The sequence below is a fragment of the Cupriavidus oxalaticus genome (genome assembly GCF_016894385.1).
Taxonomy (GTDB): Bacteria; Pseudomonadota; Gammaproteobacteria; order Burkholderiales; family Burkholderiaceae; genus Cupriavidus; species Cupriavidus oxalaticus.
Genome location: NZ_CP069812.1, coordinates 1,238,784 through 1,291,807 on the forward strand (window position 1 = coordinate 1,238,784; position 53,024 = coordinate 1,291,807).

The 53,024-nt window shown below is 63.6% G+C and carries 68 protein-coding genes, 2 tRNA genes and 1 pseudogene (2 of these 71 cut by a window edge); 50 read left to right on the forward strand and 21 right to left on the reverse strand.

What is annotated here, in order from left to right; all coding sequences use genetic code 11:
- From JTE92_RS18065 to JTE92_RS18120, 12 genes are all read left to right on the forward strand, one after another.
- Positions 1-609, forward strand: the 3' portion of a protein-coding gene (locus JTE92_RS18065; protein ID WP_063238518.1) for a RelA/SpoT family protein. Its footprint begins 1,617 nt before the window's first position; only the last 609 of its 2,226 coding nucleotides appear in the window; its start codon lies off the left edge, out of view; the stop codon is at positions 607-609.
- Between the two features lie 21 nt (positions 610-630).
- A tRNA-Val gene (locus tag JTE92_RS18070) sits at positions 631-707 on the forward strand.
- Between the two features lie 368 nt (positions 708-1,075).
- Positions 1,076-2,983, forward strand: coding sequence for a threonine--tRNA ligase (gene thrS / locus JTE92_RS18075; protein ID WP_063238519.1), 1,908 nt, complete (start codon positions 1,076-1,078; stop codon positions 2,981-2,983).
- Positions 2,984-3,031: 48 nt separating this feature from the next.
- Positions 3,032-3,553 (forward strand): translation initiation factor IF-3, encoded by a 522-nt coding sequence (gene infC / locus JTE92_RS18080; protein WP_081479471.1) that lies wholly within the window; start codon positions 3,032-3,034, stop codon positions 3,551-3,553.
- A gap of 167 nt (positions 3,554-3,720) precedes the next feature.
- Positions 3,721-3,918, forward strand: a complete 198-nt coding sequence (gene rpmI, locus JTE92_RS18085) for a 50S ribosomal protein L35 (protein WP_006575466.1) — start codon at positions 3,721-3,723, stop codon at positions 3,916-3,918.
- 28 nt (positions 3,919-3,946) lie between these two features.
- Positions 3,947-4,303: a 50S ribosomal protein L20 gene (gene rplT / locus JTE92_RS18090; RefSeq protein WP_008650487.1), complete on the forward strand. Its 357-nt coding sequence runs from the start codon at positions 3,947-3,949 to the stop codon at positions 4,301-4,303.
- A 239-nt stretch (positions 4,304-4,542) separates the two neighbouring features.
- A complete protein-coding gene (gene pheS / locus JTE92_RS18095; protein ID WP_063238520.1) occupies positions 4,543-5,574 on the forward strand; it encodes a phenylalanine--tRNA ligase subunit alpha in 1,032 nt (343 codons plus the stop codon).
- A gap of 59 nt (positions 5,575-5,633) precedes the next feature.
- Positions 5,634-8,081, forward strand: coding sequence for a phenylalanine--tRNA ligase subunit beta (gene pheT / locus JTE92_RS18100; RefSeq protein WP_063238521.1), 2,448 nt, complete (start codon positions 5,634-5,636; stop codon positions 8,079-8,081).
- Between the two features lie 89 nt (positions 8,082-8,170).
- Complete coding sequence (locus tag JTE92_RS18105; RefSeq protein ID WP_063238522.1) at positions 8,171-8,581, forward strand: integration host factor subunit alpha; 411 nt, start codon at positions 8,171-8,173, stop codon at positions 8,579-8,581.
- Positions 8,582-8,715: 134 nt separating this feature from the next.
- Positions 8,716-9,138, forward strand: a complete 423-nt coding sequence (locus tag JTE92_RS18110) for a MerR family transcriptional regulator (RefSeq protein WP_063238523.1) — start codon at positions 8,716-8,718, stop codon at positions 9,136-9,138.
- Positions 9,139-9,195: 57 nt separating this feature from the next.
- Positions 9,196-9,272: transfer RNA gene (locus JTE92_RS18115), tRNA-Pro, on the forward strand.
- A gap of 98 nt (positions 9,273-9,370) precedes the next feature.
- Positions 9,371-9,979 (forward strand): hypothetical protein, encoded by a 609-nt coding sequence (locus JTE92_RS18120; RefSeq protein WP_063238524.1) that lies wholly within the window; start codon positions 9,371-9,373, stop codon positions 9,977-9,979.
- On the opposite strand, the gene JTE92_RS18125 is transcribed toward JTE92_RS18120, so the two are convergent.
- Genes JTE92_RS18125 through JTE92_RS18135 form a run of 3 tightly spaced genes read right to left on the reverse strand, consistent with a single transcriptional unit; the run spans position 9,980 to position 11,866 of the window.
- Positions 9,980-11,077, reverse strand: coding sequence for a tyrosine-type recombinase/integrase (locus JTE92_RS18125; RefSeq protein ID WP_084254520.1), 1,098 nt, complete (start codon positions 11,075-11,077; stop codon positions 9,980-9,982).
- Positions 11,074-11,295, reverse strand: a complete 222-nt coding sequence (locus tag JTE92_RS18130) for a DUF4224 domain-containing protein (protein WP_084254521.1) — start codon at positions 11,293-11,295, stop codon at positions 11,074-11,076. The genes JTE92_RS18125 and JTE92_RS18130 overlap by 4 nt, the downstream gene beginning before the upstream one ends.
- A gap of 49 nt (positions 11,296-11,344) precedes the next feature.
- Positions 11,345-11,866, reverse strand: coding sequence for a DUF1643 domain-containing protein (locus JTE92_RS18135; protein WP_063238525.1), 522 nt, complete (start codon positions 11,864-11,866; stop codon positions 11,345-11,347).
- Positions 11,867-11,898: 32 nt separating this feature from the next.
- On the opposite strand from JTE92_RS18135, the gene JTE92_RS18140 reads away from it, so the two are divergent.
- Positions 11,899-12,102: a hypothetical protein gene (locus JTE92_RS18140; RefSeq protein WP_063238526.1), complete on the forward strand. Its 204-nt coding sequence runs from the start codon at positions 11,899-11,901 to the stop codon at positions 12,100-12,102.
- On the opposite strand, the gene JTE92_RS18145 is transcribed toward JTE92_RS18140, so the two are convergent.
- Positions 12,093-12,761 (reverse strand): ASCH domain-containing protein, encoded by a 669-nt coding sequence (locus JTE92_RS18145; RefSeq protein ID WP_063238707.1) that lies wholly within the window; start codon positions 12,759-12,761, stop codon positions 12,093-12,095. The genes JTE92_RS18140 and JTE92_RS18145 overlap by 10 nt on opposite strands.
- 10 nt (positions 12,762-12,771) lie before the next feature.
- On the opposite strand from JTE92_RS18145, the gene JTE92_RS18150 reads away from it, so the two are divergent.
- Positions 12,772-13,002: a hypothetical protein gene (locus JTE92_RS18150; RefSeq protein ID WP_063238527.1), complete on the forward strand. Its 231-nt coding sequence runs from the start codon at positions 12,772-12,774 to the stop codon at positions 13,000-13,002.
- A gap of 140 nt (positions 13,003-13,142) precedes the next feature.
- Positions 13,143-13,595 (forward strand): hypothetical protein, encoded by a 453-nt coding sequence (locus JTE92_RS18155; protein WP_063238528.1) that lies wholly within the window; start codon positions 13,143-13,145, stop codon positions 13,593-13,595.
- 50 nt (positions 13,596-13,645) lie between these two features.
- Here the strand turns inward: JTE92_RS18155 and JTE92_RS30460 are convergent, their stop codons facing one another.
- The 13 genes and pseudogenes from JTE92_RS30460 to JTE92_RS18215 form a co-directional block, all read right to left on the reverse strand.
- On the reverse strand, positions 13,646-14,392 hold the full coding sequence (locus tag JTE92_RS30460; protein ID WP_232353241.1) for a hypothetical protein: 747 nt from the start codon (positions 14,390-14,392) through the stop codon (positions 13,646-13,648).
- A gap of 112 nt (positions 14,393-14,504) precedes the next feature.
- Positions 14,505-15,203 (reverse strand): hypothetical protein, encoded by a 699-nt coding sequence (locus tag JTE92_RS18165; protein ID WP_063238529.1) that lies wholly within the window; start codon positions 15,201-15,203, stop codon positions 14,505-14,507.
- The gene (locus JTE92_RS30465; RefSeq protein ID WP_232353348.1) at positions 15,200-15,436 is read right to left on the reverse strand and encodes a DNA translocase FtsK; all 237 of its coding nucleotides are present in this window, start codon (positions 15,434-15,436) and stop codon (positions 15,200-15,202) included. The genes JTE92_RS18165 and JTE92_RS30465 overlap by 4 nt, the downstream gene beginning before the upstream one ends.
- Before the next feature lie 27 nt (positions 15,437-15,463).
- Positions 15,464-16,348, reverse strand: a pseudogene (locus tag JTE92_RS18170) (recombination-associated protein RdgC); the annotation flags it as partial.
- Between the two features lie 18 nt (positions 16,349-16,366).
- Positions 16,367-16,930, reverse strand: a complete 564-nt coding sequence (locus JTE92_RS18175) for a lambda exonuclease family protein (RefSeq protein ID WP_232353243.1) — start codon at positions 16,928-16,930, stop codon at positions 16,367-16,369.
- 59 nt (positions 16,931-16,989) lie between these two features.
- The gene (locus JTE92_RS18180; RefSeq protein WP_063238532.1) at positions 16,990-17,241 is read right to left on the reverse strand and encodes a hypothetical protein; all 252 of its coding nucleotides are present in this window, start codon (positions 17,239-17,241) and stop codon (positions 16,990-16,992) included.
- On the reverse strand, positions 17,238-17,903 hold the full coding sequence (locus JTE92_RS18185) for an ERF family protein (RefSeq protein ID WP_063238533.1): 666 nt from the start codon (positions 17,901-17,903) through the stop codon (positions 17,238-17,240). The genes JTE92_RS18180 and JTE92_RS18185 overlap by 4 nt, the downstream gene beginning before the upstream one ends.
- Positions 17,900-19,150 carry a hypothetical protein gene (locus JTE92_RS18190; RefSeq protein WP_063238534.1) on the reverse strand — a complete coding sequence of 417 codons (1,251 nt, stop codon included), beginning with the start codon at positions 19,148-19,150 and terminating at the stop codon, positions 17,900-17,902. Before JTE92_RS18190 ends, JTE92_RS18185 begins: the two co-directional genes overlap by 4 nt.
- 25 nt (positions 19,151-19,175) lie before the next feature.
- Positions 19,176-19,403, reverse strand: coding sequence for a hypothetical protein (locus JTE92_RS18195; protein WP_063238535.1), 228 nt, complete (start codon positions 19,401-19,403; stop codon positions 19,176-19,178).
- Between the two features lie 114 nt (positions 19,404-19,517).
- A complete protein-coding gene (locus tag JTE92_RS18200; RefSeq protein WP_063238536.1) occupies positions 19,518-19,757 on the reverse strand; it encodes a hypothetical protein in 240 nt (79 codons plus the stop codon).
- Entirely contained in the window at positions 19,754-20,110 is a 357-nt protein-coding gene (locus tag JTE92_RS18205) for an XkdD/Y8K6 family phage-associated protein (RefSeq protein ID WP_063238537.1), read from the reverse strand. Before JTE92_RS18205 ends, JTE92_RS18200 begins: the two co-directional genes overlap by 4 nt.
- Positions 20,107-20,388, reverse strand: coding sequence for a hypothetical protein (locus JTE92_RS18210; RefSeq protein ID WP_063238538.1), 282 nt, complete (start codon positions 20,386-20,388; stop codon positions 20,107-20,109). Before JTE92_RS18210 ends, JTE92_RS18205 begins: the two co-directional genes overlap by 4 nt.
- Before the next feature lie 10 nt (positions 20,389-20,398).
- Positions 20,399-20,665, reverse strand: a complete 267-nt coding sequence (locus JTE92_RS18215) for a hypothetical protein (RefSeq protein WP_147318551.1) — start codon at positions 20,663-20,665, stop codon at positions 20,399-20,401.
- Between the two features lie 783 nt (positions 20,666-21,448).
- Here JTE92_RS18215 and JTE92_RS18220 point away from each other — a divergent pair.
- Positions 21,449-21,658, forward strand: a complete 210-nt coding sequence (locus tag JTE92_RS18220) for a hypothetical protein (protein WP_063238541.1) — start codon at positions 21,449-21,451, stop codon at positions 21,656-21,658.
- A 50-nt stretch (positions 21,659-21,708) separates the two neighbouring features.
- Here the strand turns inward: JTE92_RS18220 and JTE92_RS18225 are convergent, their stop codons facing one another.
- The 3 genes from JTE92_RS18225 to JTE92_RS18235 all read right to left on the reverse strand — a co-directional run bounded on the left by JTE92_RS18225 (position 21,709) and on the right by JTE92_RS18235 (position 23,819).
- Positions 21,709-22,467, reverse strand: coding sequence for a DUF1828 domain-containing protein (locus JTE92_RS18225; RefSeq protein ID WP_063238542.1), 759 nt, complete (start codon positions 22,465-22,467; stop codon positions 21,709-21,711).
- A complete protein-coding gene (locus tag JTE92_RS18230) occupies positions 22,464-22,919 on the reverse strand; it encodes a hypothetical protein (protein ID WP_063238543.1) in 456 nt (151 codons plus the stop codon). Before JTE92_RS18230 ends, JTE92_RS18225 begins: the two co-directional genes overlap by 4 nt.
- Positions 22,920-23,033: 114 nt before the next feature.
- Positions 23,034-23,819: a LexA family transcriptional regulator gene (locus JTE92_RS18235; protein ID WP_063238544.1), complete on the reverse strand. Its 786-nt coding sequence runs from the start codon at positions 23,817-23,819 to the stop codon at positions 23,034-23,036.
- 93 nt (positions 23,820-23,912) lie between these two features.
- Here JTE92_RS18235 and JTE92_RS18240 point away from each other — a divergent pair, with 93 nt between their 5' ends.
- The 17 genes from JTE92_RS18240 (at position 23,913) to JTE92_RS18315 (ending at position 33,639) form a co-directional block, all read left to right on the forward strand.
- On the forward strand, positions 23,913-24,221 hold the full coding sequence (locus tag JTE92_RS18240; RefSeq protein ID WP_063238708.1) for a transcriptional regulator: 309 nt from the start codon (positions 23,913-23,915) through the stop codon (positions 24,219-24,221).
- A gap of 108 nt (positions 24,222-24,329) precedes the next feature.
- Entirely contained in the window at positions 24,330-24,695 is a 366-nt protein-coding gene (locus tag JTE92_RS18245) for a hypothetical protein (RefSeq protein ID WP_147318552.1), read from the forward strand.
- Positions 24,696-24,758: 63 nt separating this feature from the next.
- A complete protein-coding gene (locus JTE92_RS18250; protein WP_063238546.1) occupies positions 24,759-25,097 on the forward strand; it encodes a MarR family transcriptional regulator in 339 nt (112 codons plus the stop codon).
- A 14-nt stretch (positions 25,098-25,111) separates the two neighbouring features.
- Entirely contained in the window at positions 25,112-26,728 is a 1,617-nt protein-coding gene (locus tag JTE92_RS18255; protein WP_063238547.1) for a DNA cytosine methyltransferase, read from the forward strand.
- A gap of 289 nt (positions 26,729-27,017) precedes the next feature.
- Complete coding sequence (locus JTE92_RS18260) at positions 27,018-28,109, forward strand: DNA-methyltransferase (RefSeq protein WP_063238548.1); 1,092 nt, start codon at positions 27,018-27,020, stop codon at positions 28,107-28,109.
- A gap of 14 nt (positions 28,110-28,123) precedes the next feature.
- The gene (locus JTE92_RS18265; RefSeq protein WP_084254523.1) at positions 28,124-28,546 is read left to right on the forward strand and encodes a nuclease domain-containing protein; all 423 of its coding nucleotides are present in this window, start codon (positions 28,124-28,126) and stop codon (positions 28,544-28,546) included.
- A complete protein-coding gene (locus tag JTE92_RS18270) occupies positions 28,543-29,610 on the forward strand; it encodes a YdaU family protein (RefSeq protein ID WP_147318553.1) in 1,068 nt (355 codons plus the stop codon). The genes JTE92_RS18265 and JTE92_RS18270 overlap by 4 nt, the downstream gene beginning before the upstream one ends.
- Positions 29,607-29,849, forward strand: coding sequence for a hypothetical protein (locus tag JTE92_RS18275; protein ID WP_063238550.1), 243 nt, complete (start codon positions 29,607-29,609; stop codon positions 29,847-29,849). Before JTE92_RS18270 ends, JTE92_RS18275 begins: the two co-directional genes overlap by 4 nt.
- Positions 29,846-30,655 (forward strand): DNA-methyltransferase, encoded by an 810-nt coding sequence (locus JTE92_RS18280; RefSeq protein WP_084254525.1) that lies wholly within the window; start codon positions 29,846-29,848, stop codon positions 30,653-30,655. The genes JTE92_RS18275 and JTE92_RS18280 overlap by 4 nt, the downstream gene beginning before the upstream one ends.
- Positions 30,652-31,089, forward strand: coding sequence for a hypothetical protein (locus JTE92_RS18285; RefSeq protein ID WP_198065737.1), 438 nt, complete (start codon positions 30,652-30,654; stop codon positions 31,087-31,089). The genes JTE92_RS18280 and JTE92_RS18285 overlap by 4 nt, the downstream gene beginning before the upstream one ends.
- Position 31,090: 1 nt before the next feature.
- A complete protein-coding gene (locus JTE92_RS18290; protein ID WP_063238551.1) occupies positions 31,091-31,597 on the forward strand; it encodes a hypothetical protein in 507 nt (168 codons plus the stop codon).
- The gene (locus JTE92_RS18295; RefSeq protein WP_063238552.1) at positions 31,594-31,836 is read left to right on the forward strand and encodes a hypothetical protein; all 243 of its coding nucleotides are present in this window, start codon (positions 31,594-31,596) and stop codon (positions 31,834-31,836) included. The genes JTE92_RS18290 and JTE92_RS18295 overlap by 4 nt, the downstream gene beginning before the upstream one ends.
- A 13-nt stretch (positions 31,837-31,849) precedes the next feature.
- Positions 31,850-31,975, forward strand: a complete 126-nt coding sequence (locus JTE92_RS30645; protein WP_255286403.1) for a hypothetical protein — start codon at positions 31,850-31,852, stop codon at positions 31,973-31,975.
- The gene (locus JTE92_RS18300) at positions 31,972-32,331 is read left to right on the forward strand and encodes a hypothetical protein (protein ID WP_063238553.1); all 360 of its coding nucleotides are present in this window, start codon (positions 31,972-31,974) and stop codon (positions 32,329-32,331) included. Before JTE92_RS30645 ends, JTE92_RS18300 begins: the two co-directional genes overlap by 4 nt.
- Complete coding sequence (locus JTE92_RS18305) at positions 32,328-32,768, forward strand: XF1762 family protein (protein WP_198065738.1); 441 nt, start codon at positions 32,328-32,330, stop codon at positions 32,766-32,768. Before JTE92_RS18300 ends, JTE92_RS18305 begins: the two co-directional genes overlap by 4 nt.
- Positions 32,765-33,181, forward strand: coding sequence for a hypothetical protein (locus JTE92_RS18310; protein WP_063238554.1), 417 nt, complete (start codon positions 32,765-32,767; stop codon positions 33,179-33,181). The genes JTE92_RS18305 and JTE92_RS18310 overlap by 4 nt, the downstream gene beginning before the upstream one ends.
- Positions 33,182-33,189: 8 nt before the next feature.
- Positions 33,190-33,639, forward strand: a complete 450-nt coding sequence (locus JTE92_RS18315) for a helix-turn-helix domain-containing protein (RefSeq protein ID WP_147318554.1) — start codon at positions 33,190-33,192, stop codon at positions 33,637-33,639.
- 159 nt (positions 33,640-33,798) lie between these two features.
- On the opposite strand, the gene JTE92_RS18320 is transcribed toward JTE92_RS18315, so the two are convergent.
- Positions 33,799-34,062, reverse strand: coding sequence for a hypothetical protein (locus JTE92_RS18320; RefSeq protein ID WP_084254526.1), 264 nt, complete (start codon positions 34,060-34,062; stop codon positions 33,799-33,801).
- 466 nt (positions 34,063-34,528) lie between these two features.
- On the opposite strand from JTE92_RS18320, the gene JTE92_RS18325 reads away from it, so the two are divergent.
- From JTE92_RS18325 to JTE92_RS18405, 17 genes are all read left to right on the forward strand, one after another.
- Complete coding sequence (locus tag JTE92_RS18325) at positions 34,529-34,762, forward strand: hypothetical protein (protein ID WP_063238557.1); 234 nt, start codon at positions 34,529-34,531, stop codon at positions 34,760-34,762.
- 5 nt (positions 34,763-34,767) lie between these two features.
- Positions 34,768-35,157: a DUF1441 family protein gene (locus tag JTE92_RS18330; RefSeq protein ID WP_169834806.1), complete on the forward strand. Its 390-nt coding sequence runs from the start codon at positions 34,768-34,770 to the stop codon at positions 35,155-35,157.
- Positions 35,150-37,312, forward strand: a complete 2,163-nt coding sequence (locus JTE92_RS18335) for a phage terminase large subunit family protein (protein WP_063238559.1) — start codon at positions 35,150-35,152, stop codon at positions 37,310-37,312. The genes JTE92_RS18330 and JTE92_RS18335 overlap by 8 nt, the downstream gene beginning before the upstream one ends.
- A gap of 87 nt (positions 37,313-37,399) precedes the next feature.
- A complete protein-coding gene (locus tag JTE92_RS18340; protein WP_063238560.1) occupies positions 37,400-37,609 on the forward strand; it encodes a phage head-tail joining protein in 210 nt (69 codons plus the stop codon).
- Positions 37,609-39,153: a phage portal protein gene (locus JTE92_RS18345; RefSeq protein WP_084254528.1), complete on the forward strand. Its 1,545-nt coding sequence runs from the start codon at positions 37,609-37,611 to the stop codon at positions 39,151-39,153. Before JTE92_RS18340 ends, JTE92_RS18345 begins: the two co-directional genes overlap by 1 nt.
- A complete protein-coding gene (locus tag JTE92_RS18350; protein WP_063238562.1) occupies positions 39,150-39,341 on the forward strand; it encodes a hypothetical protein in 192 nt (63 codons plus the stop codon). Before JTE92_RS18345 ends, JTE92_RS18350 begins: the two co-directional genes overlap by 4 nt.
- A gap of 68 nt (positions 39,342-39,409) precedes the next feature.
- Complete coding sequence (locus tag JTE92_RS18355) at positions 39,410-40,432, forward strand: head maturation protease, ClpP-related (protein ID WP_063238563.1); 1,023 nt, start codon at positions 39,410-39,412, stop codon at positions 40,430-40,432.
- Between the two features lie 12 nt (positions 40,433-40,444).
- Positions 40,445-40,789 carry a head decoration protein gene (locus JTE92_RS18360; RefSeq protein ID WP_063238564.1) on the forward strand — a complete coding sequence of 115 codons (345 nt, stop codon included), beginning with the start codon at positions 40,445-40,447 and terminating at the stop codon, positions 40,787-40,789.
- Positions 40,790-40,831: 42 nt separating this feature from the next.
- Positions 40,832-41,830, forward strand: a complete 999-nt coding sequence (locus JTE92_RS18365; RefSeq protein ID WP_063238565.1) for a major capsid protein — start codon at positions 40,832-40,834, stop codon at positions 41,828-41,830.
- Positions 41,831-41,853: 23 nt separating this feature from the next.
- Positions 41,854-42,138 (forward strand): hypothetical protein, encoded by a 285-nt coding sequence (locus JTE92_RS18370; RefSeq protein WP_147318556.1) that lies wholly within the window; start codon positions 41,854-41,856, stop codon positions 42,136-42,138.
- Positions 42,138-42,866, forward strand: coding sequence for a phage tail protein (locus JTE92_RS18375; RefSeq protein WP_063238567.1), 729 nt, complete (start codon positions 42,138-42,140; stop codon positions 42,864-42,866). Before JTE92_RS18370 ends, JTE92_RS18375 begins: the two co-directional genes overlap by 1 nt.
- Positions 42,859-43,314, forward strand: coding sequence for a hypothetical protein (locus tag JTE92_RS18380; protein WP_063238568.1), 456 nt, complete (start codon positions 42,859-42,861; stop codon positions 43,312-43,314). The genes JTE92_RS18375 and JTE92_RS18380 overlap by 8 nt, the downstream gene beginning before the upstream one ends.
- Positions 43,315-43,398: 84 nt before the next feature.
- A complete protein-coding gene (locus JTE92_RS18385) occupies positions 43,399-44,166 on the forward strand; it encodes a phage tail tube protein (RefSeq protein WP_063238569.1) in 768 nt (255 codons plus the stop codon).
- 93 nt (positions 44,167-44,259) lie between these two features.
- Positions 44,260-48,054 (forward strand): tape measure protein, encoded by a 3,795-nt coding sequence (locus tag JTE92_RS18390; protein WP_063238570.1) that lies wholly within the window; start codon positions 44,260-44,262, stop codon positions 48,052-48,054.
- Positions 48,051-48,446: a hypothetical protein gene (locus JTE92_RS18395; RefSeq protein ID WP_063238571.1), complete on the forward strand. Its 396-nt coding sequence runs from the start codon at positions 48,051-48,053 to the stop codon at positions 48,444-48,446. Before JTE92_RS18390 ends, JTE92_RS18395 begins: the two co-directional genes overlap by 4 nt.
- 4 nt (positions 48,447-48,450) lie before the next feature.
- Positions 48,451-52,113, forward strand: coding sequence for a hypothetical protein (locus JTE92_RS18400; RefSeq protein WP_063238572.1), 3,663 nt, complete (start codon positions 48,451-48,453; stop codon positions 52,111-52,113).
- 9 nt (positions 52,114-52,122) lie between these two features.
- Positions 52,123-53,024, forward strand: the 5' portion of a protein-coding gene (locus tag JTE92_RS18405; protein ID WP_063238573.1) for a hypothetical protein. 310 nt of this gene lie beyond the right edge of the window; 902 of the gene's 1,212 nt are visible here — the first part of the coding sequence; it begins with the start codon at positions 52,123-52,125; its stop codon lies beyond the right edge, outside the window.

Here is a 53,024-nt window from a genome sequence, read left to right on the forward strand (position 1 = left end):
TTCAAGACGCCGGACGACCTGTTCGCCGCGGTGGCCAAGGACGAGTTCAGCCTGCGCCATGTCGAGCACGCGCTGCGCCACCCGGAAGGCGAGGCCCAGGCGCCGCTCAGCGAGGAAGACGCCGTCACCAAGAAGAGCCGCGCCACCAGCGTGGCGCGCGGCGCCAAGAGCGGCGTGCTGGTGGTGGGCGTGGATTCGCTGATGACGCAGATGTCGCGCTGCTGCAAGCCGGCGCCGCCGGACGATATCGTCGGCTTTGTCACGCGCGGACGCGGGGTGTCGATCCACCGGCGCAACTGCCATACCTTCCAGCAGCTGTCGGCGCGCGCGCCGGAGCGGGTCATCCAGACCGAGTGGGGCAAGAAGAGCCATGCCGCGGTCTATCCGGTCGACATCCATGTCGAAGCCATCGACCGGCAAGGGCTGCTGCGCGATATCTCGGAAGTGCTGTCGCGCGAGAAGATCAACGTCACCGGTGTGAAGACGCTGTCGAGCAAGGGCGTGGCACGGATGCAGTTCACCGCCGAGGTGTCCGAGGCCACGCAGTTGCAGCGCGCGCTGTCGCTGATCGAAGAGGTGCAGGGGGTATTGCAGGCAAAAAGAAAGTGATGCTATACTTGCGTCTTCGCTAGGCTCGTAGCTCAGCTGGTTAGAGCACCACCTTGACATGGTGGGGGTCGTTGGTTCGAGTCCAATCGAGCCTACCAACGAATTGCAGTAACAACGTGCAGTAAAACCGAAGTGCGGCAAGTCCGATTCAACCTGAAATGGAACGGAAGGGCATCATGTTTATGACACCGCGAACTACTACCGCTGGCAAGCGACAGTAGTCGAGGTGCGCCTTCCGACCCGGTTGAATCGGGTTTGACAAAGAGAAACGCGGCCTTGGCCGCGTTTTTTTTCGTCTGTCGCCTGCCAGCTGCCTGCTAAGCTGCCGCTCGCGCGCGCTTTGGCGGTGTGGTGTGCAGCAAGAGAACAATCGCCGGGCCGCGCAGCGGACCGGTCCCCGCAAGATGCAGTTTGATCCGCCTGGCCGCGGCGCAACGCGCCGCCGGCGGATTCCTGGAGAGTCCAAATGATCGCAATCACGCTGCCGGATGGGTCCCGCCGCGAGTTTCCGGGCCCGGTGACGGTTGCCGAAGTGGCGCAGAGCATCGGCTCCGGCCTGGCCAAGGCCGCACTGGCCGGCAAGGTCGACGGCAAGCTGGTCGACACGAGCTACAGGATCGAAGACGATGCCCGGCTGGCCATCGTCACGGACAAGGACGCCGACGGCGTTGACGTCATCCGCCACTCCACCGCGCACTTGCTGGCCTATGCCGTCAAGGAACTGTATCCGGAGGCGCAGGTAACGATCGGGCCGGTGATCGAGAACGGCTTCTACTACGACTTCGCCTACAAGCGTCCCTTCACGCCGGAAGATCTTGCCGCCATCGAGAAGAAGATGACGGAACTCGCGCGCAAGGACGAGAAGGTCACGCGCGAAGTGTGGAACCGCGATGAGGCCGTGGCGCTGTTCGAGTCGATGGGCGAGAAGTACAAGGCCGAGATCATTGCCTCGATTCCCGCCGACCAGGAAATCGGCCTGTACCGCGAAGGCAATTTCGTCGACCTGTGCCGCGGCCCGCACGTGCCGTCGACGGGCAAGCTCAAGGTCTTCAAGCTGATGAAGGTGGCCGGCGCTTACTGGCGCGGCGACTCCAACAACGAGATGCTGCAGCGCGTCTACGGCACGGCCTGGGCCAAAAAGGAAGACCAGGAAGCCTACCTGCACATGCTGGAAGAGGCCGAGAAGCGCGACCACCGCAAGCTGGGCAAGACGCTCGACCTGTTCCACCTGCAGGAAGAGGCGCCCGGCATGGTGTTCTGGCACCCGAAGGGGTGGCAGGTGTGGCAGGCCGTCGAGCAATACATGCGCGGCCGCCTGGGCGACGCCGGTTATGACGAAGTGCGCACGCCGCAGGTGATGGACCGTTCGCTCTGGGAAAAGTCAGGCCACTGGCAGAACTACAAAGAGAACATGTTCGTCACGGAGTCGGAGAAGCGCGACTACGCGATCAAGCCGATGAACTGCCCGGGCCACGTGCAGATCTTCAATCACGGCCTGCGCTCGTACCGCGACCTGCCGCTGCGCCTGGCCGAGTTCGGCGCCTGCCACCGCAACGAGCCCTCGGGCGCGCTGCACGGCCTGATGCGCGTGCGCGGCTTTGTGCAGGACGATGCCCACATCTTCTGCACCGAAGAGCAGATCGTCGCCGAGGCCAAGGCCTTCAATGAACTGGCGTTCTCGGTCTACGACGACTTCGGCTTCAAGAATGTTTCGGTGAAGCTGTCGCTGCGTCCCGAACAGCGTGCCGGCTCGGACGAGGTCTGGGACCACGCCGAGGAAGGCCTGCGGCTGGCGCTGCGCGCCTGTGGCGTGGACTGGGAAGAGCTGCCGGGCGAAGGCGCTTTCTATGGTCCGAAGGTGGAATACCACATCAAGGACGCGATCGGCCGCTCGTGGCAGTGCGGCACGCTGCAGCTCGACCTGGTGCTGCCGGAGCGGCTCGATGCCGAATACGTCTCGGAGGACAACTCGCGCAAACGCCCGGTCATGCTCCATCGCGCGATCCTGGGCTCTTTCGAGCGCTTCCTGGGCATCCTGCTGGAAAACCACGCCGGCGCGCTGCCCGCCTGGCTGGCCCCGGATCAGGTCGTGGTCATGAATATTGCGGATTCGCAGGCGGAATACGCCGAAAACGTCGTGCAATTGCTGCAAAAACAAGGGTTTAGGGCCAAGGCCGATTTGCGCAACGAGAAAATTACGTATAAAATCCGCGAGCATTCCCTTCAGAAGGTTCCTTACCTGCTAGTGGTAGGCGACAAGGAAAGGGATGCCAATCAAGTGGCCGTGCGTGCCCGTGGCAACGTGGATCTGGGTGTGATGCCCGTCTCCGCGTTTGTTGAGCGTCTGCAACACGACGTCGCCAGCAAAGCCTGATGGGTGGTGAGCACGGCTTGTTTTTTTGTCTTCTTGAGGTAACGCAACATCGCTACGGACAAAGGTCATCGCATCAACCGGGAAATCAGTGCGCCTGAGCTGCGCCTGGTAGGGGTTGATAACGAGCAGCTCGGCATCGTCAAGTTCATGGACGCTCTGCGGCTGGCTGAGGACAAGGACTTGGACCTGGTGGAGATCGCCCCGAACGCGACTCCGCCCGTCGCCCGGATCATGGATTACGGGAAGTTCAAGTACGAGGAAGCCAAGCGCGCCCACGAGGCCAAGCTGAAGCAGAAGATCATCCAGGTCAAGGAAGTCAAGTTCCGGCCGGGTACGGATGATGGCGACTACAACGTCAAGCTGCGCAACCTGAAGCGCTTCCTGGAAGATGGCGACAAGACCAAGATCACGCTGCGGTTCCGTGGTCGCGAGATGGCCCACCAGGAAATCGGCGCGCGCATGCTCGAACGCCTGAAGGCGGACCTGGAAGAGATCGGCCAGGTCGAGCAGATGCCGAAGATGGAAGGGCGCCAGATGGTGATGGTGCTCGCCCCCAAGAAGAAGAAGTAATTCTTGCACGGTGCAGCGGCCGGGATGCCAGCGCATCCCGGCGTTGCTTCGTGCGGAAGTCGCGCGCACCCTGCAAGGGGTGTCGTGCAACAACAAGTGGATGCGGGTCTTGCAAGCGTCGGCGTGAGCCGTCCACCTGCATGCATGTCATAGAGCTGGAGTTTTTCATGCCGAAGATGAAGACGAAGAAAAGCGCTTCCAAGCGCTTTACTGCACGTCCGAACGGTTCGTTCAAGCGTGGCCAGGCCTTCAAGCGTCACATCCTGACCAAGAAGACCACCAAGAACAAGCGTCAACTGCGCGGTACTCAGGACGTCCATGAGACGAACCTGAAGTCGGTGCGCGCGATGATGCCTTACGCATAACCCCTGACGATAACGAAAGGAGAATTACATGCCTCGAGTAAAGCGTGGGGTCACTGCACGGGCCCGTCACAAGAAAGTCATCGACGCTGCCAAGGGTTACCGCGGCCGTCGCAATAATGTCTATCGCATCGCCAAGCAGGCGGTCATGCGTGCCGGCCAGTACGCGTACCGCGATCGCCGCAACAAGAAGCGCGTGTTCCGTGCGCTGTGGATTGCGCGTATCAATGCCGCGACGCGTGAGCATGGCATGACCTACAGCGTGTTCATGAACGGTCTGAAGAAGGCCTCGATTGAACTGGACCGCAAGGTGCTGTCGGACATGGCTATTCACGACAAGCCTGCCTTTGCCGCCATCGTCAACCAGGTGAAAGCCACCGTTGCCTGATGCCGGCTCCGGTAGCGCGCAAGCGCTGCCGGGCAGCACCGACCGCAAGGTCGACCGCTGACCGCAAGGTCTGCTGAAACGGGGCTCCTCACCGAGCCCCGTTTTTATTTGCGGTTCCGGATGCCGTGTTGCGTAAGTTGTTGCGAGACGGCATCCGAAAACGCATACCGCACGTAGTGCCAACCCCTCGTCGGGCCAGCGACTTCGACCCGACGCCAGAACATTCCACGACCGCCGCCATGTCTCAGGATCTGGACCAAATTGTTGCCGACGCCCAGGCCGCCTTCGCCGCCGCCAACGACAACGCCACGCTGGAAAACGAAAAAGCCCGCTTCCTGGGCAAGACCGGCGCGCTGACCGAACTGCTCAAGGGCCTCGGCAAGCTCGATCCGGAAGCCCGCAAGAGCGAGGGCGCGCGCATCAACCAGGTCAAGCAGCAGGTGGAAGCCGCGCTGCAGGCGCGCCGCCAGGCGCTGGCCGATGCGCTGATGAACGCGCGCCTGGCCGCCGAAGCCATCGACGTCACGCTGCCGGGGCGCGCGGTGGCGCGGGGCAGCCTGCATCCGGTGATGCGCACGTGGGAGCGTGTCGAGCAGATCTTCGGCTCGATCGGCTTCGACGTGGCCGACGGCCCCGAGATCGAAACCGACTGGATGAACTTCACCGCGCTGAACAACCCGGACAACCATCCGGCGCGTTCGATGCAGGACACGTTCTATGTCGATGGCCGCGACAGCGACGACAAGCTCCTGCTGCTGCGCACGCACACCAGCCCGATGCAGGTGCGCTACGCCAAGATGCACGTGGAGAAGTACGCGGGCAAGGCCATGCCGCCGATCAAGGTGATCTGCCCGGGCCGTACCTACCGCGTCGACAGCGACGCCACCCACTCGCCGATGTTCAACCAGGTGGAGGGCCTGTGGATCAGCGAGGACGTCAGCTTTGCCGACCTGAAGGGCGTGTACACGGATTTCCTGCGCAAGTTCTTCGAGCGCGACGACATCCAGGTGCGCTTCCGTCCGTCGTACTTCCCGTTCACCGAGCCGTCGGCGGAAATCGACATGGCCTTCGGCAATGGGAAATGGTTGGAAATTTCCGGTTCGGGCCAGGTGCACCCGAACGTGCTGCGCAACATGGGGCTCGATCCCGAGCGCTATATCGGTTTCGCGTTCGGCTCCGGCCTCGAGCGCCTGACCATGCTGCGCTACGGCATCAACGACCTGCGCCTGTTCTTCGAGGGCGACGTGCGCTTCCTGCGCCAGTTCGCCTGATCGGCGCACCGTCAAACTCGTCACCGACTACACAGAATACTTACCGGATCAGAAGCGCCATGCAATTCTCGGAATCCTGGCTTCGCACCTTCGCCAACCCTGAAAAGATCTCCACCGACGCGCTGTCGCACAGCCTGACCATGGCCGGGCTCGAAGTGGAAGAGGTGGGCCCGGTTGCGCCGCCGTTCGACAAGGTGGTGGTCGCGCACGTGCTGTCGACCGAGCGCCATCCCAACGCCGACCGCCTCAACGTTTGCCAGGTCGATGCCGGCACCGGCGAGACCCTGCAGATCGTCTGCGGCGCGCCCAACGTCAAGCCCGGCATCAAGGTGCCGTGCGCGCTGGTCGGCGCGGTGCTGCCGCCGGCAGAGGACGGCGGCAAGCCGTTCGAGATCAAGGTCGGCAAGCTGCGTGGCGTGGACAGCTACGGCATGCTGTGCTCGGCGCGCGAACTGAAGCTGTCCGAAGACCACGGCGGCCTGATGGTGCTGCCGGAAGACGCGCCGGTCGGCCAGAACATCCGCGAACACCTGAACCTGGACGATCAGGTCTTCGTCATCAAGCTGACGCCGAACAAGGCCGACTGCCTGTCGATCCACGGCGTGGCGCGCGAAGTCTCGGCGCTGACCGGTGCCGCGCTGAACCTGCCTGACATGTCGCCGGTGCCGGTGACGATCCAGGACAAGCTGCCCGTAAAGGTGTCGGCGCCCGACCTGTGCGGTCGCTTCTCCGGTCGTATCATCCGTGGCGTCAACGCACGCGCCGCCACGCCGCAGTGGATGGTGCAGCGCCTGGAGCGCTCGGGCCAGCGCAGCGTGTCCGCGCTGGTCGATATCTCGAACTACGTGATGCTGGAACTGGGCCGTCCGTCGCACGTGTTCGACCTGCACAAGATCCACGGTGGCCTGGACGTGCGCTGGGGCCGCAAGGGCGAGCAGATCAAGCTGCTGAACGGCAATACCGTCGAGGTCGACGAGCAGGTCGGCGTGATTGCTGACGACAAGGAAATCGAGAGCCTGGCCGGCATCATGGGCGGCGACAGCACCGCCGTCACGCTGGACACCACCGACATCTACCTCGAAGCCGCATTCTGGTGGCCTGCCGCGATCCAGGGCCGCAGCCGCCGCTACAACTTCTCGACCGACGCCGGACATCGCTTCGAGCGCGGCGTGGACTACGCCACCACCGTGGAGCATATCGAGCGCATCACCGCGCTGATCCTCGAGATCTGCGGTGGCCAGGCCGGCCCGGTGGACGACCACGTGGTCAACCTGCCGGTGCGCAAGCCGGTCAGCCTGCGCGTGGCGCGCGCCGAGCGCGTGCTTGGCATCGAGCTGTCGCCGGCTGCCATCGCAGATGTGTTCCAGCGCCTGCAGCTGCCGTTCACGCGTGCGCAAGGCGCTGAAGGCGAAGTGTTCGAGGTCACGCCGCCGAGCTACCGCTTCGACATCGAGATCGAGGAGGACCTGATCGAGGAAGTGGCGCGCATCTACGGCTTCGAGCGCATCCCGGCGCGGCCGCCGGTCGCCGAAAGCGAAATGCGCCCGACCAATGAAGCCCGCCGCTCGACGCACGTGGTGCGCCACGCGCTGGCTGCGCGCGATTACCAGGAAGTCATCAACTTCGCCTTCGTCGAGGAGAAGTGGGAACGGGACTTCGCCGCCAACGACAAGCCGATCCGCCTGCTGAACCCGATCGCCAGCCAGCTGGCCGTGATGCGTTCGTCGCTGGTCGGCGGCCTGGTCGACAAGGTGCGCTACAACCTGAACCGCAAGGCCGCGCGCGTGCGCATGTTCGAGGTGGGCCGCGTGTTCCATCGCGACGAGAACGTGCAGGACGGCGGCCTGACGGTGGCCGGCTACCACCAGCCGATGATGGCCGCGGGCATCGCCTACGGTCCGGCGTTCGAAGAGCAGTGGGGCATCGCCACGCGCAATGTCGATTTCTTCGACGTCAAGGGCGATGTCGAGGCGCTGTTCCATCCGCGCGTGCCGCGCTTCGAGCCGGTGTCGCACCCGGCGCTGCACCCTGGCCGCGCCGCGCGCGTGCTGGTCGACGGCAAGCCGGTTGGCGTGGTCGGCGAGCTGCATCCGCGCTGGCTGCAGGAATACGAACTGCAGCATGCACCGGTGCTGTTCGAACTGCAGCTCGACGCGCTACGCGAGACCGGCCTGCCTGCGTACACCGAGATCTCCAAGTTCCCGGCCGCCGTGCGCGACCTGGCGGTAGTGGTGAAGCAATCGGTACGCGTGCAGGACATGCTCGACGCCATGCACGCGGCGCTGGAAAAGCAGGGCTATGGCCGCTTCTGCCAGGGCCTGGCGCTGTTCGACGAGTTCCGTCCCAAGGCCGCTTCCACCGCCATCGGCGCGGACGAGAAAAGCCTTGCGTTCCGGGTGACCTTGCAAGATACTGGGTCGACCCTCCAGGACGAAACCGTCGACAGCGCAGTGCGCTCCATGGTCGACGCGCTGACAGAGGCCTTCCAGGCCCGGCTGCGCGGCTGAACCGACGCCACTAGCGACGGCTTACGATAAACAAGGGCGCCCGGGCCTGGCCCCGGGCGGATCGCCAGACAGACACTAGAGCGATCGACATGAATGATCGAGACGCGAATTCCATGACCGCTGCAGCACTGGGTGACATGAGCGACCGGCAGGCTTCCACCCTTGACGACGCGACGCCGGATACCCGCGCGCCCGAAGTTCCCACGCTGACCAAGGCCGAACTTGCCGAGATGCTGTTCGACCAGGTGGGCCTGAACAAGCGCGAATCCAAGGACATGGTCGAAGCCTTCTTCGACGTCATCCGCGAAGCGCTGGAGCAGGGCGACAGCGTCAAGCTGTCCGGCTTCGGCAACTTCCAGTTGCGCGACAAGCCGCAGCGCCCCGGGCGCAATCCCAAGACCGGTGAAGTGATTCCGATCACCGCGCGCCGGGTCGTGACGTTCCATGCCAGCCAGAAGCTCAAGGGCCTGGTGGAAGAACGCGCGGACATTGCCGGTTGAGGCTTCACCGCGTCACAGCTTCCACCCGAAAGGCGGATTGCTTCCGCAGGCCTGCATCGGTATCCTTCTGGGCGCGCAAAACCCTGCGCGCCAACCTCATGGCCGGCATGGCCTGACGCTCGTCTACACACCGCATGTCGGACAAATCCAGCGAACGCATCGCGTTGCCGCCGATCCCGGCCAAGCGCTACTTCACCATCGGTGAGGTGAGCGAACTTTGCGCCGTCAAGCCGCATGTCCTGCGCTACTGGGAGCAGGAGTTCACGCAGCTCAAGCCGGTCAAGCGCCGCGGCAACCGCCGCTACTACCAGCACCATGAAGTGCTGCTGATCCGGCGCATCCGCGAGCTGCTGTACGAGCAGGGCTTCACCATCAACGGCGCGCGCAACCGGCTCGACGAAGGCCGCCATCACACCGCCGCTGCGGCGGAAGCCGCTGACGAACGCCGCGAGGAAAGCCCGGCAGCCTTGTCGATCGATGTAGCCGGTCTGCGCAACGAACTGGTCGAGGTGCAGCACCTGCTCGCCCAGCTGCGCGAGATCGCGAAGCACGGATAATTTTGTGCGTCAGAAGCTAGTCATGCGAGAAATGCTTCTGATATAATCTTCTTCTTTCGGGGCGTAGCGCAGCCTGGTAGCGTACCTGCATGGGGTGCAGGTGGTCGGAGGTTCAAATCCTCTCGCCCCGACCAAGTAAATAAAGGCCCGGACGGCATTGTCGTCCGGGCCTTTTGTCTAACTTGGGTGCGACTGTCTAACTTGCATTCGCATCGCCCCCTCCTTGGCGTGTATGGCAAACGTAGATTGGGTTACCGTTGGCGCAGGTTTCGTCGGCGCCCTTTTGGGGGGTGGGGCGACACTGCTTGGAGTCCGCTGGCAACTGTCTACGGCTCAGAAGGATCAGAAGGATCGTGAAGATCGTCATCACGCAGCGATCCTAAAAGCGGTTCATGACGAGCTGGAAACCCTGTGGGATCAGTACTTGCTTGGAGTCGGGAATGACATTGCCGCGCTGCCGAGCGGACAGCCATTTAAAGCGTACTGGCCGGTCTCAAACGACTATTTCACCGTATTCCACAGCAATGCGGTATTCCTTGGCCATTTGCGCGATGACGATCTGAGAAAGTCGCTCATCGTTGCCTACGCAGGGGCAAAAGGGCTGATCGACTCGTTCAGACTCAATAACGCGATGGTCGAGCGCTTTGAGAATGCTGACGCATTTGCGCTCCAGAGTCCCACGCCAGCAGCCCAGCATGTCGCTAGGTCTCATCTGCAAGTACTAACCAGTTACGCGGCCGTGTTGAAACAAGGCCACGTGGAAATGGAGGTGGCGGTGAAGGACGCGCTGCGGCGGTTGAGGAAAGCTGGCGTTCTCGCTCAAAACTCCGGAAAATCCTAGCTAGGGATGCTTTCGTACTGGGCGAACACGCTCGATCTCGCGCGCCTTGGTGTAGTGCGCGGTCATTTCCGCCGTTGTGTGCCCGGCTAGCGCTTGGGCCGCCGCGGCGCCGGCTTGTCTGCGCAGATCCGTCAGGGCCTTAGCACGCAAGTCGTGAAAGTGCATCCCTACCAAGTGTCGCGGGTCAGGAGTTTCCCCACTCTCCGCGCAGCTCTTTTCATACCGCTGCCTAGCGCGCTGGCAAGCTCGCTTCCACGCTGTCTGTGCGCCGCTGTACGTGAATCGTCCGCCGCTCTGCGTGCAGATCACCGGCCCGATGGCCTTAACCTTGCCTGCCTTCGCGCTATCCAGCGTCGCCTGTAGATCTGGCGTCATCTCGATCAGCATCCGAACGCCGGAACTGTTCACCGTCTTTGCTGGGTGGAACATGATTCCTTCGTCCGAAACGTTCGACCAGTTCAGCGCCAGCAGATCGCCGATCCGCTGCGCTGTTTGGTAGGCCAAGTCGATCAGCGCGACGATGGGTGCGCCGGACGGCGTGGGCTTGTTGTTGTTTCCGAGCAACGCCGCGGCGCGCACGGCTTGAAGTTCCGCATCGGTGATGTAGCGGTCACGTTTGCCCTCGGTAGCCCCTGCAACTTCCGTCACGGGATTGGCGTTCCGAAGCCCCTTCCGGACGGCAAAGGTGAACATCACTGATAGCAGCGCCCGGTACTTATTACTGGCATTCGGCTTCGCCTCGAAATGCTTGTCCAGGAAACGGGCGATGTCCTTGGGCTCCACGTCCTCGACGAGCCACTGATCATCGAACTCCGACCGGATGAACGTGGCCATGCGCCTATATTCCTCCTGCGTCTTGGGCGCATAGGAGCCAAGCTTGGCGAGAAGCCAGGCGTCGACCAAGGCCGGCATGGTGTTCATTCGCCGCTCGTCCCGGTCTCGGTTGATGCTGGCCAGAGCCGTGTAGAGCGCGGTCAGGCCGTCGCTCACCCGGCAGAGCTTATGCCACTTTCGACGGATGTCTACGAAGTACCAGGCGCCGTTCTTCTCATAGACGCGCGATGGCAGAGGGGAGGCATTCTTGCGCCGACCGATCATGCTGCCTTCCTGTCAGAAGCGAGTTCGGGCCGGCGGCGCGGTGCTTTGGGTTTGCTACCGCCGATACCGACCAGGTGATGTCGCCATACCCGAACGCTCCCGTCGGGGCGTCGATCAGCAGGAATGCCGGCCTTCAGCAGGGCGGCAAGCTGTTCCGCCGGGCGGCGATAGCCGGTGGCTTCGGTGATTTCTTCCTTGGTCAAGGTCAGGGATTCCATCGATTTGCCCCAATCTCTCCGAGTTGTCTCATGGCATGTGCTGCTTCGGTCATGCTGTAAAAGGCTGCGGCCGGACTTTGGCCGCGATATATAGCGGATGCTTCGGACTGCCGCCCTGATTCAGCCCGAGGTGATGGAGCAGGGCGCTGCGGCCGCGCAGGCGGATGATCCGTAGCACCTCTTCCGCGCGCGCTGGCGCCGCCTTGTGCGCGCCCCAGGCGCAGATCACCAGCGAGCATCGGTCCAGCGCGTCCATGATCGAGGCGTTGGCCGTATCCTCCCGGCCGAGCGGAGCTGCGTGCGTCAGCAGGCCGGCTGGATCCGTTGAGCGCAGCGGGAACAGGTTCACCACCTCCAGCCGGCCATACCTGCCAGCCACCGCACGCTGCAGGCAGCGGGTGATTGTCGGATCGTTGACCTGATGGTCAGCGGTCGACGGGTTGAGCATGATGAAACCTAGCGCCGGCTGGCTGGCATCCCACTCGCGCCAGAGGCGGTAGCGGTACTGCTCGCAGTCCGAGAGGATGCAGCCGGCCTCGCCGTCGAGAGTCTGGATGGTCAGGTGCTTCATGCTACGATCCTCCAAAACGGGAGGGGGCTACCATGGGCATTGAGAGCTACAAGGACTACACAGTTCGTGGCTTTGCGAAGCAACTGGCGGATGGCTCGTTCGAAGCCTTTGGCACCGTGCAAAAGGACCATCTCGTTCTGGAAGCGTCTGAGCCTCTGGGCTCCTATGCAACGTTCAACCTTGCCGTCGCGGCAGGCATCGCATGGGCGAAAGCGTGGATCGAGGATCAACTCTGAACCCTCCGGAACTCCACCACCCACACCCAAGGGTTCGCGTCCCAGGCACCAGCGCCGTTGATGCGATCCCATAGGTCCGCGTAGACAACACGCGGGTCATGGTCAGCCGCGCCAAGGTATTGCTCACCAGGATTGACGACATAGCGACCGCTTGCAGGCAAGATGTGAAGGCCTTCGGCAACGGCGTCCGCCTCGCTGCAGTCGTTCAGCCGCTCGACGCGCACGCCGGTGACTTCCAGCCGCAGACGGCACAGCGCGCGCGGCATGTGGATGCTTGGCTTCCAGGTAATCTCGTCGGCCGTAGGAATGCGCTCGTAGCCGGGCGGCACGCACGCCGGGTAATCAGCTCGGTAGACTGTGGGGCCCGGGTCCAACGGGACCGGCTGTGCCCACGTCTCGCGCACCCACAGGCGGTCGCCGGGCTGGCCATAAGGGCTGCACAGGCACTCTCCGGTGCGCGTATGCCAGATGGCGCCCTGCAGCGGTACGGTTTCGCCTGCGGCGGTCCGGCCGCCGTTCTCTCCGCCCATTGTGGTCGGCTCCCACACGCCAAGGGGGTTGTTGTGCGGCAGCTTCACGACGCGTCGGGTCTGTGTCTTCCGGCCATCCAGGATGGCGCGCACCATGGCTCCAGAGAATAGAATGGGTCTCTCAAGCATAGGAGGCTCCATGAACACGATCGTTATCCTTGCTGGTACGCATTGGCAACAGGTGTCGCCGGTCGTCTTCACGCGTCACAACAGGAGTGATGAGTGGTGCCAAGTGCTCTGCTCGAAGGCTCATGCAGACGGTGCTTTCCTGACGTTCGAGCGCGAAAGTGCTCGTATTAGCGTGCCGCTGGCGGCTGTTGTGGCTGTTGCTGAGATCGAGGAGGCTAAGCCGATGGGTTTCCGTGACTGACGGCAGGTTCGCGCGGTCTTTGTGGGGCGCTGGCATGGCCTTAACCGGGCCGCAGCGACGACCGCGTGCCATGGCGCCACTGATGAGGATGGGGCGTTCTTTGGTCATGCTAGGATTCCCGAAACTGGAGGGAGAGATCGATGACGAAGACCTACCGGAGGCACACGCTCAATTGTGAGCCGCAAATCCTGGCCGACGGCCGCTTTGGCCCGCGGCTCGTTGTGACCGAACACCAGGCTGACGCATCTGTGGATCACCGTGTTGACGTTGGCCCGGACGTCTATAGAACAGCACAGGAGGCCTCTCAAGCTGCGGTGCGTGCGGGAATCCGATGGATCGACGACGCCCTCGGCCCGCTGCATCGGCACGGAGCCTTTGGTTTCGAGATCTCCGCCACTTCTCACGACGATGGCTGGACTGGCGACGTGCGGATTTACGGATCCAGTTCGGATGCCGCGATCTTTGATCGGCGTACGAACTATCTTGTTGCGCCGGGCGTATTTCGTGATGACGCGCTCGCCCGCAATGCTGCGCGCGAACATGCCATCCATCTGATTGATAGCCGCACCGCGTTTGAATGGGAGGACATGTAACGTGTTCTGAATTGCGTGCCAGTTGTGCGCAGAGCAGTGGTCGAGTGCCATCACTCGCTCCCCTTGGCTGCTGATGGCGTGGCGCTCATGGCGGCGTCGATGCGGTCTGCAATGGACTCAGCGAGATCCGGTGCCGCATTGCCATACTGGTAGCTTCGAAGCGCGTTGGATGCGGCGGTCAGCAAGTCGCGCGCATCGTCTGCGCCTGTAGCGGGCGGCACATGCTCAGGCAGCGGCGAGTGCTTCGGCTTGGCGGCCTGCTTTGAGCGGATCTGCTCGAGCTTCGTCCAGATGCGCGCCAGTTCCGTTTCGCCGGCTGCGTGCATGTCCAGTCCTTGCGCCAGGCACAGCGCCGCTAGCGTGACCATCACGCCTCCGGCTTCCTGGTGCTTGTCGCCGACCGGGCGGCCGTAGACGTAGTCGACGAGCTGGTGCGCCTCGCTGGCCGTGGCGCCGCATGCCTGCACCAGTTCCAGCGCCTCTTCGAGAAAGCGGTGGTTGCGCTCCTGCTGGTCGGCGGCAATCTCGGCGCCGAAGCATGACAGCATCCACGGCCGCACGCGCTGCTGGAACGGCTCGGCGCTTTGGCTGGCCACCCGACCAGCCGCGTGCCCAATCATGTAGGCGGTATCCCCGGCGTCTTCGCTGGCTGCGGCAGGCGTGCGGATGCTTTCAGCAAAGCGAGCCAGCGCGGCATCCCATGCGTTGGTGCCCAGCGTTGCCGCCATCAGGCCGCATTCGCGCGCGAGGTTCCAGTCTTCGTCCCGGCACTGTGCTGGTGTGGTCGATTCGCTCATTTCTCAGTGTCCTTGTCCTTAATCCATTCCGCCTGGCGGATTACCGCGTAGATGCCGACAGCAGCGAAAACCGCCCCAGCCGCGGCGACGACGATCAGTGCTGTGATGCTGCTCATGGCGTCGTGTGGGTTGGTGTGGCGCTGCGGAGCAGACTCAGGCCAGCTTGCGGAAAGGCTGCCGCGCGGACGATGGAAGCCTCTCGGTAATCGTCAGCCCGGAGCGGCTGGGCGCCATGCTGGGGCGCCTGCTGCATCCACTTGACGGCTGCATCCGGGCGGATGAGCTTCCCGGTCTTCTCGGCGTAGCGGCGCCGGGCCAGCAGGTTCTGACGTGCGCAGTACTCGGGGTCTTTCCGCATGCGGCGCGAGTAGTCACGGTTGACCTCATTCTTGGTCTTGCGCGGAGGCGGCGGCACGTCCGGCCCGGGTCCAAGCTTCCAGCGGCTGACCTGCGTCGAATGGACTGCCACCTTGGTATGGCCGCCGACATGGACCTCAGTGCCGTGGCGATCGCGCATGCATTCCTGCACAGCGTGCGGCGTGACCTTTAGCGCCTTGGCCAGTTGCCCAGCCGTCATCATCTTGCCGCCTGCCAGCATGCGCTTCACGCCTTCCCATACAGGGGAAAAGCTCTCGCGGCCGCAGTCGCGCGGGCCCAGGCTGAGGGCCACGTATCCGTGCTTCAAAATGGCCGCCGGGGTCCGGCCCGGGAATAGCTCGGCCAGGCGCTTAGTCGGTACCTTGTCAGCCCAGCGCTCCCGCAGCAGTGCATCTTCCTCGGGCGTCCAGACCTTCCATGCCTTCGTCGTCATGCCGGCATCTCCGCCAGAACCTTGCGGCATCCATCAGAAGCCATGGCTGAGACGATGCGGCCACTCTCCATCAGTTCGAGCAATCGGGCCGCGCGGTTGTACCCGATCCGTAGGTGGCGCTGGACCAGCGAGATGCTGGCGCGCTTGGCCTTCTGGACCACCTCCACTGCCTGCGGGTAGAGCGGGTCTACGTCGCCGGCTGCCGGCGATTCCGCATCTTCCGCGGCGGACACCAGGTCATCGGGTGCCTCGGGGGCATGCTCGCCGCCCAGCGCGTCCAGAAGATCGGAAAGAAGGCGGGCCAGCTCGCCGGCCATGAGCAGAAAGTCGCCGTCGAAAGCCTCGTCGGCGGTCTGCTCGGTACCTGCTGAGGTCTCCTTGATGACATCCAGAGCAGCAACGCGCTTCAGCGTGAGGCCGTCGGTCAGCACGAACGAGATGCGGTCGTTCCACGTCATCGCCAGCTGGGTGCAGCGCTTGCCGGCTGCGATGTGGCGAGATACGTCTGCCGGTTCCAGGGTGTGCTGCACATAGCGCACCGTGGCGCGGCCCTCGCCGGTGGCGCGCAGTTCGGCATCCTGGTCGATCGTGAAGCTTGCAGGCGCGGTGTCAGTGGCAAGCCATTCCGTCATGGCGGCCACCGGCGCCTGATTGACGCGCAGGGCTACCAGTTCCAGCTTGTCGACGGACTTGAACAGGTAGCCAATCAGCGTATCGGCCTTTGCACTGCTGGAGGCATCGATAGCTAGCCACCCGTTGGCCGGGTCGATCCAGGCGGAAATCTTGGACCGGATGCTGAAGGCCTTCGGCAGCAGTTCGTCGGTGACGGCTTGCTTGATTTCGCGCAGTTGCTTGCGACCAGGCTTGTAGCCTTGCTGCTCTTCGATCTCGGCGGCGCGCGCTTGGGTGGTTTCCTTGATCACGGCGGCAGGCAACAGCTTCCTCTCGATGCACAGGGTGATGAGCATCTGGCCGTTGACGCTGTGCACCAGGCTGCCGCCGTCGCGCGGCGGGATCCAGCCTTGCGAGGACAATTCCAGATCCGTGCACGGAATGTAGGCCTGCTGCGCCAGAGCTTGGTCCAGTTCCTCGGCGCTCAAATTGAAGTCGGGCAGGCGGTACAGGGTAAGGTTGCGGAACCACATATTCGGTCTCCGTGTGGATCAGGCGGCCAGCTTGCGCAGCTCGGCCACGTTGTCTTGCACTAGGCTGTCGAACTCCAACAAGTCGGCAACCATGGCTTCGATGTATTCCTCGTCCCGCTGGATGCGCCAGCGGAAGAAGTCCTTGCCGATGGCCTTCATGGCCGGGCAGTAGATTCCGAAGTCCCAGTAGCGGCGGCCGGACAGCCAGAGATTCCCCTGAACCTGGTCCATGTACTTGGCCAGGTCGTGGCCGATCAGCGTCGTGCGCAGTTCGGCGGGGGACACCAGGCACTTGTATTCCGCGCCGCCGTCGTCGCCGATCCAGCCGTCCGCGCTGGCGCCGAAGCGCCCGTCATCCGACAGCACCATGCCGACCGGCTGCACGTAGACGCCAATGTCAGCCTGGTGCGCGATGCGTGCGTCCGGCTCCAGTTCGTGGCCGCGGCGCATGGCCCAGGTCTCGAAGTTGTCGTCCAGCGCTTCGCCGCTCAGGATCTCGACGGCCAGGCGGAAGGCGTAGTCCAGGGCGGCTTCGGTGCGCTCGCTGCTACCTTTCTTGCGCGAGCGGGCGGTGCGGAACATGCTGGCGGTACAAACGCCGACCCTGGCCGCGATCCACTCCTTTGATCCCTGCTGACAGGTTACGAGGCGCACGATTCCTCCGCGATCGGGTGGCCAAGGCATCCGCTCTTCGGGTCGAAGTTGTCGCACTTGCCGATGGGCAGGAACTCGTTGCCAGCGGCCAGCGCGTCGAGCAGGTGATACTTGGCCTCGTCCGGCGTCATCTGGCGGCCGTCGTCGTGGCGGAACATGCCGCGGTACCGGCTCTTTGGTGCGTTGGCCAGAAAGCCCTTCACGTCCAGCGACAGGTGGATGCTGCGCGCCCCGCTCACGCTGCCTCCTGTGCCGCGCGCAGCTCCTGCATGCGCTGCTCAAAATAGGGGTTGTACTTGGCGCGCTCGTCCTTTGGCAGGCCGCTCATGACCTTGCTCAGTTCGCCGATGCTGGTGGCGTCGCGCATGCCGGTGTGTACTTCGGGCCGCACCGGCGACAGGCCGGCGCCTGCATTGGGGTCTGGGCTCTCGTCCAAATCCGCCTCGCCTGCGACGTTCAGCATGGCGGCCACGATGTAGCGACGCAGGATCGTGATCGTGGCGCCGAAGGTCTTGATGTCCGCGTCGCCGCGTACCACGCTCAGGGACGACTCCACGCGTGCGGCAGACTTGTGGGCAATGATCGTGCGAATGTGCGTGCCGCCGTTGGGCTTATCCGTGACGATCTGCATGAGCGCCAGCGAGTGCTTCGACAGGGCGGGGGTGGTCTTTTCCCGGATCTCATGCATGTCGGAGTAGTCGTAGGAGTACGGCGCCTTGCGCGAGTCTTCCGGTATTACGTGGGCAGTACGGTTCTTCGCGATGGGCATGAACTCGCCCTGCGCGCTGGCCAGGGCTTCGAACAGCTGCCCAAGGCTTTCCGGCGCCGGGCCCGGAATCAGGTTCATGTCAATCGGCTGGCAGGTCAGTTCGGTGAGCGGAACAATTTCAGCGTGGTTCATTGCTGGGCTCCGGTGGCCGCATTGATGGCGGCGTCGATGCGGTCGGCCAGGTCGCCGGCCGGCACATGGGCGCGGGACTCGACTAGCAGGGCGAGCAGGGTTTCGGCCTGCGCGCGCACGCGCTGAGCGGCAGCCTCGGCGGCTTCCTTCTCGCGGCGGCGGGCCTCGGCTTCGTCGCGCTGGCGCTTTTGCTCGGCTGCGCGGGCTTCTGCCTGGCGCTTCGCTTCGGCTTCGCGCTCGGCGCGCTCCGCAGCGGCCTTGGCGTCCTGCTCTTCGCGCACCTTGCGCTCGGCGGCTTCCTGCTCTTCCTGCTTGCGGCGGGCCGCGTCGGCGCGCAGCTGGGCGAGCTCTTCGGCATCGCGTGCGGCGGCCAGCATGGTGTTCAGGTTGCCCAGCGCGGCTTCGATCGCAGCGCCGGCCTCGGCCTGGAATTCCGCGAAGTCGTCGGCCGCTTCCCGGGCCAGCGCATCGATACGCTGCTGGATCGCCTTCGTGCCCAGCCCGATGCAGGTGGTCGGGGCAATCTCGATCGCGTGGATGCGGTCCTTAATGCCGGCCACGCGCTTGCGCTCGGCCTCGACCTTGGCTTCCTCGGCGCGGCGGGCGGCGGCTTCGGCTTCCTGTTGGGCTTTCATGGCGGCCAGTTCCTCGCGCGCCTTGGCGTTGTCCAGGTGAGCGCGCAGTGTCGTCAGGGCAGTGGCGACAGCTTCCTTCGCCTGGTCGGCATATTCCTCCCAGTCGCGCTGGCCGAGGTATTCTGGGGATTCCAGGTCACGGATGGCCGCTGACACGTCCGCCGACGAAGCGGTGAGGTAGTCCTTCGGCAGGGCGGCGATCGCATTCAAGCACGCCTGATGAACGCTGATCCGTGCGCTCTCGGCGCGGGCCTTGGTAATGCGTTCCTCGTCCTTGCGCTTCTGCTCGGCGTCGATCTGCTCTTTGACCGGCTGCTCGATTTCTTTGACGGCGGCAAGAATCTCGTCGCGCTTCTCGCGTACCCGTTTCTGCGCGGCAAGGATCGGGCGATTCCACTGCGTGTAGGCCTCTTCCGTGGCGGTGCGCGTGCTCACGCAGCGCTGCACGAACTCACGGGCCTCTTTGTTGCCCTCGGTGTTCTTCACGTCGAAGGCCTCGGCGCCGGCCGTGCGCAGCTCGGTCAGTCCGGCTTCGATGGCGTCGTACAGGGTGAGGCTAGTAGTCGGCTCAGCATGAACCGGGTCCAGAACTTCGATTTCGGGTGCTCCCATGGATTCCTCTTTGGATGGCGGGCAGTCAAGCGACTTTGATGTAGGCGAATGCGCGGGCAACGGCAGGCGGCACGTGCGCGCTGCCAATGACGACGCGCGGAGCGATGCCGCGGCGCGCGTTCTCGGCCTTGCGCTGCTGGCGCTGGGCTTGATTCGACGCGACCAGGTGACGCAGCTGCGCTTCCATGCGTTCGATGCGCGAGAGCTTCACGCCGGTCACGAAGTGGCGCAGATCCGTGTTTTTGCTGATCATGTTCAACCTCCGAGATAGAGAGTGATTTCGTGCGTCGCTACGATGACCGCAAACAAGCCCAGCACGTAGTAGTGAAGGGCGCGATTCCGAGCCTGAGCCTCGCGGAGCTTGTCTTCAGACACGTTGTGCCTCCATGGCTCTGGCGATGACTGCCTCACGCTCATGGGCGCGGGTAGTGCCTTCGCTGTCATTGCCGCTCAGGATGTTCCTGGCGGCCCACTCCGATTTCTGCTCGGGGGTCATGACCGCCAGCGCGTTGAAGATCATCCGGTGCGCCAGTTGGAGCTCATGCAAAAGTTCGCGCTGCAGGTTTTGGCGCAGGGCCTGACGCATTGCCGCTTGTTCTGCTGTCATTGCTGCTCTCCGACGGCTTTGGTGATGGCGGCGCGTGCAGCCGCAAGCAGTTGGCTCTCGGGGTCCGGCCCGTCGACGATCCACTTCTGTTTGGTGAGCAGGCGATCTACCTCGATGGCGACGGCCAGCAGGTCGTGAACTGCGGCGATCGCTTGCGCATTCGCCAGCGCTTGAGCCTCGGTTTCGACATAGCAAATCCGCTGCTGCACGTCGGATGCATACGAGGTCTGGGCCAGGATGAGGCCGCGCTCGTTATCGTCCTTGGCGGGACCGCGCACCTTTATAGAGACGGTCTCGCCGTCGACGATGAATGGTTCGACGCGCCACGGCCCCTTTGTGATTGCCGGCTTCATACCGCCACCCCATAGGCAAAGCGACGCTCTTCCCGCTGACGGTCAGCCGCCTCGCAGGCCTCAGCCGCTTCGTTGTCGAGGTAGATTTCCAGCGCCAGGCCGGCAATCTCGTCCAGATCGTGGATGTGTGTGACATCGACACCGCTGTCGGTGATCGTGTCGACATAGAAGCCCTCGGGCTCGCCGGGCTGCTCGAGCGTGGCGTCATAGCCGCGGCAGTAGCTGCCGGACACCTTCAGTTCGGTGCCGTTATGGAAAATCGTGACGGTGGTAGCCATGGCGCGCCCCTCAAAGACCGTAGTACCGGACTTCGACGATGTGATCGCCGGTAGAGGCATCCATGCGCGGCAGGCCCATGGAAGGGCTGCGCATGGCGTCAATCGCGCTGAGGCGCGAGCGGGCGCGATCCGTGACAGCCTGAAGGTTCTTGCCACGCAGGGTGTAGATGCCGCCAGTGCCCTTGGGGCGGTGGCGCTCTCTTACCTCTGGAACCATGTCGCTCTCCATCTGCTGACACGCACCGAGTGGTGCGTTGATGGAGTTAATATTAGGCATTGCCATATCTATAGTCAAGAGGCAATGCCATATTTCGTGTGAGGCGATGCCTAATTGACTGCAGTTCACGCGGCTCGCGGCGCGGCAACACAAGTGTTGTGTCCAAACAACCGCGACGTCCGTTACCTAAACTGGATCGACAAGCACAAGCAGACTGGGAGGCATCATGGCAAACGGGAAGCCCGGCCTACTGCACCAAGCGGCTTATCTGGCAGGCCTGATCTTCGGAGCCAAAATTGGATGGGAATTCGGGAGTGAGTATGGAACGACCCTCGGCGTGATAGGAGCAGTTGTCGGCGCCGTGGCGCTTTCAACGCTTGTCGGTGTGGTGGCCGGGCTCTTCGGATATAGGCCTTGATATGGGAACGTTTGAGCGAATAGAACGCCCAGATGGGCGCTTCGCTGTCAGCTTGGTCAAGTGGGGAATCCTGCGTCGATTGATCGTCTCCCTGATGTACAGGGTATCGAGACCGAACAAGTTCGAGCGGCCGTCGTTTGTGCCAGCGTTCGAGTTGGCGGTTTTCCCCAGCAGTTCCCTGACCCGACCGGTCGTGGTGATCCACTTCTCGGACGAACAAGCCGCGAGGCGGGGGTGGGAAGCAATCCTGATGGCCATGAGGGAGCACGGACTCGATGGAGCTGCTAACTACGTCTGCAGCATCCGACTCAGCGAGATGCGCGAGTTCGGCCGTATTTACCCAGAGGCGCTATAGGCGATGAAAGCATTCTTCGTTGGGTCACGCCGTCGCCTACACTTGACCGACACGCCACTAGGAGATGCCCATGGAGCCGGATGATGTGATTCGCGAGTTCGAGCGCCTGGCGCTGGATGACGATGAAGAACTGCAGGTGGACGAGGCGATCACCGGCTTGGCCGTGCTGCTGTCCGATCCATCGATCAGGGGGAAGGAAAGGGCGCTGCTGACGCTGGTAGGGGCAACTCTCTACCGCGTGGGCCTAAATGAGCGGTTGATCGCCGCAATCAAGAAGTGATGGGATATAAAAAAAGCCCACCGAGGTGGGCTTTGTAGGCATGTCGCGGCCTAATGCCAGGTTTGTGTGCCTGCGGCCTTGGTAAGGCTAGAAAACAGCATTGCGCTAGCCATGGAGCCGATAATTTGCTTCTCCGTTTCAGCGCGCTCAAAGTCGTCGCGGTCATCAATGATGACCCTGACAATGGGCGGCTCTCCAGGCGCACTCATGACATCGCCGAGTTTGCGCATTAGCCCACCAGTGGCTTGGTGGCTTGGCGTCACAACATCGACCAACTCATTGCCCCAAAGGAAGTCGAAAGTATATTCGTGTCGCGAGATTCCCTTTGCTTTGGGGTGCCGAACAATCTGCTCGGCTGGCTTCCATAGCCGGAGATAGTGCTCCACCTCATCTGCAAAGTTATTCACCTGCTCGGGTACGCCCAGCCAACCTCGCTCTTGGCTAGCCAAGGCCAGAAGGCTTGCAATGTAGGTGGCGACAACATGCGGGCCTGCCACGGATGCGCCGATGGCCCTGATCTCGCCGTTTGCCTCAAGGGCCACACCGAAGGGCGCAAGAATATTGCGGATCGCCGATTCTCTTCGTCGATTAAATGGATCCAGCCCGACCGAACTGAGGTGAGCGAGGGTATCGCCGTTGTCACTAATCAGGGTGTGGGTGCCCTGCTCAACCATGTAGAAAACAATGGCGGTGCCATCTGCGAAACTGAACGGTGTGCCAACCTCGAGCGCAGGTTCCCCATTCACCGTTCTGACCTGGCGGCACTCATATGCGAAGTTTTGGCGCAACCATGCGCAATTCAGTGTCATGGAAGGACGATCTTCCCGGTGAAAGTGATGTTCGCTTCTGCGCAGAATAGCCTAAAAAAATCATCTATGGGTGTCGAGCACGACACCTTGGAATGGTCGTATTCTAGGGCGCAGTCGCCGATGTGCTGGTGAGGGCCATAGAGGGTGTTCCCCGGCTCATTGTGCGAGCGTTTCGCAGCGGGCTGAACCTCGAGCTGATATACCCGATACTTGACGCCATGCCGCGAAAGGTAGATCGAAGCGATGTTCTTGCAGGCGTCTATCAGAGACGGGGCTTTCAACTCCAACTCTACAGTGAGGCCAGGTATTGTCGCCCCGAACATATCATCTGGACGGGCGGAGGCGGACGTGTACCCGGCGTGATTCCTGCGCGGCTGCAGGTGCAAATCGCTGCCGACATATTTGCTCATCGCAATTAAAACCTCTGCTTGAGCGCGCGGTAAATCTGCCATCCCGTTATCTTTCTTGGTTGCCGGCAGGTCCGGATCTTCTGCTAAGTTGCAAAACCCGCCGCAGGGCGGGTTTGGGGTCGGTTGTTGTCCTTACAGCCGTTATCGTTCCAAGCTTCAGAAATCTCCCATCCCGGAACGATACTTGACACGCCCAACCACCGAAATGTGCTCGACCTGATCAGGCTGAAGGATGATGGGCTCATACCGCTCGTGGTTGTCGCTGACAATTTTCAGGATGCCGCCTGGTAGCTGGAAAAGGCGCTTCACTAACATCTCGCCAGCGTAGACAAGGGCAAATACACCGCCGTTGGCGGGCACCCGTGTGTCAGCGCGATCCACTATCACGGAGTCGTCGTCGAACAGCCGCGGCTCCATGCTGTCGCCAGTAACTTTGACCGCCACCAGATTTTTCGGCTTGGCATCCAGGCGCCGGATGTAGTCTGCCTGGAATGGCAGCGGCTCCTTCTCCTCGATGTGCCAAGTCTCTTTCCCATTCCCCGCCGACAATTCCACATCAATCCTCGTCACGAGAACCGTCGACTCTTGTGGAAGTTCTTCCAGGCTCTCGTAGGTAACAATCGGCCGCACGTAGACGCCGTGAAGCGTCTTGGCGGCCGTTGGCGGGGGATTGTAAGCGTCTGTTTCAGACTTCTCGTTAAGTTTTGTTTTTTTCTGATCTGCGCCAAATTTTGGATTGACGGTGGGCGCAAAGTCTAGGCCCCAGTGCTCTGGGCCGACGACGTCCGAAAAGTACGCGACGAGGTCGTTAATACGCTCCTTAGCGATGCGGCCGTACTTCACCCAGTCCTGAACGGATGCGGGTTTGACCCCCATAGCATCCGCGAGCGCCTTCTTTGAGACGCCCTTCTCTTGCCTGGCCTGCTCGATGGCAGCGCCCAATTTTTCACCAGTAAGCATTGCCTAATTTGACTCACTTTGGGCGAGATACGGCAATGCCTTGCAAAAAGAAGGCAATGCCATATAATGGGCCTCATGAGCACAGAAACCACATCCGCAATCCAGCGGGCCAGCGAGATCGCAGGCGGGAAAGCTGCACTCGCTCGTCAGGTCGGCGTCAAGCCCCCCACTGTACAGCAATGGGCAAGCGGCACTCGTCCCGTTGCGATCGAGCGCTGCGTTGCGATCGAGATGGCGACCAAGGGAGCGGTGACCCGAAAAGACCTGCGCCCGAATGATTGGCATTTGATCTGGCCGGAACTCGCTGCCGATGCCGATGCAATCAAAGCCACCGACGACACCCAGCCTTCGGTCGGCACGCCGAGCAGAAAGCAGAAGACGTAGGCGGTTCACAGTTTTCATTGAGGCGTCCGAAGTGACGCCTTTATTTGACGCCATTCGGTACGTGGAACGCCACGGAGAACAGGTGGAACTTGTGTGGGGGAGCGAACGATGCAACGAGAAATGCCGTTTTTCGAAGTCGTCGGAGAGCCTCAGATGGTTGCGGACTTTCTGATCGCGCGCCTGCGGCACGAGGCTGACGCGACTGTCCTCTGCTGGGCGAAACGTCGCGTCCGCTATTCGATCTCGGACGCAGCGGCGATCCTGGGCATGCCCAAGTCGCACCTCTCCAACATCCTGAGCGGAAAGAAGTACCTGCCGTTCGACTTCCGCATCAAGTTCCAGGCGCTCTGCGGCAACTGGGCCATCCGCCAGTACGAAGACAGCGTCTGCGGCTTCGTGACCAGTCGCGAAACGACTGAGCAGCGCCGCATCCGCGAGCTGGAATCGCAAATCGAGGCGATGAAAGCAGCCTGAACGTAGCGCGCCGACACAAGGCGCCGCGTACCACTTTCATTTACCGGAAAGCCGGGGAGAAACATGGATCAGATTTACAGCACCCGCTCGGGCCACCGTGTCTCGGGCGCGCAGTTCGACTCGTACCACTCCTTGACGGACAAGGAGCTTTCCGCCAGCCAGCAGATGGTGATCAACGCTTTCGATGGCGCCGGCGCGAAGCTGACGCGCGAAGAGATCTCGCGTCGCACGAACATGAAGCTGTCCGGTGTCTGCGGTCGCGTGCGCGAGCTGCTCGACGCCAAGCGCCTGGTCGTCTGCGGAAGCATCAAGGATCTCTACACAGGCAAGCCGCAGGAGCTGCTGAAGCTAGCTGCCGAACCTTCGAACACTGCGCCGGCCACCACGGCCGCAACGCTGTAACAAGGGGCGGCAGCATGATCCGCGACCAGTTCCTGCTCGACATCTCCGAAGAGATCATCGTTGACAACTTCGCTGGCGGTGGTGGGGCCAGTTGCGGCATTGAGCTCGCACTTGGCCGACACGTCGACATCGCCATCAACCACGACCCCGAGGCCGTGGCGATGCACGCCATGAATCACCCGCAGACCGAGCATCATTGCGAGTCGGTGTGGGACGTGGATCCGCTCGACTTGGTGAAGGGCCGGCCGGTAGGCCTCGCCTGGTTCAGCCCGGATTGCAAGCACTTCAGCAAGGCCAAGGGCGGCAAGCCGCGCGACAAGAAGATTCGAGGCCTGGCCTGGGTGGCAATGCGCTGGGCGGCACTGGTCCGGCCGCGCGTGATCATCTTGGAGAACGTCGAGGAGTTCCAGACTTGGGGGCCTCTTCTCGATGACGGCAACCCGTGCCCGAAGCGAAAGGGCGACACGTTCCGCTCGTTCGTCCGCCAACTGAACGAGAAGGGCTATGCCGTCGAATGGCGAGAGCTGCGCGCGTGCGACTTCGGCGCTCCGACCATCCGCAAGCGCCTGTTCCTGATCGCCCGCTGCGACGGCAAGCCCATCGTCTGGCCGGAACCCACGCACGGCGCGCCGGGTAGCACCGCGGTGAAGGCAAAGCAGCGCAAGCCGTGGCGCACGGCCGCCGAGTGCATCGACTGGTCGATCCCGTGCCCATCCATTTTTGAGCGCCCGCGCCCGCTGGCGGAGGCTACCCAGCGTCGCATCGCGCGCGGTCTGCGCCGCTACGTCATCGACGCGGCCGCGCCGTACACCGTACGGCTGCCAGCTGCCACCATGGCGCCAATAGTGACTGAATGCGCCAACGCATCCAGCCAGCGCGCTTTCCGCGCCGACGAGCCGCTCCGCACGCAATGCGCCGAGGTCAAGGGCGGCCACTTCGCGCTGGCGTCGGCAACCCTGATCCAAACAGGGTACGGCGAGCGGGCCGGCCAGGCGCCGCGTGCGCCCGGACTGGACAAGCCGCTCGGCACGGTCGTCGCCGGCGGCGCCAAGCATGCGCTCGTGTCTGCCTTCCTGGCTAAGCATTACGGCGGCAACTACGATGGGCCCGGCGTTGGCCTGAATGAGCCTGCCAGCACCATCACGACCGCCGACCACCACGCGCTGGTCTCGTCCAACCTGGTGAGGCTACGCGGCGAGTGCACGGGTAGCCCGACCGATGTGCCGACGCCGACTGTGACCGCCGGCGGCACGCATATCGGCGAAGTCCGCGCCTTCCTGGTGAAGTACTACAGCGAGGGCGGCCAGGACCAGGATTGCCGCGACCCGATGCACACCATACCGACCAAGGACCGTCTCGGCTTGGTGACGGTCGCTGGCGAGCAATACCAGATTGCCGACATCGGCATGCGCATGCTGGAGCCGCATGAACTGTACGCCGCGCAGGGTTTTCCCGCTTCCTACGTGATCGCGCCGGTGATCAACGGCCGGCGCCTGCCCAAGCATGCCCAGGTGCGCATGTGCGGCAACAGCGTGAGCCCGCCGATGGCCGCCGCGCTGGTGCATGCAAACGTGCCGGATATGGCGAGTTGGCCGGCGCGAGAGGCGAAGCGGATGGGGGTGGCTGCGTGAATTCATCTACCCCAAATCCACTTCAACGCATGCCAAGGGCCTCGCGCTGTTTCGTGCCCCCATGCTCTGGCCGCATCAAGAGCCGCCTCGTGAGTGGAGAAGATGCCCGGAACCTGGTCGCTTTGCGCAGGCACCGCATGCCGCAGATGCTCTTCAATGCAGACGAACCTGACCACCGCGGTATATCTGCCTTCCGCGCCCCTGACCTCGGGCCAGTAGTAGTAGCCATTGGCCTGATAGAGCTCAACATGCCCCATGTCCACCCCCTTACGAGAGAGGGGATCGTAGCATGCTGACCAACTACTGCTACCGAGGCGACTGCCGCGCCGTCATGCGCGACCTGATCGCCGCCGGCGTGCGAGTGCAGTGCATCGTCACCAGCCCGCCGTACTGGGGCTTGCGCGACTATGGCCATGCCGGGCAACTTGGCCAAGAGCCGACGTTGCGTGAGTTCCTGGCCAACATGGTCGAGGTGTTCCACCTGTGCCGTGAACTGCTGGCCGACGATGGAACGCTGTGGCTCAACATGGGTGACGCCTATGCCGGATCGTGGGGCGCGCAGTCGCGGGAGCATGCCGGCAAGCATGCGCCGAACATCTCGGCTTTGAGCGCAAACCAGATGAAGGCGGCGCAGCGCAAGCAGTCCGGAACCGGTACGATCCGCGACGATTTCCTAAAGGCGAAAGACCTGATGGGGCAGCCGTGGCGCCTTGCATTTGCGCTGCAGGACGCCGGCTGGTGGCTTCGCCAGGACATCATCTGGCACAAGCCGAATCCCATGCCGGAGAGCATCACAGATCGGTGCACGAAGGCACACGAGTATCTGTTCCTGATGACCAAGAGCGCACGTTATCGCTTCGATGCGGGCGCGATCAAGGAGCAAGCCACGGGCGGGTTGGCGGGGAATGTGCAGCACGCCAAGGGCGCCCAGGCCTACGTCGACGGCGACGAGAGCCACCGTACCAAGCTGGGACTGTCCAACTGGGCGGAGCGTCAGCGTAGTAGGCGCAACAGCTTCGCGCGCGAGACCAAGTACTCCGACGGCGAGCACGGCCAGAAGGCGCAACACCGGCCTGGGCGCGAGGACATCGACTACAGCGAGACGCGGAACAAGCGCTCTGTGTGGACGATTGCCACCCAGTCGTACAGCGGGGCGCACTTCGCCACCTTCCCGGAAGCGCTGGTCGAGCCCTGCATCCTGGCGGGCAGCCGGCCGGGTGACATCGTCTTCGACCCGTTCATGGGCTCCGGCACGGTGGCCAGCGTCGCGCAGCGCCTCGGCCGCCGCTGGCTGGGCGCCGAGATCAATCCGGACTACATCGCGCTGCAGGCCGAGCGCACGCGCCAGCCGGGCCTGATGCTGGAGGTCGAGCCGTGCTGAGCAGGTCAAAGCCAATGAAGCGAACCGGCCTGCTGCAGCGCCACACCCCGCTGCGGTCCAGCGCCTGGCTGAAGCAGACGGCCGGCTTGGTGCCTAGCCCCTTCAAGAAGAAGGGGCCGAAGCGCCGACCGATGGCTGAGCGCCGCTATGCGCTGGCCTGCCGCGGCGAGCCTTGCTACCTGCTTATCCCGGGCGCGCCTTCGCACGACCGCGAGACGGTGGTCGACTGCCACAGCAACCAGTTGAAGCACGGCAAGGGTGGCGCCATCAAGGCCGCCGATGAGAAGACGGTACCGGGCTGCGCCTGGTGCCATCACGCGATCGACCAAGGCAACTGGTTGACGAAGGAACAGCGCCGCAACTACTGGGATGACGCATACCAGCGCTGGGTGCCGGTGCGCGCCGTCAAGTTGGCGGGGCAGGGGGTATCGACGTGAGCAAGGCAAAGGACAAGGTAGACGTCTGGATGCCGCTGTTCATCGGCGACTACCTTGCGGACACCACGCGCCTGACCACCGAGCAGCACGGGGCATACCTGCTGCTGCTCATGGATTACTGGCGCAATGGGCCGCCGCCCAACGATGACGCGACGCTGGCGCAGATCACTCGCCTTACGGCAGCCGCCTGGAAGAAGGCAAAGCCTGCCGTGATCCGGTTCTTCAAGGAAGAGGGCGGATTGCTGCACCAGAAACGTGCTGATGAAGAGCTTCGAGCAAGCCAGACACGCAAGGAAAGTGCCGTAGCAAAGGCCACGCTAGCAGCAGAAAAGAGGTGGGGCAAGAAGTCCCCCGGATCTGCCACAAGCAGTGCTCCAAGCATGCCACAAGCACAGCCCGAAGCAGTGCCTGATGCACTGCCCGGGGTTGTTCTTGAGGACTGCCCTTCACCATCACCATCACCTACTGCTTCAAAGGTCAGTGGTGATGTGAACCTCTGCGGTACCGCGGGCGCAGCGGCCCACGCCACATCACACCTGCTGAACGCAACGACCGGGGAGGAAAACCCGCGGCACGTGCAGTTGGCGATCCTGCTGCGCAAGACCTACGGCATGGCGGTGACCAGCAATCACGCCGACGTTACGGAGATGGTCCGCCTGGCCGTGTCTGATCAGGAGATCGCCGAGGCCGTCGAGGTGTTCGGCATGAAGAAGCCCGGGGACAAGCCGAATGCCGGCTACATCCTCGGGATGATTCGCTCGGCCCGCGAGCAGGCCGCCAAAGCCGCCGCGGCAGCTGCCGGCAGCCCGGCCGCAGCGGGCGCCCCGGCGCTGGTGTCCGTCGAGTGGTGGTTGAGCGCCGAAGGGATTAAGGCCAAGGGGAAGGAACTGGGCTCCGTTTGGAAAGAGGCCGAGGGCGAGCTATTCATGGCGTTCAAGGTTCGTGTTTTCAAGCGTGCCGGCGAGGGCCCGTGGCGTCACCAGCTCCTGCGCGAGACCGAGCGCGACGAGGCGATGCACGCCCGCCTGATGGCGTTCTTCTACCCGGCTGAGGAAGAGGCATGACGACCACCTGCATTACCTGCGAGCACTTCACCCTGAGGCCACGCCCCGACGAAGACGGCGAGCACCTGCGTGCCAGCGACATCGCGCATGCAAGGGTGGGAATGGGGCGCTGCCTGAAGGAAACATTGACGCAGCGCTGGCAAGCAGCAGAGACAGAGCGGCATTGCGACATGCATTCGCCGGTATCGGAAGAGCAGGCGGCGCAGCGCCGCCAATGGATGAGGGAAAAGGGCGTATGAGCGTGGAGAAGGTTGTGATTGGAGACGCGGTCCTGTATCTGGGCGACGGCTTGGCAGTCCTGAGGGATATGGCCGATGGGATAGCGGATGCGGTCATTACTGACCCTCCCTATTCAAGCGGTGGGGCATTCCGCGGCGATCGCGCGATGGACACGAAGACCAAGTACTTGAGCTCGAGTAGCGGGAACATCGCAAAGACCACTGATTTTGGCGGTGATAACCGGGACCAACGCGCATTCCACTTCTGGTCTTGCCTATGGTCGGCTGCAGCGCTGCGTGTCAGCAAGCCTGGGGCTCCCGGTCTGTTTTTCACCGACTGGAGGCAACTGCCGGTTTCGACGGACTATCTGCAAGGTGGCGGATGGGTTTGGCGCGGCGTGGTCCCGTGGGCAAAGAAGGCGGCAAGGCCGCAGATGGGGCGCTTTTCCGCTCAGTGTGAATACGTGGTGTGGGGAAGCGCGGGGCCTATGCCAATTGAACGTGGCGTAGGTTGTTTGCCCGGATTCTATGAGTTCGCCTATCCGGCAGATCGCGAGCACATCACACAGAAGCCCGTAGATCTGATGGCGGCAATGGTCGAGATCTGCCCGGAGGGCGGTACCGTCCTCGACCCGTTCATGGGGAGCGGTACGACTGGCGTGGCCGCAATCAAGATGGGCCGGAAGTTCATCGGGGTTGAGCAGCACCCCGAGTATTTCGCCGTCGCTTGCCGCCGGATCGAAGACGCGACGCGGCAACGGTCGCTGTTCGACGCGCCTGCACGAAAGGCAGAACAAATCGGCCTCGGATTGGATGTCGCGGCATGAGCGGCATGCTTCGCTGGACGCCGGAGCAGCTTGCCGCTCACCAGGCGCGCAAGCCTGCGCCGTCGCCGGCCACCAAGGCGGATCCGATGGCGCGCTTCCACGCGCTGGGCCGGCTGGCCAAGGACGTCATGAACAAGACCGAGCGCGCCTATGCCGACGTGCTCGAGCAACAGAGGCAGCGCGGCGAGATCATCGATTGGAAGTTCCACCCGATGAACGTGCGCCTTGCCAAGAACACCTTTTACGAGGTGGATTTTCTGGTGCTGGCCGCTGACATGCGCGTCGAGATCCACGAAACCAAGGGCGGCTACACCACCGAGAAGGGCGGCATGAAGATCAAGCTGTGCGCCGAGGCGCTGCCCTGGTTCCGATTCATCAAGGCAACGAAGCTGCCCGCCAAGCTGGGCGGGGGCTGGAAGCGGGAGGATTTCTGAGATGGCCAAGAGCCAGAAGAAGCGCAACAAGGCCTACCGCCCGCGCCCGACGTTACTCGACCAACTGCGCGCGACACAGCGCCTGTACGTGGAGAGCCTGCCGGTGCGCGAATCAGAGGCGGACCGCTTCCGGCTTGCCGTGCTGACCTCGCTGGACGGGATCACGCGCGGCACCGGCGGCGCGCGGGAATGGAACACGATCGTCAGCGCGCTACGCCACTCCCACACCTTGGCACATGAGGGCACTGGCGAGGAAATCATGCCGGCGCTAATCGCCGCCAATGACGGCATGATCCGGGCCCGCGAACGGTTTGAGCGCACCGGCCGGATGGGCTTCGACGGCGACGCGCTGTGCGACATCCGCCTGGCGCTGGATCTTTGGTTCGAGCAGATCCAGCTTTGCAAGATCAGCGAGGTCGACAGGGCCACGCGCGCCGTAGTGGCGGAATACGACGGGAAGGCGCGGCTGCCGGTGCCGGCCCTGACCGACGTGCGGCAGGCCGCATGACAACCGCCCAGGCACCGGCCGCGACCGCGGCCATGCCGGAAGGCACGGAGCAGCGCGAAGGCGTGACCTACGCCCAGGCCATGGAGATCTTCGAGCGGTTCCTGGTCGCCGACCGCAATCAGGCTGTTCCGACCATCGCTGTCGAGATGGGCATCCCTTACAACACCGCCTGCCGCGTGCTGGATGGCCATATCTGGCCGGCTGCGCGCCAGTACTGGGTGGACAGGGTACTTCCATAGGAGAACAGGAAACATGCGAATCAAGTTCCGCGGGCTCAATCCGCTCCGTTGGGGGTTCTGGTACTGGCGCGCGCCGCGCGGCCGCGCAGTGTTCGAGCTGGGCCCTGTCGACATCTACCTGCCTGCCAAATACCGATGATGAAGCCGTACAGCAAGGAAGAGATTGAACTGATCGAGGCCGCGGCGCACGCCGCCGGCTATGACGTGCGCCGATTCCGAGTGCGTGAGCTCGAGGTCGTGCACGTAGGCGTAGGCGACCAATGGGCGTTGTTCGACCCGAAGCGACACGACGGCGACGCCTTCCGCCTGCAAATCGATTGCCGACTGTCCGTCAACGTGGGCCGAGAGCACGCCATTGCCACTGCATACCCGGGTGGCGTAGCCCTGACGCTGTTGGAGGCGATTGGAGACAACGCCTCCGCCGCTGTGCGCCTGGTGATCACCCGCGCCGCGGCCGCGCTGTACGAACACCACCAAGCAGCGGTGGCCGCGTGACGCTACACATCGTGCCCATAATGTTCGCCGAGGCGAACGCGTTTGTGGCCAGGCATCACCGGCACCACCGGCCTGTCGTCGGCACGAAGTTCTGTGTCGCGGTGGCCGATGCCGGCGAGGTCGTCGGGGTGGCGCTGATCGGGCGTCCAGTGGCTCGGGCGTTGGATGACGGCTGGGTGTTGGAAGTGAACCGGTGCTGCACGGATGGTACGGCGAACGCCTGCAGCATGCTTTACGCCGCCGCTTGGCGGGCGGCTCGCGCGTTGGGTTACAGGAAACTCATCACCTACACGCTACCGGAAGAAGGCGGGGCGTCGCTGCGCGGCGCCGGTTGGCGGCTGGTGGCGCAAACGGATGGCGGGTCGTGGGGCTGCCCGAGTCGGCCGCGCGTAGATACGCACCCGACACAGGGGAAACTGCGCTGGGAGTCCGTATGAGCCAGGTCTTTCGGGAATTCACCTTGCGTGGCCGCGCAGACTGGAACGAGGTTGTGGCCATGGTCAAGGCCGCGGCCCCAACCATGGCCAGCGATGGGCGGCCAATGCGGGTGATTCTGGTGGACGACGGCGCCGACCGCACGGAAGAGCAGGTGCGCTTCTACTGGAAAGCGGTGATTGAGCCGATCGCGGAGCAGGCGGTGGTCGCCGGCTGTCGGTTCACCAAGGCAACGTGGCACAAGCACATGAAGGAGCGGTTCCTGCCACCGAAGGAGCACCGCCTATCGGACGGCCGGATAGTGCTGGTCGAGCCGTCGATCGCCAGCGGCGAGATCACTGTCGGGGCGATGGCGGAATACATGAGGCAGGTCGAGGCGCACGCCGCTTCCACCTACGGGGTTGTCTTTGACTGAGCGGGGATATGATGGACAGAACCAAGGCAAATGGAGTGCTGGAGGATGTGAGCGCTGAAATCGGCTACACGGCCACCTCGCTGCTGGTGGCTTGGTTCGGTGGCGCCAACCTGTACGTCCCGGCCGCGGCAGACGAAAACCACCCGGTGTCCCGCCTGATCGGGCTGCCAGCCTTCCGACGCCTGGTCGCGGCGTACGGCTCCGAGACGCTGGCCATCCCTGAGGGCCATCTGGAAGAGATTGACCGCCGGAACCGCCTCATCGCCCAGTTGATCGCCAAGGGCAAGGGCTCCAAGGAGATTGCTCAGATCACTGGCTTGACTGAGCGCCGGGTGCAGCAGCTCCGGACCAAGATCGAGCGTATGGACCTGATCCCGCTCATCATGCGCCGTGCCCAGAAGAAGGCATTGGAAGGCAACCCCGCCCAAATGCCGCTTGACCTGGGCTGCCTAGCCTAGCCAGCGGCAGAGTAGCAGACATATCAGCACACCAGCACAGAACGAGGCAGGGCCACCTTCGTGAGGTGGCCCTGCTGCACGTACCTTAAAGTGAGGGAACTCCGAAAGAGTGGGGCAATTTGGTTCGCGGACTGCGAACAGTTGACGCGAAACCGGTCCCTACTTTTTATCATCCTCGACAAAACCATCGCGATTGGTGACCCTCGCGCCATCGGTGAATACGTCGCGCCCGCCTGTAGCTCTCGCCCCATCGGTGTACACGTCTCGCCTATGCGTAACTCTCGCGCCATCGGCATAGACGTCATACTTTCCAGCTTTCGCTCCATCTGTATAGGGGTCACGCGCCCCCATCGTGCCGGCAGAAGCTGCACCAGCGCCAAGTGCAGCACCTGCAACTGTGAGCAGTAAGACCTTCTTCAGCATTTTCCACCTCCTCTGCAGGTGGCTATCTTTCCCATCCCTAAGTGCACTATAGGTTGGCACCATCAGTTTGTGCATCGCAGAAAACTTATACTTTGGTCATTAGATTTATGACTCCCGGATATAAGCGCTTTCTTCAACGTGCCAATTGGTGCACCCGCACATGTCCTCTCAGCGTCTCCTATACGGTCCCTGCCGGCTGGATGGACGCTCGGCTACCCAAGAGATGTGTATAAGCGGATGGTTCCAGCCGGCAGCCATCATGCGCATCGCCGACTTGGCGGGGGCCCCGGAGGGATTCCGCTACGTGCGGGCGCGAAGAGGCCCGGCCTTCGGGAGTTTTTCGGATTTTCAAACTTGATTTCAGGGCATTGACCACTGAAACATCCCCACCAGCCCCGACACCACAGCTAGAACCCCGAAATCCATCCGCAGGACGCGACAGCACCGAAAACGCACCATTTTCGGCATGGAAAGAAATCAAGTTGCGCCCGCGGCGTCGCCAGGCCTCTACCGGCTCGCCGCTGCGGCCGCCCTCGTGGGCATCTCCGTCGATCTGTTGGAGTCCGCAATCAGGCGGGGTGAGGCGCCGCTCGAGCTGGTGAAGCTTGGCGAGCGCGGGCTGCTATTCGTGCGCGCCTCGGAGCTTCATGCCTGGTTGAAGCCGACCGCGGCGACCGCCGAGTGCGCGGCAAGGGGTTGATGGGGATGAGCCAAACGACCCCGGCCCGCACCTCGAAGGGCAACGGCCACGGCGGTGCGCGCTCCGGCGCCGGCCGGAAGCCGAAGGAGTACGTGAAGCCCCCGGTGCTTGAGGACTTCGATGAGGCCCGGGCGCGCAATGAGCGGGCCAAGGCTGACCTGAATGAGCTCGAGTTCAAGATCAAGAGCGGCGAGTACGTTTCCCGTGCCGCGGTGGTGCAGGCGACCGCCACGGCCTACTCCACGATTGCCCAAACCTTGCGCTCCTTGCCTGATCACCTAGAGCGGCGCCTGGCGCTGGCGCCTGACATTGCCGAGGAAATCGGCCGGCAGGTCGATGAATCCTTGGCCGAACTGGCGGATGTGTTCGAAAGAATGGGGGGCGGGAATGTTTGACGAAACCGCCCACTACGCCATCGCACTCGGCGACGTGCTGAGTCCGTTCGAGGCGTTCCGCCCGCCGAAGCGCATGTCGGTGAGTGAGGGCGCCGCACAGAACCTCATCATCAAGCAGACCGGAGGGCCAGCCACACCCTGGTCCCCCGATGAGACGCCGTACATGGTCGAACCGACCGACATGCTTGCCAGTCGGCGACACGAGGCACTGGCGTTCATCGGCCCGGCGCGTACAGGCAAGACTGCTGCGCTGCTGCTCGGCTGGATGGCGCATGCCGCTGTGAATGACCCGGGCGATATGCTGATTGTCCAGATGTCGCAGGATAAGGCGCGCGAGTTCTCAAAAACGGACATCGATCGAGCCCTGCGCCACTCGCCGAACCTCGCGGCTATGAAATCGGCGGCCAGCCAGGACGATACCGTGCACGACAAGCAATTCCGGCACGGCATGTGGCTGCGCATCGCCTGGCCAACCGTCTCGAACCTGTCCGGGTCGACCTATCGCTATGTCGCCTTCACGGATCTGGACCGGATGCCGGACGACATCGGCGGCGAAGGTGCGCCGTTTCCTCTTGGACTGAAGCGCACCACGACGTTCATGTCCCGGGGCATGGCCTTGGCGGAGTCTTCGCCCGGCCGCGATCTGGAAGACCCAAACTGGCGGCCTGCCACACCGCACGAGGCGCCGCCGACGAGCGGCATCTTGGGCATATACAACGGGAGCGACCGGCGCCGCTGGTACTGGAAGTGCCCAGATTGCCGAGAGTGGTTTGAAGCCGCTCCCGGCCTGGGGCTGTTCAACTTGCCGTCGGATGACGAACTAGGTCAGATCGTCCGCGAGGGCGACATCAACGCCCTGGCCGATCAGTACAACCGGATCATCTGCCCGCATTGCGGTGCGGTCCACCTGCCGAAGGCGAAGCCGGCGCTGAATCGGTGCGGCCGCTGGCTGGCTGAGGGGCAGCACATCACCGCAGACGACGAGTTGATCGGAGAGGCCGTCACCTCGCCGACGGTTGGCTACTGGCTTGGCGGTGTCGCGGCCGCCTTCCAGTCGTGGAAGTCCCTTCTTCTGCGCTACTTCCAGGCGTTGCGCCAGTACGAACTCAGCGGGGACGAAGAGCCGCTCAAGAACACGACCAACGTCGACCAGGGCATGCCCTACATGAGCCGGCATCTGGCGGAGGCTGGCCGAACCTCAGTTGGCCCGGCCGATCGCGCGGAGCAGGGCTTGGCGCGCTACATCGTGCCGGAGCAGACGCGCTTCCTGACAGCTCAGGTCGACGTGCAGGGCGGTACCAACGCGCGCTTCGTCGTGCAGGTGCACGCACACGGGCCACACAATGAGCAGTGGCTGGTCGACCGCTACAACCTCACCGAGTCGGCGCGCGAAGGCATGGGCGGCATGGCACCGATCGACCCGGCGAGCTATGCAGAGGACTGGGACGTGCTGACCGAGCGCGTGGTACGCGCCACCTACCGCACGCCCATGGATGGGCTGGAACTGCGGGTCAAGATGGTCGCCGTGGACTCGGGTGGCGAAGACGGCGTTACCGACAAGGCGTATGCGTGGTACCGGCGCCTTCGGCGCGAGGGGCTGCACGGCCGGGTGATGCTGGTGAAAGGCGCTTCGTCAAAAACGGCGCCGCGGATCAAGGAATCGTGGGTTGGGAACCGCAACGGGCGTGAGAAGGGCGACATCCCGCTCTACGTCTTCAACCCCAATTTGCTGAAGGATGAGGTCGCTGCCGGGCTGCGGCGGCCGTCGCCCGGGCCCGGCTACTACCACTTCCCGAAGCCGAAGAGCCCGCAGAATCCCGGTGGTTGGCTGCCGATGGCGTTCTTCGACGAACTCACCGCCGAAGTCCGCGACCCGAGAGGTGTCTGGCGCCAGGTGCGCAAGCGAAACGAGGCGTTTGACCTATGCGTCTACGCGATCGCCGCGCGCCTGCGTCTGGGTGCCGACAAGATCAAGAACTGGGGCCGCGCCCCCACGTGGGCGAAGCCTCTGGCGGAGAACTCGGAACTGATAGCGGTCGAGGGTCGCCGCGAGATGAAGGCAAGCGTGGCTGTTGAGCGTCCGCCTGCCGAAGCAGCGCCAGCCGCGCCGGCAGTCCGCAGGCGCCGCGTCGCCCGCTCGTCGTACTTGGGGTGATCCACTCCGCCCGAAATCCAACCGCAGGCACTGCCGGACTTGAACCCTGATGATCTGCGTGAACGAAACAAGCCCACGCAAATCCACATGGCAGTCACCCAAGCGGACATCGACGCGCTGAACGAAGCTATCGCATCCGGCGAGCGGCAAGTCACGCTCGGCGGGCAGAGTATCACGTATCGCTCGGTCGATGACCTCATCAAGGCGCGCGCCGACCTGGAAGCCCAGTTGGCGAAGCAGTTGGGCAAGACTCGCCCGCGCCGCGTGTATCTGTACCAGAACGGGCGGGGCTACTGATGGCGTCGGCTCGTAAGCGGAAGGCTGCGGCACAGGCCGCCGCACAAGGCGCCGGTGGCGGCGTGCTGGCGGTCAAGGCGCGATATGACGCCGCCGGCTCCGGCCGACGCATGCGCGGCTGGAACCCGCCCACGTCCGGGCCGAACCGGGCGATCACCGGTCTGCAGAAGATCCGGGACCGCGCGCGCGACGCCGGTCGCAATGACTGGTCGGGCGAATCCAGTACACAGCACTGGACGACGAACCTCATCGGCATCGGCATTGTGCCGCGCCTGCGCCGCATCAAGTCCAAGAATCGGAAGCAGGAGCTGAATGACCTGTGGGATGCCTGGGTGTCGCAGGCCGACGCAGATGGGGTGCTCAACTTCTATGGTCTACAGACCCTTGCGGTACGTTCCTGGCTTGAATCGGGGGAGGTCTTCGCACGCTTGCGCCCTCGCCAGATCGACGCACCACTGGCGGTGCCTCTGCAGGTCCAACTTATTGAGGCGGACTTCGTGCCGCTGCTTGACGCCGATTACTGGCCGGGTATGCCGGCGGGCAATACCATCCGGCAGGGCATCGAGCGCAACAAGTACGGGCGCCGAGTCGCCTACTGGATGTATCGCGATCACCCGGGCGACGGCCAGCTCTCCAGCGCCATTGACGCGAGCAGGCTCCTGCGCGTGCCGGCAGACCAAGTGCTGCACATGTTTGAGCCCAAGCGCCCGGGCCAACTGCGCGGCGTGTCGTCGCTTGCTCCGATCCTGGCGCGCCTGCGCAATGTGGCGGACTTCGACGACAACGTGCTGGAGCGGCAGAAGCTGGCCAATCTCTTCACGGTGTTCATCACGCGCACCATGCCTGGAGGCGTCGATGGCGACTTCGATCCTCTGACCAACCTTCCAGTGGATTGGGGGAACGATGGCCTTCCGCTGGCAGGCCTTGAGCCGGGCATGTCGCAGGAACTCGATCCCGGGCAGGACGTGAAGTTCTCCGCCCCGCCGGATGCGGGCACGGCGTATCCGGACTACATGCGCACACAGCACCTGGGCACGGCGGCGGGCCAGGGCTTGCCCTACGAGCTGTTCAGCGGCGACATCAAGGAGGTGTCTGACCGCACGCTGCGCGTGATCATCAATGAATTCCGCCGCTTCGCCGAGCAACGCCAGTGGCAGATCGTCATCCCGATGCTATGCCAGCCAATCCGTGATGCCTGGGTTGATGCCGGTGTTCTCAGCGGTGCCATTTCCGTGGAGGAGGCCAACGACGCGAAGCGAGTCGAGTGGGCGCCCCACGGCTGGCAGTACATCCACCCCGTGCAGGACGTGCAAGGCAAGAAGTTGGAGGTTGACGCTGGCTTTCGCAGTCGGTCCAGCGTCATTGCTGAACGCGGCGATGACCCCGAGCAGGTTGACGCCGAGCGCGCCGCTGACAAGGAGCGCGACGAGGAACTGGGCCTGTTCACCGCACCTATACAACCCGATCCGAATCGCTCAGATGGCGACAGCAGCGGCGAATCCTCGCCGGGCCGGCGTCCCGACTCCAACAAGGCGAAAAAATGACCCTCAGCGAGCTGTTCAACGAGATGTGCAAGGTCGCGCCCGCAGCAGTGGTCGGCAGTATCCAGTGGCTCACCGGGATGCTGCCGAGCCTGCTTCTGTGGGTGACCTTCATCTATACGAGTCTGCAGCTCTATGTGTTCGTGCGCGACAAGGTGAGGCGCCGCGTGAAGCCGGATCCCGAGGTCTGACCGAAATTCATCCGCAGGCGGTGTTGCCTGTGGATGCCGAAAATTCGCTTCATCAAAAAAGGACTGCCATGAAGAACTGGTATTCGATCACCGCCAAGGCGAACACCCCCGAGGAAGCGGACATCTCGATCTTCGACGAGATTGGCTTCTGGGGTGTCACCGCCAAGGATTTCATTGCCGATCTGAGCAAGATCACGGCCAAGAAGATCAATCTCTCGATCAACTCGCCGGGAGGCTCAGTATTCGACGCCCTGGCCATCTTCAATGCCCTGCGCAACTCGGGCAAGGAAATCCATGTTCGCGTGCTTGGTATTGCTGCCAGCGCCGCGAGCTACATCATGCTGGCAGGCGACAAGATCGTTATGCCGGAAAACACTTTCGTGATGGTGCACAACCCGCTGGCGGGCATGTACGGCAATGCTGAGGAATTCCGCGAGTTTGCCGACGTGCTCGACAAGGTTGGCGCGAGCCTGCGCGCCACCTACGTGAAGCGCACCGGCAAGAGCGAGGAAGAGATCGACGCGCTTCTGTCGAAGGACACCTATCTCACGGCCGCCGAAGCCGTTGAAATCGGCCTGGCCGACGAAATGGAGCCGGCGATGAACGTTACCGCCAGTTACGAGACAGACCGCCTGCCTGAGAACGTGAAGGCTGCGTTCACGGCAGCGCAGACGCCTGCAGCGAAGACCGATCCCGCGCCTGAGCCGAAGCAGGCGGCGCAGGAAGCCAATGCGACCTTCGCAGATCAGGTGACCGCTCTCGCTGAGCAGGCGGGTCTGGCGGAATTCGCCACCGTCTGGGCACTGGATCAAAGCCTTGGGGCTGTCGAAGCCGTCACCGCGGCAATCAACGATGCCCGGGAAATCAAGGCGCTGTGCGCCGTCGCCAAGAAGCCCGATGCCGCTGCTCAGTTCATCAAAGCGCGGACTTCGACGGCAGACGTTCGCGCAAAGCTGTGCTCAATGCTTGCCGAAGCAGACGAGCAGCAGCATATCGACACCGCGCCGAAGGGCAATAGCACGGCAACCAATCCCGCGCAGCCGGTAGCCGTCAAGACTGCGGATATTTGGGCTGCGCGTCGTTCTCGGTAAGGAGTTAAGGAAATGGCACTCATCGAAGGCAAGCACACCGGCGAGTTTCTGCTGTCGGAAGGCAACGGCTCCATCAGCCGGGAAGAAGTCACCATCGCGGCGGCTGCCGGCGCCTTGGTCCCAGGCACGGTGATGGGCAAGATCTCTGCCAGCGGCAAGTATGTCGCTTACAACAACGCGGCGGCTGACGGTAGTGAAGTCGCGGCTGCGGTGCTGTACGCAGGCGCCCCGGATCTGGCCGTGGATCAACAAGCGGTCGTTATCGCCCGCCAGGCGGAAGTCATCGAGGCTGAGTTGACTGGCCTCGACGCTACTGCCAAGGCCGACTTGGCTGCCGTCGGCATCATCGTTCGCTAACCAGGCACAGTACGGCCAAGATACAGAGGGAGGTTCATAGACATGCCGCATCTCGATATTTTCAACAACGACGCATTCAGCGTCGCGTCGCTCACCAAGGCGATCAACGACGTGCCCCATCAACCGACTCGCATCGGCGAGCTGGGCCTGTTCACGGAAGAGAGCATCACCACGACCGCCCTGTCGATCGAGAAGCAGGGTACCACCCTGTCGCTCGTGCCCGCGGCGCAGCGCGGTGCTCCCGGCAAGCCGGTGACCAACGACAAGCGTCAACTGGTCTCGATCAATACCGTGCACCTGCCGCAGCGTGGCGCAGTGGTTGCCGACGAGGTGCAGAACCTGCGCGCGTTCGGCAGCGAAACCGAACTGGAAGCGGTGCAAACGCTGGTGAACAAGAAGCTCGCCAAGATGCGTCGCAATATCGATGTGACGATGGAGTACCAGCGCATCGGTGCGATCAAGGGCCAGGTGCTCGATGCCGACGGCACCACGGTGCTGCTCGACCTGTGGTCTACGTTCGGCGTCAGCCAGCAGTCGTTCCCGATGGTCCTCGGCACGGACTCGACCAAGGTGCGCCTGAAGGCCGTTGCCGCGAAGCGCCTGGTCGAAGACGCGCTGGGCGGCCTGATGTACCGCGGCCTGCGCGCCCTGTGTTCGGCGGCCTTCTTTGACGCCCTGGTGGGCCACCCGGCTGTCGAGCGCGCGTACGACCGTTGGATGAACGGCGAATTCCTGCGGACCGACAAGCGGGCCGGTTTCGAGTTCGCAGGCATCACCTGGGAAGAGTACCGCGGCAATGTCGGCGGCAACGACTTCATCGAGGACGGCGACGCGCACCTGGTGCCGGAGGGCGTGCCCGACCTGTTCGTGACGAACTTCGCGCCGGCTGACTACATGGAGACGGTGAACACCAACGGCCTGCCGTACTACGCCAAGCAGGAGGCCATGGGGTTCAACAAGGGTGTCGAGCTCGAAGCCCAGTCGAACCCGATCTCCATCTGCACTCGGCCGCGTGCCGTGGTGAAGCTCACCGTCGCGTAATGGCTCTGCGCGCCTTCGCTCGCATGACGGGTCGCATCCTCGCTAGATTGGGCGAGGATGCGGTTTTGCGTGGTTCGACGCCGTGCCGCGTCAACATCGAGCGCAACGTCGAAGTGTCGGGTGCTGACGGGCTTGTGTACTCGCGCACCGTTGCTACGCTGCAGAAGTCGTTCGTCGCGCGCAAGGGCGACACGCTCGCGCTCGTCGACGCCGACGGGCAGCCCCTCCCGGATCATTCCTTCGTGGTCGACGGTCCTGCGTTCGAGGACAACGGCTACACCGCGCGATACGTCCTGCGGAGCGCCTGATGGCTATCCGTTCATCGTCGTTTTCCGTCACGGTCGAAACCGCAACGCTGAAGGAGGTTGCGGACTCGCTCTCACACCTGGACGGTGCAACGCTCGGCCGCGCCGCGATGACGGCAGTGAACCAGGTCGCGCTGAAGGCGTTCTCTGACGCGAAGGGGAAGATGAACGCAGGCATCAACCTGCCGGACAGCTACATCGACGACCGTATGGCGTTCGAGCAGGCGATGGACCCTGCAAAGCCGGTCGCTCGCATCCTTGCTCGGGCTCGAAACACCACCCTCACGCAATACGGCGCGCAGCAAATGACGCGGGTCGTGAAGTACCCCAACGACTCGTTCAAAGCCGGCGCGATGGGGAAGAACCCACGCAAAGCCGGCGCGCTGTTCCCTTGGAAGTTGCGCGTTGGCAATGCCGCGCGCGGCATCCCGGTCGGCATGAAGCAGGACGGGATCTCAGTCGAGGTGAAGCGCGGCTCTCGCAAGCCCGTGACAAGCGTGAAGGCGTTCTTCGTGCGCGGGCGCAACGGAAACCTGCTGGTGATGTCGCGCAAGGCGGGCACCAGCGGAAAGAGGCGTGGGGACCTGAAGTCTCACTACAGTCTGTCGGTCTATCAGCTATTCCGCGCCGCGCTCGACGAGACGTTCTTAAACGACGTAGCGGTGCGCCTCGGGTCGACCGTGGCCGCTCTCACAGCAGACGAACTGCGAAAGGCATTGGGCAATGACTAAGGCAAGCGACATCGCGCTCGCGCTCTCAGCGCGCCTGGCGGCGATCCAGGTGGCAAACGGCTTCAATACGGACATCGGCCTGAAGGTATTCCGCGGAAAACGTGCGCTCGATGCAGATGTCGACGTGCCTTGCGTGGTGATTGTCGAGGGTAACGACACCGTGCTGGAGGCGGCGCAGGCAAAGGCCAATTTGAGCCAGCGGTACCAGTTTGAGGCGCATGTGACGTGCGACCCCGACCATCCGAACGATGCGGCCCACCTGGTCATCGAAGACCTGAAGCGCGCGATTTTCAGCGGGCAGAACAAGTACGCAGCGCCGCTCGACGGACTGGTGAAGAACCTGAACTACAAGGGACGCGTGATCGGCGCACGCGAGGACGGTATTGACGTGGTGTTTGCGGGCATTCACGTCGATGCGGTGTATCCCGAGGACTTGACTAACCCCTAACTCGAAATTCATCCGCAGGCACTGCCCGCGGCAGCCCGCCACACTACCGTCGGTGCCAGTGCTGGCAATCTTTGGAGATCATCAATGACAGCAGCTCGTGGTTTTATCGGTGCTGGCGACCTATACATCGCCCGCTACAACATCAGCATCGCGGATTTCGACCCGTGGAAGGGCCCGTACGAGGCGAACAAGTTCGAGATCAAGCCCAATGTCGAGATCAAGGACAACACGTCGAAGGGCCGTAGCACCTACGGCCAGATCCTCGAAACGGTTCCGCTGCCGAAGCCGACCGACTTCACGCTGGAAATGGCCGAAGTGAACCGCGAGTCGATGTCGTCCGCACTGCTCGGCACCGACTCCGACATCAACGTAGCTGCCGACAGCATTGCCGACGAGGCAATCACCGCCAAGCTCGGCGCCTGGGTGCAACTCTCGCTGCAGAACTTCCAGAAGGCCGGCTTTACCGTGAAGGACACCGCCGGCAGCACGACCTACGTGCTCGACACCGACTATGAAGTCAACTGGCGTCTCGGCTGGATTCGCGCCAAGGTGGGCGGGGCCATCACGGACGCGCAGGCACTGAAGGTTACCGGCAACACGAACGCCATGACCGGCACGCTGATCCGCGGCTCGACCAACACCCAGATCCGCGCAAAGCTGATGCTGGACGGCATCAACTTCGCCGACCAATTGCCCGTGATCGTCGAAGTGTACGAAGCGGTGATCGCGTCGAACAACGCATTCGACTTCCTGCAGAGTGACTTCGCAAAGGTCAACCTGCCGGGTCGTCTGAAGACGCCGGTCGGCAAGCAAGAGCCGTACACCGTCAAGCTGCTGGACAGCGCCGCCTAAGCGGCAATGCGCAGGCCCGGGGCGTTCGTCCCGGGTTCCGGGGGAGGGCGCTGACGCTCCCCCGCAATCCCTTCATATTTCTCGCAGGCCGACATGGCAGACAACAACCGCGACGTATCTCTCCAGGTTTCTGCCACTACGATTGGCTCCGAGAAGATCCGCGACCTGGCAAAAGACGTACACGACCTGGCGAAACAGGGCGGGGATGCCGCGCCCGAGTTTAAGCGCCTTGGCGACGAGTTGGACAAGCTGGCCGACCAGAACGACGCCATCGACACCTTCACCCGGATGAAGGATGCGGTCGACACCCTTGCGGTCGACCAAGAGAAGGCGAAAGATGCCGCCGCGGCGCTCGGCAATGAACTGACCACGCTGTCCGGGACCAACGAGAAGTTCGTCGTGTCCGAGCAGGAGGCAGTTGAAGCCGTGCGTGCTGCGCGGCGCGACATCGCCGAAAAGCGCGAAGCATTGGCGCTGCTGAAACTCGACACCGACGACACCGGCAAGACGACAGCCGAATATAGGCTCCGGGTTGTCGAGCTGAGCAAGGCGATCATCGAGGCGCGCGGCACGCTGCGCGAGAAGCGGGACGCCCTGGACGCAGCGAAGCAAGCGGCCCGGGACGCCGGCGAGGCTGAAGCCAACCTCGCGGCGCAGTCGAAACTCGCCAACGCCGAAGTGAACGCGGCCACGCGGGAATTGACCCGCCGCACCGCCGCGCTGAACGAGTCGCGCGATGCGTTGCAGGCAACGGGTATCGCCACCGACGACGTGGCGCGGGCGCAGGCGGATCTCGGCCGCGCTTATGCTGAGACGGTCGCAGCCATCGAGCGGCAGCAGGCGGCTATTGTGGCGCAGCGCCAGGCGCAGGCAGAAGCCACCGCGCAGGCAAGGGCCGCGATGGAAGCCGAAGATCGGCTCACCAGCCTGCAGATCAACAATCGGTACCGTCTCGAAGCCGCTGCGCGCGAGCAACTAGAGGCTGAGCGCAAGCAGTACGCCGAAGCGGAGCGCTTGGCGAAGCAGGCTGCCGATGCGCGCATCGCTGCAGAGCAGCGGTACCAGCAGTTCGTGCAATCGTCTGCGCAGGCCCGCAAGGCGCTCGACGAGGCGTTCGCTACGACCGGCGTAAGGTCGGCACAGGCGGTCACGACCGAGATCAACCGCATCAACGCCGCGCTGCACACCCTGGCGAACGATGCCACGGTTTCCGGTGCCGAGTTCGACCGCGCATTCGCCGCGGGCCAGCGGCGGATCGAGTCGCTGAAAAACTCCCTGAACGAAGCGAGCGACGCTGCGCAGAAAACCGGCACGGCCGGCCGCCTGGTGTCCAGCATGCTCGGCCAACTGGCCGGTGCGTATGGTGCGTTTGAGCTGTCGAAGAAGTTCCTCGATGCGAACACGCAGCTCGAATCCATGCGGCGGACGCTGGCGATCACGACCGGCAGTCTCCAAGAGGCGGCGCGGCAGATCGAGTTCCTGCGTGTAACGGCGAACAACTCCGGTATCGCCATCGGCGAGATCAGCGAGAGCTACAAGCGGTTCTCTGTCTCGATGCAGCAGGCCGGTATCGCGTCGGAAGCCACCGAACGGGTGTTCGGGTCTGTCATCCGCGCGACGGGTCAGATGGGGCAGGGTAGTGAGCGCGCATCCCTCGCGCTCGAGGCACTATCTCAGATCGCTGGGAAGCAGGTCGTGTCCCTCGAAGAACTCAGGCAACAGCTCGGGGATTCACTCCCAGGCGCGCTGAAAGTTGTTGCCGACGGCATGGGTCTGTCGGTCAAGCAACTGACCGCGATGACCGAGGCGGGGCAGATCATGGCGGCAGATATGCTGCCCGCTCTCGCCGACCAGCTCACGAAGACCATCGCCAAGGGTACGGAGCAGGTCGAAGGGTTCAGCGCAACGTGGGCGCGCTTCAAGAACCTGATGACCGAGGCGTCGACGACCATCGGCGATACCGGCGCGCTGACCGTGCTCACCGCCGCGCTGCGCGCCGCGGGCGTGGTGGCCGGCTCCGTAGCGATGGGTGTCTCGACCACGCTCGACGTGGTGTTCACCGGCGTGAAGCAACTCGCCACGCTGACCGCAGGCGTCGTGCATGGTGACCTGAAGGGTGCCGTGAGCGAGGCGGGCGTGCTGTTCGACCAGATGATCGACCGGCAGGCCAAACTCGGGCGCGCAATCGGCGAGATGGCTGGTGGCGGCGACCAAGCGGCGGCTGCCCAACGTGGCGCCGGCGCGGCGGCTCAGCAGGCCGGATCTCAGGCGCAAGCTGCCGCAGCAGGGGTCAACGCCAATGCGCAGGCGCACGGGGCTGCTGCAGCGGCTGCTACGGGCAATGCGCAGGCACAGCAGGGCGCAGGTGCTGCAGCAACGACTGCCGGCACGCAAGCGACTGGCGCCGCGCAGGGCTGGTACGCGATCCAGGCGGCGTACATCGACGTGAACAAGACCGCTGAGCAGAACACCCTGATCGCAGAGAAGCTGGCGCAGGCGAAGAAGCACGAAGGCGAGGCATCCGTCCAACTGGCGCAGATCGGCGGCAACGAGATCGAGATGCGGCAGGCTGCTGTCCGCGCCGCGCAGGGAGACGAACAGTCGCTGCGCACGCTCGCCCTGGCGCGTCAGCAAGAGGTGATCTATCTCAAGGCGCAAGCCGAGTCGCTGATCATCGCGGCCGGCGGGTCGGAGAAGCTGCGCGACGACCAGCGCGAGCAGATCAAGGTGCTGAACGACCTGATCGACAAGAAAACGGCCGAGGCTGAACGGTCCAAGGTCGCCGCCGATTCGGCGCAGGTCGAGACGGTCGAACGCCGTGCCGCTGCGGAGACGTACAAGGACAACGCCGCGCGCCTGGCCGAGCTGAAGACTGCTGCGGAGACTGCGGCGTCGGAACTGGCTCGTATGCGGTCGCAGGAGGTGGATACCGCCGAATCGCACGCCAACGTCGCTAGGGCTGCGCAGGATGCGGCTTACGCAGAGGGGCTGTACCGCGACGCGCTGTCCGACACCGCTGCGGCTGCCGAGCGCAAGATCGCCGTCCTGCGGCAGAACGCATCCGAGACGGACATCGCCAGCCGCGCCAGCCTCGCGTACCTGAAGACGCAGGAGCAAGAGGCGCAGATGTACGGGCGCGTGGCCGAGGCGCAGGGGTACCAGATCCGGCAGAAGCAGGTGCAGATCCAGATGGTGCGCGACCACATCGCCGCCGTCGAGGCTGAGACGCGGCAGACCATCGCTGCGGCCGAGGCGGATCGCGCTGCCCTGGACGCAGCCGGCCAACTGAACCCGGCCAAGCAGCAGGAGATTGAGCTGCGCATCCGGAACGCGCAGGCCAAGTTGCAGGAGGCGCAAGCCGGCGAGCAGCAGATCCGCCAGTTGCAGAACGAGATTGACGCCATCCGCATGCGCAACGATGTCGTGCAGGAGGGCACCCGTCAGGCCAGCTCGACCGGCGGCGGGGGGCAGGTTGGCGGACGCCAGCTCCAGGCGTCGCAGAACGACGCGCTGATGAACCTGGCGGACCGGCAGACCCGTGGCACGCTCGCTGCCGACGACCTGAAGACGGCGCAGGCAGCGTTCGAGGCAGCCGACTTCAATCGCCGGGTCATGCAGCAGTACAGCGGTCAAGGCGTCTACAGCCTGGAGGGTATCCGCAGCATCAATGCTGCATACAACCAGGCGCGGAACATCCTCGAAACGGTCCAAGGGCTGCAGGCGAAGAAGGACACCGGCGGCGCCCCGCGTGCAGCCGGCACCAAGACGGTCAACATCAACCTGAACGGTCGCAGCACCCCGGTCAATGTCGCATCCGACGGTGATGCTACGGCGCTGACGGGCGTGATGCGACAACTCGAATCCCTGCAAGGGAGGTCCAACGCATGAGCATCACCCTGGCGGTCGGCGCAACGACCGTGACCCTCAGTTCCGCCCTGTACTGGTCGGACGAAAACAACTGGGCGCCGGTCGAACAGACGGCTGAACGGACCATCACCGGGGCGATGATCATCAGCGCCGCACAGCGGATCGGCGGGCGCCCGATAACCCTGGAGCCGGCAGACGACGAGAGCGGGTGGATGCGCCGTGACGTGATCGACCAATTGCGAAATTGGGCCGCAGTCGCCGGACAGCAGATGACTCTTACACTCTGCGGGCAAGAGCGCACGGTCATCTGGCGACACCAAGACGGCGGCTTTGAAGCCAACCCTGTCGTCCACTACGACGACGTTGTAGACACCGACAACTACCTCGCCACCCTGCGGCTCATGGAGATTTAAACGAATGACAATTACCACCGCAGACATCAAATTGATGAAGTCGGAAGTCCTGCTGGACACCGACAACGGGGGCGGTCGCATTACGTCGAAAGAGGTAGTCGATGGCGTCAGCAACAACCTGTTCCCCGACGTTTCCGAGTTGGATCGAGTGTACGGTCGCATCTCGCTGCGCAAGGCGTACCCGCAGATCGACGTGACCGGCACCGACACGTACCTCGGGTCGCACTCGATCATCCTGAAGGAGCCGGACGACGACAACGTGTCGGTGACGCTGTTCTCGACCAAGAGTTGGACCGACGTGCGCACCGACGCCAAGGACCGGGTCGAGTCGTACCTGGCGCGCGGGGTCAAGTGGCCGGGCCAGCTGCTGGAGACCCAACTGCAGGGGCAGCGCGCGATCCAGATTCTGCAGAAGCCCAGCGACGCGCTGCCGAAGGTCGGGCAGACGCTGGTGCTGATCCAGGACGAAGGGCTGTCGACCGAGATCGAGCAGTACGTGCGCATCACCAAGGTCGAGTCGCTGGTGCGCGAGTTCACCGCCAGCAACGGCGTGAAATGGAACGGCCTGCTGGTGACCTGTACCATCGCCAACCCGCTTCTGTATGACTTTCTTGGGCCGGTTGCCAGCCCCTACGACGATCAGAACGCCAAGGCGAAGTGCCGCGACACGCGCGTGGCAAACGCCGCTGTGTACTACGGTATCGCCAAGATGGTCGATGACGCCAGCATCGGCGACATCCGGGTTATGGTGAACTCGATCTTCAGCCAACTGGTGCCGAGCGCGCAGTCGCAGACTGCCCTGGCCGACCTGAACGCCGCCGGTAACCTGGCGCCGATCCTCGCCAGCGGCGCGACAGGTGTCGATCAGGCGCGTTTCCTCAACATCACCGGCTCGCTCCCGCAGAAGATCTACTTCGGCACGGGCATGGTGCCGGGTTCGTTCCGCTGCGGCGCCGTGGCCGGACTGTCCGATGACGGCACCGGCAACCTGATGCTGAATGCGGTGGCAGTCGGCACGGTTGACTACACGACCGGCACGGTGGTGATCACGGCCTCGCTGGGCGCTACCGGCAACTCGGCTTGGTACTTCAAGCCCGCCGCCGCGCCGCAGCGGGTGTCGGAGACCGCGTCCATCGACGTGGACACGACCAACCGAGGCAACGTGTACACAATCACGCTGAACCCGGCGCCGAAGCCTCGCGCGCTGAAGGTCAGCTACATGGCGCAGGGCAACTGGTACGAACTGGAGGACCAGGGCGGCGCCGGAAACCAAGGCGTGATCAGGGGCTCGGACGGCTCCGTCGGTTCGGGCACGATCAATTACACGACCGGCACGGTGGTGATGACGCTCGGCGCGCTGCCGGACGTGGGTAGCTCGGTGCTGTTCTTCTGGTCGCCGCCGTCGCAGTACTTCAACCGCGTGACCAGCACCGTGCAGGCGCCCCGCGTGCAGTTCCAGGTCGCCACCGCCAGCGACCAGAAGCTGATCCCCAGCTCGGTGACGATCACCTGGGACAACGGTGTTGCCAAGTCGGTGACCTCGGACGCCAACGGCATCCTGTCCGGCGACGGCACCGGCTACGTGCGCTGGCAGAACGGCGTGTACCAGGTCGAGCTGGTGCCGACCGCGATCCCGGCGATGGGCACGGTGTTCACGCTGGCGTACCAGTACTCGGTCAAGAAGACTAAGTCGTTCAGCCATCCGCTGCGCGATGGCAACGGCAAGCTGAACCTGCAGCTCGACGACAGCAACATCGTCGCCGGCTCGCTGCGGGTCAACTGGAACGTGCTGATCAACGACTACTCGGTGATCTCGGGCGTGCCGGCGGCGATGCAGTACATCGAGATCGACCCCACGGTGAACACCAAGGACGACGGCTCGGGCAACCTGGTGCTGCCGGTCAGCACGGGCACTGGTAACGGCGACACCGTGGCGGCCGCTGCGGTCAACTACAGCACCGGCGCGCTGTCGTTCAACCCGGACCGCACGGTCAGCGTGCCGCAGCCAAACTACCAGTCGACATTGATCGGCTACCAGAAGGGGGCCAATGGCTGGCCCGACCGCAACGACCCGGTGTACCGCAACACCATGACCGGGATCACGTACTACAACGCCGCCGCGCTGTTCCCGAACGACGAGTCCGGCGTGGTCGACGTGGAGTACCGCGTGTCCGGCACGCCCGGCAACAACACGCAGACGTTCACCTGGAACGAATCGAAGTTCGATCTCACGCGAGACTTCGCCGAGCCCATCGTTCCCGGCAGCGTGATGTTCACCTGGGGCGGCAAGACCTACTTTGACCGCAGTGGCTACCTGTTCACCGACCTGGACCCGACCACCGGCTCGGCCACGCAGGTCGGCACGGTCAACTACGCAACCGGCGACTGCACGATCACCAACTGGGGCGCTGGTGTCAGCAACGCCATCAGCATGCAGTCGCTGCTGACGACGATCAACGGCGACCCGACCGACTACGTGGTGTTCCGCGTACCGGCAGCGCCGGTGGTGCCGGGCTCGCTGCAGATCCGCGTAGTGCCGCTGGCCGGCGCGCCGTACTCGGTGACCGCCGATGCGAATGGCACGATCACCTCGGCCGGCAAGTGCTTCGGCAGCATCGACTACCAGACCGGCGTGGTGCGCGTACGCTTCGGCGACATGGTGACCGCTGCCGGCAACGAGGCCGCGATCTGGTACAACGCCGCTGCGGTACAGACCGACGGCAAGATCTTCAAGCCACTGCCGGTGTTTGGGGACCAGATACTGTTCAACGCGGTCGCCTACACGTATTTGCCGCTGGATTCGACGATCCTTGGCCTGGACCCGGTGCGTCTGCCGCAGGACGGCCGGGTGCCGATCTACCGCGCCGGTGACGTGGTGGTGGTTCATCACACCGCGAAGCAGGCGGTGACGCCTAGCAGCGGCCTGGTGGTCGACGTGGGCCGCGTGCGCGTCGCGGCGATGCGCGTGATCGACTCGTCGAACCCACCGGTGGTGATGAGCCCCGGCATGTACTCGACCGATCTCGATGCCGGCACGCTGACCTTCAACGGCACGGTGTCCACATCGGGTATGACTGGCACGATCTACGTCGAGAACCGCGTCGAGGACATGAGCCTGCTGTCGGACGTGCAGATCACCGGTCAGTTGACGCTGATGCGCCAGCTGTCGCACGTGTACCCGGCCGACGAGACCCGCGTCAGCTCGGCGCTGATCATGGGCGACCTGCAGGCGCGCATGGCGCTGAGCTTCACGCAGACCAGTTGGGCCAGTGTGTTCGCCGACGCGCCGTCCGGTGGCAGCCCGGCGTCGACCTACAACTTCACGACTTACCCGCTGCTGCTGACCGATAGGAGCTGCATTCAGGAGCGGTGGGCCATCGTCTTCACCGACACGATCAACTTCCGCGTGATCGGCGAGAGTGTCGGTCAGGTGGCACTGGGCAACATCAACACCGATTGCTCGCCAACCAACCCGACCACTGGCGAGCCGTACTTCACGCTGCGCGCATTGGGCTGGGGCGGCGGTTGGGCAGCCGGTAACGTACTGCGATTCAATTCGGCCGCAGCCAACTACCCGCTGTGGCTGGCACGCACGGTGCTGCAGTCGTCGCCGTCGGGCCAGTCGGACAGCTTCCGCGTGCAGATTCGCGGCGACATTGACGCATAAGGAACCGACATGGGAACTCCAACCTCGGTCAAGTGGTACAGCAACGTATCGGCGACAGCACCGACCCTCAACGGACTCGCCGGCTCACTGATCGCGCTGCTCGATGCGGTGCTGAAGGATGGCTACGGGCTGAAGACGCTCGACTCGTTGATCGTCGCCGGCAACGTCGCCACCTGCACGGTGTCGGCCGGGCACGGCTATCTGAGCAATCAGGTGGTGGTCATCGCCGGGGCGACGCCATCCGGACTGAACGGCGAAGTCCGGATCACCGTGCTGTCGGCGACAGTGTTTCGCTTCAGCACGGCCGGTATCTCGGATCAGACTGCAACGGGCACGATCACGGCCAAGATCGCGCCGCTGGGGTGGACCAAGCCGTTCTCCGGCACCAACCTCGCGGCCTACAAGCCCAGCGATCCGCAGGCCACCGGCATGTATCTGCGCGTCGATGACACGCAGATCGTGACCGCGCGCCATGCCCGCGTGACCGGCTGCGAGGCGATGGTCGACCTGAACACGTTCACCGGTCAGTTCCCGACCACTGCGCAGCTCAATGGCGGCATGTTCTGGGGCAAGTCCGCGACGCTGGACAGCACCGCGCGCAACTGGTACGTGATTGGCGACGAACGGTGCTTCTACATCGGCATCTCGCCGCACCCCACCAATGCGGCCAATGGCTTCATCTTGTACTTCGCTGGAGATATCCTGCCGCTGGGCAGTCAGGATATGTACCACTACCTGCTCAGCGGTCCGAGTTCCGATTTCACCACGTATGGGTCGGGCGGGCTCACGCACTGCATGAGTTGCGGCGGCCCTGGCGGGGCGGGGCAGATGTACCTGCCCCGACTGAATTCGCAGCTGGGCGGGTCAGTCCTTGCCACCCGTGCAGGGGCGCTGAACTGGGGCACCGACTA

Excerpts from the sequence above, each read along its gene's own strand:
- pheS (WP_063238520.1), top strand. The coding sequence starts at position 4,543 with ATGTCTCAGGATCTGGACCAAATTGTTGCCGACGCCCAGGCCGCCTTC.
- JTE92_RS18145 (WP_063238707.1), bottom strand. The coding sequence starts at position 12,761 with ATGCTTGAGAGACCCATTCTATTCTCTGGAGCCATGGTGCGCGCCATC.
- JTE92_RS18225 (WP_063238542.1), bottom strand. The coding sequence starts at position 22,467 with ATGACACTGAATTGCGCATGGTTGCGCCAAAACTTCGCATATGAGTGC.
- JTE92_RS18400 (WP_063238572.1), top strand. The coding sequence starts at position 48,451 with ATGACAATTACCACCGCAGACATCAAATTGATGAAGTCGGAAGTCCTG.
- JTE92_RS18120 (WP_063238524.1), top strand. The coding sequence starts at position 9,371 with ATGGCAAACGTAGATTGGGTTACCGTTGGCGCAGGTTTCGTCGGCGCC.
- JTE92_RS18385 (WP_063238569.1), top strand. The coding sequence starts at position 43,399 with ATGACAGCAGCTCGTGGTTTTATCGGTGCTGGCGACCTATACATCGCC.
- JTE92_RS18215 (WP_147318551.1), bottom strand. The coding sequence starts at position 20,665 with ATGCCTAATATTAACTCCATCAACGCACCACTCGGTGCGTGTCAGCAG.
- JTE92_RS18200 (WP_063238536.1), bottom strand. The coding sequence starts at position 19,757 with ATGACAGCAGAACAAGCGGCAATGCGTCAGGCCCTGCGCCAAAACCTG.
- JTE92_RS18365 (WP_063238565.1), top strand. The coding sequence starts at position 40,832 with ATGCCGCATCTCGATATTTTCAACAACGACGCATTCAGCGTCGCGTCG.
- JTE92_RS18245 (WP_147318552.1), top strand. The coding sequence starts at position 24,330 with ATGCAACGAGAAATGCCGTTTTTCGAAGTCGTCGGAGAGCCTCAGATG.
- JTE92_RS18390 (WP_063238570.1), top strand. The coding sequence starts at position 44,260 with ATGGCAGACAACAACCGCGACGTATCTCTCCAGGTTTCTGCCACTACG.
- JTE92_RS18310 (WP_063238554.1), top strand. The coding sequence starts at position 32,765 with ATGAGCCAGGTCTTTCGGGAATTCACCTTGCGTGGCCGCGCAGACTGG.
- JTE92_RS18205 (WP_063238537.1), bottom strand. The coding sequence starts at position 20,110 with ATGAAGCCGGCAATCACAAAGGGGCCGTGGCGCGTCGAACCATTCATC.
- JTE92_RS18190 (WP_063238534.1), bottom strand. The coding sequence starts at position 19,150 with ATGGGAGCACCCGAAATCGAAGTTCTGGACCCGGTTCATGCTGAGCCG.
- JTE92_RS18290 (WP_063238551.1), top strand. The coding sequence starts at position 31,091 with ATGGCCAAGAGCCAGAAGAAGCGCAACAAGGCCTACCGCCCGCGCCCG.
- JTE92_RS18395 (WP_063238571.1), top strand. The coding sequence starts at position 48,051 with ATGAGCATCACCCTGGCGGTCGGCGCAACGACCGTGACCCTCAGTTCC.
- JTE92_RS18185 (WP_063238533.1), bottom strand. The coding sequence starts at position 17,903 with ATGAACCACGCTGAAATTGTTCCGCTCACCGAACTGACCTGCCAGCCG.
- JTE92_RS18360 (WP_063238564.1), top strand. The coding sequence starts at position 40,445 with ATGGCACTCATCGAAGGCAAGCACACCGGCGAGTTTCTGCTGTCGGAA.
- JTE92_RS18260 (WP_063238548.1), top strand. The coding sequence starts at position 27,018 with ATGCTGACCAACTACTGCTACCGAGGCGACTGCCGCGCCGTCATGCGC.
- JTE92_RS18210 (WP_063238538.1), bottom strand. The coding sequence starts at position 20,388 with ATGGCTACCACCGTCACGATTTTCCATAACGGCACCGAACTGAAGGTG.
- JTE92_RS18155 (WP_063238528.1), top strand. The coding sequence starts at position 13,143 with ATGACGAAGACCTACCGGAGGCACACGCTCAATTGTGAGCCGCAAATC.
- JTE92_RS18255 (WP_063238547.1), top strand. The coding sequence starts at position 25,112 with ATGATCCGCGACCAGTTCCTGCTCGACATCTCCGAAGAGATCATCGTT.
- JTE92_RS18140 (WP_063238526.1), top strand. The coding sequence starts at position 11,899 with ATGGGCATTGAGAGCTACAAGGACTACACAGTTCGTGGCTTTGCGAAG.
- JTE92_RS18110 (WP_063238523.1), top strand. The coding sequence starts at position 8,716 with ATGTCGGACAAATCCAGCGAACGCATCGCGTTGCCGCCGATCCCGGCC.
- JTE92_RS18340 (WP_063238560.1), top strand. The coding sequence starts at position 37,400 with ATGGCAGTCACCCAAGCGGACATCGACGCGCTGAACGAAGCTATCGCA.
- JTE92_RS18275 (WP_063238550.1), top strand. The coding sequence starts at position 29,607 with ATGACGACCACCTGCATTACCTGCGAGCACTTCACCCTGAGGCCACGC.
- pheT (WP_063238521.1), top strand. The coding sequence starts at position 5,634 with ATGCAATTCTCGGAATCCTGGCTTCGCACCTTCGCCAACCCTGAAAAG.
- JTE92_RS18280 (WP_084254525.1), top strand. The coding sequence starts at position 29,846 with ATGAGCGTGGAGAAGGTTGTGATTGGAGACGCGGTCCTGTATCTGGGC.
- JTE92_RS18195 (WP_063238535.1), bottom strand. The coding sequence starts at position 19,403 with ATGATCAGCAAAAACACGGATCTGCGCCACTTCGTGACCGGCGTGAAG.
- JTE92_RS18150 (WP_063238527.1), top strand. The coding sequence starts at position 12,772 with ATGAACACGATCGTTATCCTTGCTGGTACGCATTGGCAACAGGTGTCG.
- JTE92_RS18125 (WP_084254520.1), bottom strand. The coding sequence starts at position 11,077 with ATGATCGGTCGGCGCAAGAATGCCTCCCCTCTGCCATCGCGCGTCTAT.
- rplT (WP_008650487.1), top strand. The coding sequence starts at position 3,947 with ATGCCTCGAGTAAAGCGTGGGGTCACTGCACGGGCCCGTCACAAGAAA.
- JTE92_RS18165 (WP_063238529.1), bottom strand. The coding sequence starts at position 15,203 with ATGACGACGAAGGCATGGAAGGTCTGGACGCCCGAGGAAGATGCACTG.
- JTE92_RS30645 (WP_255286403.1), top strand. The coding sequence starts at position 31,850 with ATGCGAATCAAGTTCCGCGGGCTCAATCCGCTCCGTTGGGGGTTCTGG.
- JTE92_RS18265 (WP_084254523.1), top strand. The coding sequence starts at position 28,124 with ATGAAGCGAACCGGCCTGCTGCAGCGCCACACCCCGCTGCGGTCCAGC.
- JTE92_RS18135 (WP_063238525.1), bottom strand. The coding sequence starts at position 11,866 with ATGAAGCACCTGACCATCCAGACTCTCGACGGCGAGGCCGGCTGCATC.
- JTE92_RS18375 (WP_063238567.1), top strand. The coding sequence starts at position 42,138 with ATGGCTATCCGTTCATCGTCGTTTTCCGTCACGGTCGAAACCGCAACG.
- JTE92_RS18350 (WP_063238562.1), top strand. The coding sequence starts at position 39,150 with ATGACCCTCAGCGAGCTGTTCAACGAGATGTGCAAGGTCGCGCCCGCA.
- rpmI (WP_006575466.1), top strand. The coding sequence starts at position 3,721 with ATGCCGAAGATGAAGACGAAGAAAAGCGCTTCCAAGCGCTTTACTGCA.
- JTE92_RS18335 (WP_063238559.1), top strand. The coding sequence starts at position 35,150 with ATGTTTGACGAAACCGCCCACTACGCCATCGCACTCGGCGACGTGCTG.
- JTE92_RS30460 (WP_232353241.1), bottom strand. The coding sequence starts at position 14,392 with ATGAGCGAATCGACCACACCAGCACAGTGCCGGGACGAAGACTGGAAC.
- JTE92_RS18345 (WP_084254528.1), top strand. The coding sequence starts at position 37,609 with ATGGCGTCGGCTCGTAAGCGGAAGGCTGCGGCACAGGCCGCCGCACAA.
- JTE92_RS18230 (WP_063238543.1), bottom strand. The coding sequence starts at position 22,919 with ATGGCAGATTTACCGCGCGCTCAAGCAGAGGTTTTAATTGCGATGAGC.
- thrS (WP_063238519.1), top strand. The coding sequence starts at position 1,076 with ATGATCGCAATCACGCTGCCGGATGGGTCCCGCCGCGAGTTTCCGGGC.
- JTE92_RS18130 (WP_084254521.1), bottom strand. The coding sequence starts at position 11,295 with ATGGAATCCCTGACCTTGACCAAGGAAGAAATCACCGAAGCCACCGGC.
- JTE92_RS18315 (WP_147318554.1), top strand. The coding sequence starts at position 33,190 with ATGATGGACAGAACCAAGGCAAATGGAGTGCTGGAGGATGTGAGCGCT.
- JTE92_RS18355 (WP_063238563.1), top strand. The coding sequence starts at position 39,410 with ATGAAGAACTGGTATTCGATCACCGCCAAGGCGAACACCCCCGAGGAA.
- JTE92_RS18220 (WP_063238541.1), top strand. The coding sequence starts at position 21,449 with ATGGAGCCGGATGATGTGATTCGCGAGTTCGAGCGCCTGGCGCTGGAT.
- JTE92_RS18285 (WP_198065737.1), top strand. The coding sequence starts at position 30,652 with ATGAGCGGCATGCTTCGCTGGACGCCGGAGCAGCTTGCCGCTCACCAG.
- JTE92_RS18370 (WP_147318556.1), top strand. The coding sequence starts at position 41,854 with ATGACGGGTCGCATCCTCGCTAGATTGGGCGAGGATGCGGTTTTGCGT.
- JTE92_RS18295 (WP_063238552.1), top strand. The coding sequence starts at position 31,594 with ATGACAACCGCCCAGGCACCGGCCGCGACCGCGGCCATGCCGGAAGGC.
- JTE92_RS18300 (WP_063238553.1), top strand. The coding sequence starts at position 31,972 with ATGATGAAGCCGTACAGCAAGGAAGAGATTGAACTGATCGAGGCCGCG.
- JTE92_RS18250 (WP_063238546.1), top strand. The coding sequence starts at position 24,759 with ATGGATCAGATTTACAGCACCCGCTCGGGCCACCGTGTCTCGGGCGCG.
- JTE92_RS18330 (WP_169834806.1), top strand. The coding sequence starts at position 34,768 with ATGAGCCAAACGACCCCGGCCCGCACCTCGAAGGGCAACGGCCACGGC.
- JTE92_RS18325 (WP_063238557.1), top strand. The coding sequence starts at position 34,529 with ATGGAAAGAAATCAAGTTGCGCCCGCGGCGTCGCCAGGCCTCTACCGG.
- JTE92_RS18105 (WP_063238522.1), top strand. The coding sequence starts at position 8,171 with ATGAATGATCGAGACGCGAATTCCATGACCGCTGCAGCACTGGGTGAC.
- JTE92_RS18320 (WP_084254526.1), bottom strand. The coding sequence starts at position 34,062 with ATGCTGAAGAAGGTCTTACTGCTCACAGTTGCAGGTGCTGCACTTGGC.
- JTE92_RS18380 (WP_063238568.1), top strand. The coding sequence starts at position 42,859 with ATGACTAAGGCAAGCGACATCGCGCTCGCGCTCTCAGCGCGCCTGGCG.
- JTE92_RS18175 (WP_232353243.1), bottom strand. The coding sequence starts at position 16,930 with ATGTTCCGCACCGCCCGCTCGCGCAAGAAAGGTAGCAGCGAGCGCACC.
- JTE92_RS18240 (WP_063238708.1), top strand. The coding sequence starts at position 23,913 with ATGAGCACAGAAACCACATCCGCAATCCAGCGGGCCAGCGAGATCGCA.